This is a genomic window from Methanocorpusculum petauri (assembly GCF_026891975.1).
Classification (GTDB): Archaea; Halobacteriota; Methanomicrobia; order Methanomicrobiales; family Methanocorpusculaceae; genus Methanocorpusculum; species Methanocorpusculum petauri.
The window spans coordinates 1-56,181 of sequence record NZ_JAPTGB010000002.1; the positions used below are offsets into that span (position 1 = coordinate 1).

Annotated in this window: 60 protein-coding genes and 1 tRNA gene (1 of these 61 only partly in view); 40 read left to right on the forward strand and 21 right to left on the reverse strand. The window is 52.9% G+C overall.

Annotated elements, in window-relative coordinates:
• Positions 1-320: 320 nt before the first annotated feature.
• Positions 321-1,088, forward strand: a complete 768-nt coding sequence (locus tag O0S10_RS00725; RefSeq protein ID WP_268923969.1) for an A24 family peptidase C-terminal domain-containing protein — start codon at positions 321-323, stop codon at positions 1,086-1,088.
• Here O0S10_RS00725 and O0S10_RS00730 read toward each other — a convergent pair.
• Together O0S10_RS00730 and O0S10_RS00735 are read right to left on the reverse strand one after the other, a co-directional pair.
• Positions 1,081-1,965 carry a DUF1848 domain-containing protein gene (locus O0S10_RS00730; RefSeq protein ID WP_268923970.1) on the reverse strand — a complete coding sequence of 295 codons (885 nt, stop codon included), beginning with the start codon at positions 1,963-1,965 and terminating at the stop codon, positions 1,081-1,083. The two genes, O0S10_RS00725 and O0S10_RS00730, sit on opposite strands and share 8 nt — an antisense overlap.
• A 3-nt stretch (positions 1,966-1,968) precedes the next feature.
• Positions 1,969-2,571 (reverse strand): undecaprenyl diphosphate synthase family protein, encoded by a 603-nt coding sequence (locus O0S10_RS00735; RefSeq protein WP_268923971.1) that lies wholly within the window; start codon positions 2,569-2,571, stop codon positions 1,969-1,971.
• 104 nt (positions 2,572-2,675) lie between these two features.
• Between O0S10_RS00735 and O0S10_RS00740 the strand changes: the two genes are divergently transcribed.
• The 6 genes from O0S10_RS00740 to O0S10_RS00765 all read left to right on the forward strand — a co-directional run bounded on the left by O0S10_RS00740 (position 2,676) and on the right by O0S10_RS00765 (position 6,835).
• A complete protein-coding gene (locus tag O0S10_RS00740; RefSeq protein WP_268923972.1) occupies positions 2,676-2,993 on the forward strand; it encodes a DUF2551 domain-containing protein in 318 nt (105 codons plus the stop codon).
• A gap of 44 nt (positions 2,994-3,037) precedes the next feature.
• Positions 3,038-3,319, forward strand: a complete 282-nt coding sequence (locus tag O0S10_RS00745) for a hypothetical protein (RefSeq protein ID WP_268923973.1) — start codon at positions 3,038-3,040, stop codon at positions 3,317-3,319.
• On the forward strand, positions 3,309-3,722 hold the full coding sequence (locus O0S10_RS00750; RefSeq protein WP_268923974.1) for an archease: 414 nt from the start codon (positions 3,309-3,311) through the stop codon (positions 3,720-3,722). Before O0S10_RS00745 ends, O0S10_RS00750 begins: the two co-directional genes overlap by 11 nt.
• Positions 3,723-3,725: 3 nt before the next feature.
• Complete coding sequence (locus O0S10_RS00755; RefSeq protein WP_277612723.1) at positions 3,726-5,168, forward strand: RtcB family protein; 1,443 nt, start codon at positions 3,726-3,728, stop codon at positions 5,166-5,168.
• Positions 5,165-5,758 carry a hypothetical protein gene (locus O0S10_RS00760; RefSeq protein WP_268923975.1) on the forward strand — a complete coding sequence of 198 codons (594 nt, stop codon included), beginning with the start codon at positions 5,165-5,167 and terminating at the stop codon, positions 5,756-5,758. Before O0S10_RS00755 ends, O0S10_RS00760 begins: the two co-directional genes overlap by 4 nt.
• Positions 5,759-5,848: 90 nt before the next feature.
• A complete protein-coding gene (locus O0S10_RS00765; protein ID WP_268923976.1) occupies positions 5,849-6,835 on the forward strand; it encodes a biotin--[acetyl-CoA-carboxylase] ligase in 987 nt (328 codons plus the stop codon).
• On the opposite strand, the gene bioB is transcribed toward O0S10_RS00765, so the two are convergent.
• Positions 6,836-7,846, reverse strand: a complete 1,011-nt coding sequence (gene bioB / locus O0S10_RS00770) for a biotin synthase BioB (RefSeq protein ID WP_268923977.1) — start codon at positions 7,844-7,846, stop codon at positions 6,836-6,838.
• 52 nt (positions 7,847-7,898) lie between these two features.
• Here bioB and O0S10_RS00775 point away from each other — a divergent pair, with 52 nt between their 5' ends.
• From O0S10_RS00775 to O0S10_RS00820, 10 genes are all read left to right on the forward strand, one after another.
• Positions 7,899-8,429 (forward strand): biotin transporter BioY, encoded by a 531-nt coding sequence (locus O0S10_RS00775; protein WP_268923978.1) that lies wholly within the window; start codon positions 7,899-7,901, stop codon positions 8,427-8,429.
• Positions 8,426-9,025: an ABC transporter ATP-binding protein gene (locus tag O0S10_RS00780; protein WP_268923979.1), complete on the forward strand. Its 600-nt coding sequence runs from the start codon at positions 8,426-8,428 to the stop codon at positions 9,023-9,025. Before O0S10_RS00775 ends, O0S10_RS00780 begins: the two co-directional genes overlap by 4 nt.
• Positions 9,022-9,588, forward strand: coding sequence for an ATP-binding cassette domain-containing protein (locus O0S10_RS00785; RefSeq protein ID WP_268923980.1), 567 nt, complete (start codon positions 9,022-9,024; stop codon positions 9,586-9,588). Before O0S10_RS00780 ends, O0S10_RS00785 begins: the two co-directional genes overlap by 4 nt.
• A complete protein-coding gene (locus O0S10_RS00790; protein WP_268923981.1) occupies positions 9,581-10,225 on the forward strand; it encodes a hypothetical protein in 645 nt (214 codons plus the stop codon). The genes O0S10_RS00785 and O0S10_RS00790 overlap by 8 nt, the downstream gene beginning before the upstream one ends.
• Before the next feature lie 133 nt (positions 10,226-10,358).
• Positions 10,359-12,101: a pyruvate/oxaloacetate carboxyltransferase gene (locus O0S10_RS00795; protein ID WP_268923982.1), complete on the forward strand. Its 1,743-nt coding sequence runs from the start codon at positions 10,359-10,361 to the stop codon at positions 12,099-12,101.
• Positions 12,098-13,600 (forward strand): acetyl-CoA carboxylase biotin carboxylase subunit, encoded by a 1,503-nt coding sequence (locus O0S10_RS00800; protein ID WP_268923983.1) that lies wholly within the window; start codon positions 12,098-12,100, stop codon positions 13,598-13,600. Before O0S10_RS00795 ends, O0S10_RS00800 begins: the two co-directional genes overlap by 4 nt.
• A gap of 73 nt (positions 13,601-13,673) precedes the next feature.
• Positions 13,674-13,747, forward strand: a tRNA-Met gene (locus O0S10_RS00805).
• Positions 13,748-14,177: 430 nt separating this feature from the next.
• Positions 14,178-14,456 carry a type II toxin-antitoxin system mRNA interferase toxin, RelE/StbE family gene (locus O0S10_RS00810; RefSeq protein ID WP_268923984.1) on the forward strand — a complete coding sequence of 93 codons (279 nt, stop codon included), beginning with the start codon at positions 14,178-14,180 and terminating at the stop codon, positions 14,454-14,456.
• 774 nt (positions 14,457-15,230) lie between these two features.
• Complete coding sequence (locus O0S10_RS00815; RefSeq protein ID WP_268923985.1) at positions 15,231-16,322, forward strand: Fic family protein; 1,092 nt, start codon at positions 15,231-15,233, stop codon at positions 16,320-16,322.
• A gap of 13 nt (positions 16,323-16,335) precedes the next feature.
• Positions 16,336-16,500, forward strand: coding sequence for a hypothetical protein (locus O0S10_RS00820; RefSeq protein WP_268923986.1), 165 nt, complete (start codon positions 16,336-16,338; stop codon positions 16,498-16,500).
• A 333-nt stretch (positions 16,501-16,833) separates the two neighbouring features.
• Here the strand turns inward: O0S10_RS00820 and O0S10_RS00825 are convergent, their stop codons facing one another.
• Positions 16,834-17,178: a ribbon-helix-helix protein, CopG family gene (locus O0S10_RS00825; protein WP_268923987.1), complete on the reverse strand. Its 345-nt coding sequence runs from the start codon at positions 17,176-17,178 to the stop codon at positions 16,834-16,836.
• A gap of 86 nt (positions 17,179-17,264) precedes the next feature.
• Between O0S10_RS00825 and O0S10_RS00830 the strand changes: the two genes are divergently transcribed.
• The 6 genes from O0S10_RS00830 to O0S10_RS00855 all read left to right on the forward strand — a co-directional run bounded on the left by O0S10_RS00830 (position 17,265) and on the right by O0S10_RS00855 (position 23,257).
• The gene (locus O0S10_RS00830) at positions 17,265-18,191 is read left to right on the forward strand and encodes an FkbM family methyltransferase (RefSeq protein WP_268923988.1); all 927 of its coding nucleotides are present in this window, start codon (positions 17,265-17,267) and stop codon (positions 18,189-18,191) included.
• A gap of 121 nt (positions 18,192-18,312) precedes the next feature.
• Complete coding sequence (locus O0S10_RS00835; RefSeq protein ID WP_268923989.1) at positions 18,313-19,134, forward strand: EFR1 family ferrodoxin; 822 nt, start codon at positions 18,313-18,315, stop codon at positions 19,132-19,134.
• Positions 19,135-19,207: 73 nt separating this feature from the next.
• On the forward strand, positions 19,208-20,110 hold the full coding sequence (locus tag O0S10_RS00840; protein ID WP_268923990.1) for a protein translocase subunit SecF: 903 nt from the start codon (positions 19,208-19,210) through the stop codon (positions 20,108-20,110).
• Positions 20,107-21,573, forward strand: coding sequence for a preprotein translocase subunit SecD (locus O0S10_RS00845; protein WP_268923991.1), 1,467 nt, complete (start codon positions 20,107-20,109; stop codon positions 21,571-21,573). The genes O0S10_RS00840 and O0S10_RS00845 overlap by 4 nt, the downstream gene beginning before the upstream one ends.
• Positions 21,574-21,650: 77 nt before the next feature.
• A complete protein-coding gene (locus O0S10_RS00850; RefSeq protein ID WP_268923992.1) occupies positions 21,651-22,148 on the forward strand; it encodes a hypothetical protein in 498 nt (165 codons plus the stop codon).
• 26 nt (positions 22,149-22,174) lie between these two features.
• Complete coding sequence (locus tag O0S10_RS00855) at positions 22,175-23,257, forward strand: hypothetical protein (RefSeq protein WP_268923993.1); 1,083 nt, start codon at positions 22,175-22,177, stop codon at positions 23,255-23,257.
• 39 nt (positions 23,258-23,296) lie between these two features.
• Here O0S10_RS00855 and O0S10_RS00860 read toward each other — a convergent pair whose 3' ends face one another.
• From O0S10_RS00860 to fhcD, 4 genes are all read right to left on the reverse strand, one after another.
• Positions 23,297-23,857 carry a manganese efflux pump MntP gene (locus O0S10_RS00860; protein WP_268923994.1) on the reverse strand — a complete coding sequence of 187 codons (561 nt, stop codon included), beginning with the start codon at positions 23,855-23,857 and terminating at the stop codon, positions 23,297-23,299.
• A 7-nt stretch (positions 23,858-23,864) separates the two neighbouring features.
• On the reverse strand, positions 23,865-24,149 hold the full coding sequence (locus O0S10_RS00865; RefSeq protein WP_268923995.1) for a DUF1894 domain-containing protein: 285 nt from the start codon (positions 24,147-24,149) through the stop codon (positions 23,865-23,867).
• The gene (locus O0S10_RS00870) at positions 24,128-24,592 is read right to left on the reverse strand and encodes a DUF1890 family protein (protein ID WP_268923996.1); all 465 of its coding nucleotides are present in this window, start codon (positions 24,590-24,592) and stop codon (positions 24,128-24,130) included. The genes O0S10_RS00865 and O0S10_RS00870 overlap by 22 nt, the downstream gene beginning before the upstream one ends.
• Before the next feature lie 79 nt (positions 24,593-24,671).
• Complete coding sequence (gene fhcD / locus O0S10_RS00875; protein ID WP_268923997.1) at positions 24,672-25,556, reverse strand: formylmethanofuran--tetrahydromethanopterin N-formyltransferase; 885 nt, start codon at positions 25,554-25,556, stop codon at positions 24,672-24,674.
• Positions 25,557-25,676: 120 nt separating this feature from the next.
• Here fhcD and O0S10_RS00880 point away from each other — a divergent pair, with 120 nt between their 5' ends.
• The 3 genes from O0S10_RS00880 (at position 25,677) to O0S10_RS00890 (ending at position 28,145) form a co-directional block, all read left to right on the forward strand.
• A complete protein-coding gene (locus O0S10_RS00880) occupies positions 25,677-26,564 on the forward strand; it encodes a PEGA domain-containing protein (protein WP_268923998.1) in 888 nt (295 codons plus the stop codon).
• Positions 26,565-26,839: 275 nt separating this feature from the next.
• Positions 26,840-27,727 (forward strand): hypothetical protein, encoded by an 888-nt coding sequence (locus O0S10_RS00885; RefSeq protein WP_268923999.1) that lies wholly within the window; start codon positions 26,840-26,842, stop codon positions 27,725-27,727.
• Positions 27,693-28,145, forward strand: coding sequence for a type IV pilin N-terminal domain-containing protein (locus tag O0S10_RS00890; RefSeq protein WP_268924000.1), 453 nt, complete (start codon positions 27,693-27,695; stop codon positions 28,143-28,145). Before O0S10_RS00885 ends, O0S10_RS00890 begins: the two co-directional genes overlap by 35 nt.
• Here the strand turns inward: O0S10_RS00890 and O0S10_RS00895 are convergent.
• From O0S10_RS00895 to O0S10_RS00910, 4 genes are all read right to left on the reverse strand, one after another.
• Positions 28,142-28,870 (reverse strand): pentapeptide repeat-containing protein, encoded by a 729-nt coding sequence (locus tag O0S10_RS00895; RefSeq protein WP_268924001.1) that lies wholly within the window; start codon positions 28,868-28,870, stop codon positions 28,142-28,144. The genes O0S10_RS00890 and O0S10_RS00895 overlap by 4 nt on opposite strands.
• 70 nt (positions 28,871-28,940) lie before the next feature.
• Positions 28,941-30,107, reverse strand: coding sequence for an FAD-dependent oxidoreductase (locus O0S10_RS00900; protein WP_268924002.1), 1,167 nt, complete (start codon positions 30,105-30,107; stop codon positions 28,941-28,943).
• Positions 30,108-30,166: 59 nt separating this feature from the next.
• On the reverse strand, positions 30,167-31,198 hold the full coding sequence (locus tag O0S10_RS00905; RefSeq protein WP_268924004.1) for an AI-2E family transporter: 1,032 nt from the start codon (positions 31,196-31,198) through the stop codon (positions 30,167-30,169).
• Positions 31,199-31,278: 80 nt separating this feature from the next.
• Positions 31,279-31,779 (reverse strand): rubrerythrin family protein, encoded by a 501-nt coding sequence (locus O0S10_RS00910; RefSeq protein WP_268924005.1) that lies wholly within the window; start codon positions 31,777-31,779, stop codon positions 31,279-31,281.
• 144 nt (positions 31,780-31,923) lie between these two features.
• On the opposite strand from O0S10_RS00910, the gene O0S10_RS00915 reads away from it, so the two are divergent.
• From O0S10_RS00915 to O0S10_RS10495, 6 genes are all read left to right on the forward strand, one after another.
• On the forward strand, positions 31,924-32,616 hold the full coding sequence (locus tag O0S10_RS00915) for a JAB domain-containing protein (RefSeq protein ID WP_268924006.1): 693 nt from the start codon (positions 31,924-31,926) through the stop codon (positions 32,614-32,616).
• Positions 32,617-32,644: 28 nt separating this feature from the next.
• Complete coding sequence (locus O0S10_RS00920; RefSeq protein WP_268924007.1) at positions 32,645-33,655, forward strand: adenylosuccinate synthetase; 1,011 nt, start codon at positions 32,645-32,647, stop codon at positions 33,653-33,655.
• A 3-nt stretch (positions 33,656-33,658) separates the two neighbouring features.
• Positions 33,659-33,838, forward strand: coding sequence for a methytransferase partner Trm112 (locus tag O0S10_RS00925; protein ID WP_268924008.1), 180 nt, complete (start codon positions 33,659-33,661; stop codon positions 33,836-33,838).
• A gap of 11 nt (positions 33,839-33,849) precedes the next feature.
• Positions 33,850-34,404, forward strand: a complete 555-nt coding sequence (locus tag O0S10_RS00930; RefSeq protein ID WP_268924009.1) for a DUF7524 family protein — start codon at positions 33,850-33,852, stop codon at positions 34,402-34,404.
• Entirely contained in the window at positions 34,386-35,336 is a 951-nt protein-coding gene (gene cbiB, locus O0S10_RS00935; protein ID WP_268924010.1) for an adenosylcobinamide-phosphate synthase CbiB, read from the forward strand. Before O0S10_RS00930 ends, cbiB begins: the two co-directional genes overlap by 19 nt.
• A gap of 232 nt (positions 35,337-35,568) precedes the next feature.
• Positions 35,569-37,275 carry a cache domain-containing protein gene (locus O0S10_RS10495; RefSeq protein ID WP_268924011.1) on the forward strand — a complete coding sequence of 569 codons (1,707 nt, stop codon included), beginning with the start codon at positions 35,569-35,571 and terminating at the stop codon, positions 37,273-37,275.
• Positions 37,276-37,313: 38 nt separating this feature from the next.
• Here O0S10_RS10495 and O0S10_RS00945 read toward each other — a convergent pair whose 3' ends face one another.
• Positions 37,314-38,282 (reverse strand): biotin--[acetyl-CoA-carboxylase] ligase, encoded by a 969-nt coding sequence (locus O0S10_RS00945; protein WP_268924012.1) that lies wholly within the window; start codon positions 38,280-38,282, stop codon positions 37,314-37,316.
• Positions 38,283-38,294: 12 nt separating this feature from the next.
• Positions 38,295-39,053, reverse strand: a complete 759-nt coding sequence (locus tag O0S10_RS00950; protein WP_268924013.1) for a hypothetical protein — start codon at positions 39,051-39,053, stop codon at positions 38,295-38,297.
• 115 nt (positions 39,054-39,168) lie between these two features.
• Between O0S10_RS00950 and O0S10_RS00955 the strand changes: the two genes are divergently transcribed.
• The 5 genes from O0S10_RS00955 (at position 39,169) to O0S10_RS00975 (ending at position 43,435) form a co-directional block, all read left to right on the forward strand.
• The gene (locus O0S10_RS00955) at positions 39,169-40,059 is read left to right on the forward strand and encodes a thiamine pyrophosphate-dependent enzyme (RefSeq protein ID WP_268921986.1); all 891 of its coding nucleotides are present in this window, start codon (positions 39,169-39,171) and stop codon (positions 40,057-40,059) included.
• A complete protein-coding gene (locus tag O0S10_RS00960) occupies positions 40,056-41,186 on the forward strand; it encodes a transketolase C-terminal domain-containing protein (RefSeq protein ID WP_268924014.1) in 1,131 nt (376 codons plus the stop codon). Before O0S10_RS00955 ends, O0S10_RS00960 begins: the two co-directional genes overlap by 4 nt.
• The gene (locus O0S10_RS00965; protein WP_268924015.1) at positions 41,187-41,714 is read left to right on the forward strand and encodes a 2-oxoacid:acceptor oxidoreductase family protein; all 528 of its coding nucleotides are present in this window, start codon (positions 41,187-41,189) and stop codon (positions 41,712-41,714) included.
• Position 41,715: 1 nt separating this feature from the next.
• The gene (locus O0S10_RS00970) at positions 41,716-41,967 is read left to right on the forward strand and encodes a 4Fe-4S binding protein (RefSeq protein ID WP_425438299.1); all 252 of its coding nucleotides are present in this window, start codon (positions 41,716-41,718) and stop codon (positions 41,965-41,967) included.
• Between the two features lie 118 nt (positions 41,968-42,085).
• Positions 42,086-43,435 (forward strand): ATP-binding protein, encoded by a 1,350-nt coding sequence (locus O0S10_RS00975; RefSeq protein ID WP_268924016.1) that lies wholly within the window; start codon positions 42,086-42,088, stop codon positions 43,433-43,435.
• 151 nt (positions 43,436-43,586) lie between these two features.
• Here the strand turns inward: O0S10_RS00975 and O0S10_RS00980 are convergent, their stop codons facing one another.
• Positions 43,587-43,913 (reverse strand): hypothetical protein, encoded by a 327-nt coding sequence (locus O0S10_RS00980; RefSeq protein WP_268924017.1) that lies wholly within the window; start codon positions 43,911-43,913, stop codon positions 43,587-43,589.
• A gap of 141 nt (positions 43,914-44,054) precedes the next feature.
• Between O0S10_RS00980 and O0S10_RS00985 the strand changes: the two genes are divergently transcribed.
• Both O0S10_RS00985 and O0S10_RS00990 read left to right on the forward strand, forming a co-directional pair.
• Positions 44,055-45,554 (forward strand): glycosyltransferase family 39 protein, encoded by a 1,500-nt coding sequence (locus tag O0S10_RS00985; protein WP_268924018.1) that lies wholly within the window; start codon positions 44,055-44,057, stop codon positions 45,552-45,554.
• 29 nt (positions 45,555-45,583) lie between these two features.
• Positions 45,584-46,324, forward strand: a complete 741-nt coding sequence (locus O0S10_RS00990) for a glycosyltransferase (protein WP_268924019.1) — start codon at positions 45,584-45,586, stop codon at positions 46,322-46,324.
• A gap of 37 nt (positions 46,325-46,361) precedes the next feature.
• Here O0S10_RS00990 and O0S10_RS00995 read toward each other — a convergent pair whose 3' ends face one another.
• Positions 46,362-47,633 (reverse strand): ATP-binding protein, encoded by a 1,272-nt coding sequence (locus tag O0S10_RS00995; protein ID WP_268924020.1) that lies wholly within the window; start codon positions 47,631-47,633, stop codon positions 46,362-46,364.
• 239 nt (positions 47,634-47,872) lie between these two features.
• On the opposite strand from O0S10_RS00995, the gene aspS reads away from it, so the two are divergent.
• A complete protein-coding gene (gene aspS, locus O0S10_RS01000; protein ID WP_268924021.1) occupies positions 47,873-49,162 on the forward strand; it encodes an aspartate--tRNA(Asn) ligase in 1,290 nt (429 codons plus the stop codon).
• Between the two features lie 196 nt (positions 49,163-49,358).
• Here the strand turns inward: aspS and O0S10_RS01005 are convergent, their stop codons facing one another.
• The 5 genes from O0S10_RS01005 to O0S10_RS01025 all read right to left on the reverse strand — a co-directional run.
• A complete protein-coding gene (locus tag O0S10_RS01005; protein ID WP_268924022.1) occupies positions 49,359-52,793 on the reverse strand; it encodes a DNA polymerase II large subunit in 3,435 nt (1,144 codons plus the stop codon).
• Positions 52,793-53,275, reverse strand: a complete 483-nt coding sequence (locus O0S10_RS01010; protein WP_268924023.1) for a HEAT repeat domain-containing protein — start codon at positions 53,273-53,275, stop codon at positions 52,793-52,795. The genes O0S10_RS01005 and O0S10_RS01010 overlap by 1 nt, the downstream gene beginning before the upstream one ends.
• 4 nt (positions 53,276-53,279) lie before the next feature.
• Complete coding sequence (locus O0S10_RS01015) at positions 53,280-54,257, reverse strand: mechanosensitive ion channel family protein (protein ID WP_268924024.1); 978 nt, start codon at positions 54,255-54,257, stop codon at positions 53,280-53,282.
• A gap of 2 nt (positions 54,258-54,259) precedes the next feature.
• The gene (locus O0S10_RS01020) at positions 54,260-55,090 is read right to left on the reverse strand and encodes a DUF432 domain-containing protein (protein WP_268924025.1); all 831 of its coding nucleotides are present in this window, start codon (positions 55,088-55,090) and stop codon (positions 54,260-54,262) included.
• A gap of 98 nt (positions 55,091-55,188) precedes the next feature.
• Positions 55,189-56,181, reverse strand: partial view of an SPFH domain-containing protein gene (locus O0S10_RS01025; RefSeq protein WP_268924026.1) — the 3' portion only. The gene runs 66 nt beyond the window's last position; the window shows 993 of its 1,059 coding nt (coding positions 67-1,059); the start codon falls outside the window, past its right edge — the gene reads right to left on this strand; it ends in the stop codon at positions 55,189-55,191.

The window sequence follows — 56,181 nt, forward strand, 5'->3', positions numbered from 1 at the left end:
CTTCCAGAAAAAATACCTGCTAAATCAGTTTGTGGTATCACACAGATTCCAGTACACAGATTCTTTCCGTGTTGTTCCGTAAGCGAAGCGGTATTCCGTGTTTTTTCCGTGGAATTCCGCATATTCCGTGTTTTCCGTGGTTACTCCAAGCAAAACCACACACCAAAACCTCCCGAAAAACCACACCACACATGAATACCCAAAGCGAAACCCAAATACTTTTTCTCCAGATATTTTTGACCCCCGAACGCACAGATCGCTCACAAAAATACAACACCCGCTGCCAAAATTTCATCACCTTCTCCATCCTACCACATACCATGCATGATCTCCTGCCGCTTGCCGTCTCCGCAACCGCGGTTCTCATAACATTCCTCTACGCATCCTGGCAGGACCTCAGAACCCGCACCGTCCTAACCATCACCTGGTACCCCGCCGCAGCCATCGGCGGCATCGCAGTCCTCTACTTCTGGTACCGGCAGTTCCAGCAGCCGACCGCAATCACCATCAGCATCCTTGCAATCTCCCTAATCGTCTGCATCATGATGGGAGGATTCGCAAAAGCCGGAATGTTCGGCTGGGCGGACGCAAAAGCCATGATCCTTCTCGCCGCAACCGTCCCCGTCACCCCCTTCGCCGCATGGATATTCCCCTCACTCGCCCTCGCAACCCTCGTCAACGCCGGCATCATCGCCCTCATCGTCCCCGCCGCCCTCCTGACCCGAAACACCATCCGCAAAGAACAAGCACCCTTCTGGCTCAAATGCTCCGGCATGCCGGTTCCGGGAGAAACGCTCACCCGGCACTTCGGCTTCATCGCAGAAGAAATTACAGACGGCGACCCGATCACCCGAACCTTCCTACCCGCCGCAAGCTCCATTCGTGCACTAAAGAAAAACTCCGCCCTCTCAATCCGCAACCTCCGCGAATCCCCCGAAAAATTTACCAGAGAACTGGAACTCTACCAGCGTTGCGGCAGCATCTGGATCACCTACGGCGTCCCCTTCATGATCCCGATCACCCTCGGCTACATCCTCGCACTCCTCGGATTCAGCCTCCCGGATGCAGTCATATCCCTCCTCATATAAACAGCGTTGTCTGACCGCTCTCTCGGGAAAACACCGGCTCATTTTCCTTCGGCCAGCCGGCAATCAGCGGAGACGCAGGATCATGCGCCGCACCGGCCCGGCCGCCGCAGGCATAACAGTACCGGCAGCCGTTTTCACAGGTCCCGTACGCCCCCACATCAACACTCTCCGCACAACCGCAGGCCGCACGCTGGTACCGATCCCGCCGGACCGGAAGAGACCGTTCACAGAGACGCTCACACACCCCTTTATCCACGCACGACGCAGGACCAATCCCGAACCGGCGCAGATCGACCTCCTCCGCACAGGAAACAAGCGGCAGCCCGAACCGTCTCGCCGTCCGGGAAAAAATATCCGCAAGACGCTCCATCTCACCAGACGTACACAAACGAAACGGCGAAGTCCGGTACGCATCCACAAAACTGATCGTACACCGCCCAGTCGCCGCCGAAAATATATCACACAGACCTGCGAATGCATCCGCATGAAACTCCACCGGATATTGCTCCGTGATCAGAACAGGATCATAGCGCCACAACACACGATCCTTTCCCAGAACCTCCGACAACTCAAGAAACGTCTCGATACATCCGCACTTCTCCCGCCACGGCTCCACATCCGGACCGTACGGCGTCACAGTGTACTGAAAATAGTACGGAATACCGGACGCATCAATCGCAGAAAGCCTCTCCATCATCGGTTTCGCATTCTTTGTCCAGAACACAATCACATCCGCATCCTCACGCGCCAGAGAAACACGCGTAATCCTCTGCGAATACGGATTCCGGACATAACAGAACCCCTCCCTGACGCGGTTGCAGAACCACTCCGGAAAACAGGCCGGAATATCCGTACGCCGTGAAGCCGAAACAATCATCAGCTACGTCCCATAGCGGCGGACCCGCGACTGATAATCGCGGAGTGCCCGCAGCAGATCCAGCCGCCGGAACCGGCACCAGTTCACATCCGTAAAAAACAGCTCGGAATACACCGACTGCCAGATCAAAAAATCCGTCAGATGACTCCCCCCCGTCTTGATCACAAAATCAGGATTCACCTGATACAAAAGATGCGACTCGATCGTCTCCTCCGTAATCATCTCCGGATCAACACCCTCCCTCGCGATCGCAGCAATCGCCTCCGTAACCTCCTCGCGCCCGCTGCGCCCGAGCACAATCAGAATTTCCTGAGCCCCCGCACCAAACGTAACCTCACCCGACGGCATACTCAGACGCACCGAAGCCCTACCTGCAAGAGACCGAAAAGACGGCATCATTCCCTCAAGTGCTGACGGATCTCGTGATGCAATATGAACAATAATTCGTCTGATTGCGGAAAACTCCATACACCACCCCACAACCATCTCCACCCGCCCCGAATCCGCAAGAAGATCCGCTTCGCTTATCATGAAACAGAGCTCCTTCGGAAACAGACCCGCATCCAGTTTCCGCCGGACCAGATACTCATACAGCGGATAAAACATCTTTGTACACCTTTTGCATTTCAGAACATATGAATCCGCTCTTTTTCCGGATAATTTTCGGATTTAACGATACCTATTTATATATTCAAAATAAATTAAGAAATATGCTATCTCCTTCTGACCTGCGAAAAGAGATAGAGAACCGGCTTCGAAAGTATCTTGCCCGCGACAAATCAGGAATCCGCAAAGAGCTGCTCAGCCTGTTTGTCCGTGCAAAGTCACTGACGGTCGCGCAGATTCACGAGAAACTGGCGGAAAAATTCAGTGTCAGCTACCATTCGATCGCATCAATGGTCGGCACAATCGCCTCAAAACTCGGAATTCTCTCTACACGCCGCAGCCCCGACGGAACAATTGGGGTATACGAAGTCAAAGAACAGTATGTTGATGTAATTAAGCAGGCGATCGCGACAGCGGTCTAGCCTTCCCTTAACTTTTTTGCGGGGCAAGCCCCAATGAATAAGGAATGGATATGCAACAGGACGGTCCCCGTCCTCTCTCTCCCGTCACGGTCACTGACGACGTAATTGCCTACATGGACAAACGCGGCGGGGATTTCCGGATCAGCACCTCGTGCAGTGGTCCGGTTCTGATGCCGGTCAAAGTCAAACCGGCAAAACAAAGCGACATCCCCATCAAAGCAGGCAGCCATCTGATCTACGTCTCCCAGTATCAGCTTCCCTGGATTACCGAGATCAATATGCGGCTTGTTCCACGGATTCTGTACACCGAAAACGATGACCTTTGAGGAACTTGAACACACCGCCGACGTGCGGATGAAAATTATCGCACCAACACTCCCGGAACTGTATGCCGAAAGCGGATTTGCACTTGCAGAAACGTTGTACGGCGGGTATCAGCGGGAGCCGGCAACCGTATCCTTCCCCATCGAAGCCGGGGGAAAGGATGCCGAGGAAGGAATCGTAAATTTTCTCTCGGAACTGCTGTTCCTCACCGAAACAGAATATCTGGTTCCGGTCTCCTTCGATCTTGCCGCAGACGGCAACGCCGTCTGCGGAACCGTGTCAGGTGTTTTGTTCGACCGCACCAAACACGCAGGCGGCATCGGCGTGAAAGGCATCTCCTACTCAGGCATCTCTCTGACAAAAACTGCCGCAGGCTACGAACTCATCATCATCTTTGATATCTAAACCATGAACGATCAGATACAAAATATTTCAGATACCGAATGGGAAATCCCCAGAGGATTTGTCCCCGGCATGCGGGTTCCGGGAACATTTTTCCTCTCCCGCCGGCTTGCCGAAGGACTGGAAGAGGGAGCACTGACCCAGCTTGCAAACGTTGCAACACTGCCCGGCATTCTCCGCTGTTCACTTGGTATGCCTGACATTCACTGGGGCTACGGATTTCCCATCGGCGGAGTTGCCGCATTTGACGAGGACGAAGGAGTAATCTCTCCGGGTGGTGTCGGATTCGACATCAACTGCGGGGTCCGGATGATTACCACGCCGCTGACAACCGCAGACATTCCCGATATGAAAGGACTCATCGAGGAACTGTTTGCAACGGTTCCGACCGGAGTCGGCTCAAAAAGTCCGGTGCGGCTCAGCCAGAACGATCTGTCCAACATGCTGACGGACGGCGCGGCAAACGCGGTGGAAACGGGATACGGCATGGAAAGTGACGTGCGCCGGTGTGAAGAGAACGGCGCAATGCCCGGAGCGGAACTGGAGTTCGTCAGCAAAAAAGCCCGGGCACGTGGCATTCCCCAGTGCGGAACGCTCGGTTCCGGCAACCATTTCCTTGAGGTGCAGGCGATTGATGAGATCGCCGATCCGGAAACGGCAAAGATCTTTGGGGTTGCCGAAGGCCAGATCTGTGTGATGATCCACTGCGGATCGCGGGGTCTCGGTCATCAGGTCTGTACGGACCACCTGAAGGTACTGGAAGAGGCGGTAAAAAAATACAATATCGATCTGCCTGACCGGCAGCTCGCCTGCGCCCCGCTGCATGCACCGGAAGGCGAGGCATACTTCGGAGCAATGGCAGCCGCAGCAAACTATGCCTGGGCAAACCGGCAGATAATCACGCATCTGGTTCGCGAACTGTTTGTGAAAAGGTTCGGCATCGCCTATGAAGAGATGCCGCTGGTCTATGACGTGGCACACAATGTCGCAAAGTGGGAGGAACATGAGATCGCAGACGCGGCAGCGGGCCGCCGCCGCGTCTGCGTACACCGCAAAGGAGCGACCCGCGCCTTCGGCCCGGGGCGTTCCGAAATAGTACAGGAGTACCGGCACGCCGGACAGCCGGTGATCATTCCGGGCAGCATGGGAACCTCATCGTATCTCCTCGCAGGAACGACAACTGCAATGGAGCGGACGTTCGGCAGTACCTGTCACGGAGCAGGACGGGTGCAGAGCAGATCGGCGGCAAAGCGGAGCCTGACGGGAGCAGCTGTCGCTGAGGAGCTTGCAAAACGCGGCATTATTGTCCGCGCCCCCAATGCCGCAGCAATTGCAGAAGAAGCGCCCGACGTGTACAAACCCAGCAGTGAAGTGGTGCAGGTCGTGCATGACGCGGGCATTTCCCGCATTGTTGCACGGTTCCGGCCTCTCGGAGTGATCAAAGGATGACCGGAGCACACAATCATATCTCGGTATTCTGGGACAACAAGATGATGTTCCACCGTCTGGTTGAGGATGCATGCGGCTACTGCGAGGCGGTAACGCCCCTGATGCTTGCTGCGCCGTTTTACAAAGGCCGCTACACCGGAGTTATCATTCCGACCGGTTTTGGGAATCTCCAGTACTCAAAGCTGCTTCCGGCACTCCGTGCCGTCTCCGATCGCATTGAGGAGTATCTTGAGGATGGCGGCAGACTGTTTGTGTACGGGGCAGCCGATCCGGCAAAGACCGGCAACCCGTATGACTGGCTTCCGGTAAACGTTGAATATCACTTCGGGTTTGCCGAACACACACTAAAAATTGATCAGAGTTCTCCCTGGAAATCGCTCTTCGACGGATATGACACGGAAAAGTTCGCAACCGACGGCTGGTTTGTGAACTATCCGGGAAAACCAATCGCAGTTGCAGAAAACGGTTTTCCGGTGTTTGTTGAGTGTTCCGTCGGAAAAGGGACGCTTCTTCTGGCAAGCACGCATGAGTATCCGTCCGATACTTTTCTGAAACAGTTCGGTGCCGCTGATGCGGAGATCCGGTTCTGACTTTTTTCATTGAGCGAAATCTTCTTCATGATCTATGCCGAAGATTGAAGGTATAGATGTTCCGAACAAAAAAACCGGGACGGAGTGGTCATGACACAGACAATATTTGATGTTCTGCGAATCCTTGATGATGCAGGCATCGGCAAACCGGTGCCAGGGGAGGTTATCAGCGAACGCCTTGGGATTACCCGCACCGCCGTATGGAAATATGTGAACCTGCTCCGCGAGGTCGGATACTGCATTGACGCATCGCCGAAGACTGGGTACGCCCTCCAGAAACGGACCTGGCTTCTGCTCCCCTACGAAGTCAAGCGGTTCCTCAAGACGCAGATCATCGGCCAGGAAATGCACCATTTTGAGCAGGTTCCCTCAACAAACGCTCTCGCCCGCCAGATGCTGCACGAAGTCGGCGACGAAGTGCAGCCGGGAACAGTGCTGATAGCCGAACAGCAGACCGGCGGTATCGGCAGAATGAACCGCGTCTGGATGAGCCCCGAAGGCGGCATCTGGGCAACGATTGTAGTCATGCCAAAGCTCAACGTCGATCAGACGTTCAGCATCATGATGGCAGGATCCCTTGCCCTCGCCCGGGCAATCCGCCACGAATTCGGACTCTCCGCTCTGATCAAATGGCCGAACGATGTATTCATCGGCGACAAAAAAGTTGCGGGCATGACGATTGAACTTGCAGCGGATGAAGACATTCTCCGCTACTGTCTGATCGGTATCGGCATTGACGTGAACGTCTCGGTCGAACGGACAATGCCGAACATCTCAAAACTTGTCACCTCCATCTCCGACGAACTCGGTCACGAAGTGGAACGGGCGCAGTTCTTCGCCAAATTCCTCAAAGAGTTTGAACGCCGGTATCAGATGGTACTGATGGGTGAGACAGAACCCTTGTTCCGCGAATGGCGCAGTCTGTCCTACACACTCCACCGCCGCGTCCGTATCCGGACGATGAAAGAAAGCTTCGAAGGCGAGGCAATCGATATTGACGAGCACGGAGCACTGCTGGTGCACCGCGACGGCGGCGAGGTCGAACGCGTGATTGCGGGCGACTGCTTCATGCTCTAATCACATTTTTTCCATTTTGCCCAACCACTCCTCACCCGCACACATCCTCTTTTTCTCTGTGGCAAAACCGAGGTCACGGATCATCTCCTGATCATCCCTCAGCGAAACACCCGCAGTTGTCAGCATATCACCGGAGATTGCCGCATTTGCCCCGGACAAAAACAGCTCCCGTCCCCGGTCAGGCAGCCGCCCCCGTCCGCCCGCAAGCCGGACGGCCGCATACGGCAGAAGAAACCGGAAGAGAGCAACGATCCTTTTCACCTCGGAAAGGGAAAGAGGGCGGGCATGTTCCAGCGGTGTCCCGGGGATAGGAGTAAGGATGTTGATCGGAACCGAACGAATCCCAAGCGCCCGGAGTTCAAGCGCCAGATCGACGCGATCCTCAACGGTTTCGCCGATACCGAAGATGCCGCCGCTGCAAACCTCAAGCCCGGCACGCTGCGCCGCTTTGATCACCGCAATCTTATCATCGTAGGTGTGGGTCGTACAGATCTGCGGAAAATATCTGCGGGATGTTTCCAGATTCGCATGATACCGGACAACACCTGCATCTTTGAGACGTAAAAGCTGCTGCTCCGTCAGAAGGCCGTGGGAAGCGCATAACGAGATACCGCAGGTCTGGTGAAGCAGACGGTACTGTTTCAGCAGACCGGCGAGTTCCTCGCCGGTCAGCGTTCTCCCGGCGGTGACAATCCCGCAGCGGACTGCCCCGGCAGAATAATTTTCAGCGATCAGCGGGAGATGGCGGCTGATGTCCGCAACAGGAGAAGAAACAACTGCGGCAGAGTGACAGACCGACTGGGCACAGTAGATGCAGTCCTCAGTGCATCCGCCGGTTTTTCCATTGATGATGGTGCAGAGATCAAACAGGTCCCCGCAGAAATAGTTCCGTATCTCATCTGCCGCCGCAGCAAGTGCATTCGTATCCTCCTCTGCAAGAAGCAGTGCCTCGTCCCGCGTCAGCATTGCGCCTTTGAGGACGTTATCTTTGCATCTCGTAATCAGATCCATTTCCAACCGGCACCCTTATTGTTCACCATTTTAAAATAAATAGTTTACAATCATGTATGGGGATGAAAAACGGGCGCGACTACTCGCCGCATCAGCGATCTTTGTTGCCCTCATTGCAGTGGGCGGATGGATTTCCATTCCGGTTCTGATGATTCCGTTTACGATGCAGAATTTTTTCATGCTGCTTGCCGCCGCCGTAATGAAGCGGTATGCGGTGATTCCGGTCGGGCTGTATGTACTGCTGGGAACACTCGGACTGCCAATCTTCCACAACGGAACAGCAGGAATCGGCATTCTTCTCGGGCCGACGGGAGGGTTTCTGATCGGGTTTGTGGTAATGGCAGGCATTGCAGGACTGCTGTTCGAAAAACAATCCGTACAGTTTGACATCCTCGCGCTTGCAGTGTTCGGAATCGGAGCCTATGCCTTTGCAACAGGATGGTTCATCCTCTCAACCGGAGCAACACCCGCTGCCGCAGTTATCACCTGCGTTGTTCCGTTTGTGATAGGCGACGTCATCAAATCCGCGGTCATCGAAGCAATCGTTCTCCGGCTGCGCAGAAGCGGAACAGAACTCCTATGATATCCGTTACCGGTCTCAGATGCGGGATTCTGGATATTCCGCATCTCACCATACCGGAGGGAATCACGGCGGTGACCGGAGACAACGGAGCGGGAAAGAGTACCCTGCTTCGCGTTCTTGCAGGCATGAATCTGCCGGAATCCGGAACGATCACCATCGACGGTGCAACTCCCCGCGAGTGTGAAGTAGGCTGTGTCTCCGAGTTCCCCGACCGGCATCTGATCTTTCCGGTGGTGCATGATGAGATCGCATCGCCTCTGCGGTTCGCCTACCGGGGACCCGATGAGATCGATGCAGGTATCGCCGAAACTGCGGAGCAGTTCGGCATCACGCATCTGCTGGACCGGGAATGCCGGACATTGTCCGGCGGTGAAAAGATGCTCGTCGGAGTCGCAACAGCACTCGCAGCACACCCGGTGCTGCTCGTTCTGGATGAGCCGGACTCGCATCTTGATCCGCAGACCACAGGCGAACTGCTCCGAAAAATCCGGGACTCCGGCTGTCCGCATGTGGTGTGGAGCACGCACTCCCGCAGAATATGGGAACAGGCGGATCAGATACTTTCGCTTGCATGCGGGAAGGTGGAGCAGCCATGAACCTCGTCTTCGATACAGTCCGGTTCCGGCGGGATGCATTCACTCTCGCCGCTGATGCGGTGTTTTCCCGCGGAGTCCATCTCATCTCAGGGAGGATCGGTACCGGCAAGTCCACGCTCGCACTCGCCGCCGCGGGACTTTGTTCCCCGGACGCGGGGGAGCTTCGGTATGAGGAAGTCAAAGGAACACCGCTTCTTCTCATGCAGTTTCCTGAGTACCAGATAACCGGCACCACCGTGACCGGGGAGATCGCCTCCTGGAATGTCACCGGAAACGAAGAACCGTTTAGACTTCTGAACGTCACACCTTCCGATCGCGATCCTTTCACCTTATCCCGCGGAGAACTGCGGCGGCTGGAACTCGCCTGCATCCTCGCACGCGAAAGTGATCTCCTGATACTCGACGAACCATATGCCTCGCTGGACCGGTGCGCAAAGCCGGTTCTCACCAGACTTCTGGAACAGCGTTCCGGCATCACCCTCGTCTTCTCGCATGAAACCGGGTTCGTTCCGGCATCGACAGAACACTGGACAATCAAAAACGGGGAACTGCATCATGCGTGACGTACGCATCCGTCTTGCGGTCGTAATCCTTCTGTCCCTCGCCGCATTCACCGGAGGAACGGGCACGCTCCTTTCTGCGGCCTGCTGGATCCTTTTCTGTGCAAAGGAAACGTTTGTCCGCGTTTCGTGGAAACTTTTCGTTCCGGTGACTGTCCTTGCCGCAGGATTTCCGGGACTCATCCTCTCCCTCACCGGAGGTGAGGGAGGGATGTATGCCGCAAAGATTTTCGTCATTCTCGCGTTTGCATTCTGGTTTGGTGCCGTACAAAAACCCGGCGAGTTTCTTGACCTCGGTGTCTGGGCACTCGGCAGAAAAACCGGATTCGATCTCGGTCTTGCCGCAGAACTCTCCCTGCAGTTTCTCGCAGGCATCACCGATGACCTCACCCACATGAAACAGGCCCTGCGGATCAAAGGACAGAAACTCTCCGTCGCAACCCTGCCGCCGCTTGCAGCAGGACTGCTTCTCCTCTCACTTACCCGGGCAAACCATGTCGGCGCACATCTCGCACGCAGAGGATACCGCACCGGGGGAACCTATGTCCCGGCCTTCGCCCGATCCGGCACCGATCTTGTGATACTTTGCACCGCAGGGATTTGTGCTGCGGCCGGTTTCCTTGCGGCAATCCCCGCGTAGCACCATATGCTATAATACTTTTCTGGAACCGACAAAACCGGTCGGATCAATCAGGACTACTTTTTTATCTTTTCATTCCAAAACAGTATAGGTTTAGATAAGCTGCACTCATGATGCAGACCGGGAGACAACCATGACAAAGCTGAATATTACTGATACAACCCTTCGGGATGCACACCAGTCGCTTGCCGCAACACGGATGCGTACCGAAGATATGCTCGAACTCGCATCCGCGATGGAGAAGGCGGGCTTCTGGTCCGTTGAAGCATGGGGAGGAGCAACGTTTGACACCTGTATTCGGTATCTGAACGACGATCCATGGGAACGCCTGCGGGATCTCAAGACGATCTTTGTCAGGACACCGATCCAGATGCTGCTCCGCGGTCAGAACCTTGTCGGCTACAAACATTATCCGGATGATGTGGTTGACAAGTTCATCGGAGCCGCCGCCGCAAACGGGGTTGATGTCTTCCGTGTATTTGATGCGCTCAACGATATCCGCAATATGAAGCGCTCAATGACTGCCGTGCTGAATGAGGGGAAGCATCTGCAGGGGACGATCAGCTACACAACAAGCCCGGTCCACAGTACGGAAGGGTTTATCGCGATGGCCGAGGAGCTGTACAGCCTTGGCTGCAACTCGATCTGCATTAAGGATATGGCGGGTCTCATTATGCCCGAGGCTACCCGTGCCTTAATCACCGGCATTAAGAAGCGGATAGATATTCCGGTCTGTCTCCATACCCACTCAACCAGCGGCATTGCCCCGATGAGTTATCAGGCAGCAATTGAAGCGGGCGTTGACATTCTCGATACCGCCATGTCGCCGTTTGCCGGCGGCACCTCCCAGCCGGCAACGGAGAGCATTGTTGCATCTCTCGCCGGTACGAAACGCGATACGGGAATCAAACTGACCACGCTCCGCGACATCAAAAATGCCGCATCCACCGTCCGCTGCAAGTATGACTGTCTGATCGATCCGATCTCGGTCCGGATCGACAGTGACGTACTGATCTATCAGCTGCCGGGAGGTATGATCTCCAACCTCGTCTCCCAGCTGAAAGAGCAGGGCGCCCTTGATAAGATGGATGAGGTGCTCACGGAGATTCCGGTGGTCAGAAAGGATCTCGGCTACCCGCCGCTCGTGACGCCGACCTCACAGATCGTCGGAACCCAGGCGGTTCTCAATGTTCTGATGGGCGGTCGCTACAAGACGGTCACAAACGAAGTTCGTGATTATCTGAAAGGCATGTACGGCAAATCTCCCGCACCGCTGGATGAAGCACTGGTTGCCTCGATCATCGGTGACGAGGAGCGGATCACCTGTCGTCCGGCAGATACGCTCTCACCCATATACGACAAGATGAAAACCGATGCCGAGGGTCAGGATCTGATCAGGAAGGAGGAGGATGTCCTGACGTACATCCTCTACCCGGCAATTGCCCCGGCATTCCTGAAGGGTGAGAAGAAGGCAGAACCCCTGCCGGAAACTGTCCCCGCAGGAGCTGCGGCAGCAGCGCCGGTTGACATCGACATTCCCCGATCCATGGAGGTTGAGGTTGACGGCGAGGTGTTCATGGTCCGGATTCTTTCCGTTGAGGGAGAATCGGTTGCCGCAGGAAGCTCCGAACCCGGCAAGCGTCAGACACCGCACGGCGATGTGCCGGGCGGTGTGAAGAGCAGCATTCAGGGAATGGTGCTCGATATTAAGGTACAGATGGGTCAGAAGGTTGCCGCAGGCGACACCCTGCTGGTACTGGAAGCCATGAAGATGGAAAATCCGGTGGTCAGCCCGGTTGACGGAACGGTTACGGAGATCTTTGTGGAGAACGGTGCGGTTGTCCAGAGCGGCGACGTGCTTGTGGTGGTGAAATGAACAAAGACCGCTACTTCGACAAAGTTCTGGTCGCCAACCGCGGAGAGATCGCCATCCGTGTGATGCGGGCGTGCCGGGAGATGGGTATTGAAACCGTGGCGGTGTACTCGGAAGCGGACGCGGATGCCCTGCATGTGAAGTATGCGGATGAGGCGTTTTTAATCGGTGCGGCGCATCCGACGAAGAGTTACCTGAATATGGAGCGTATCCTGGAGGTCGCGGATATGGCGGGAGCGGATGCGATTCACCCGGGATACGGTTTCCTTGCCGAAAAAGCGGCATTTTCCGGCGCAGTAAAGAAGGCCGGGTTTACCTTTATCGGCCCGTCGGAAGAGACCATCGCGATGATGGGGTCGAAGATCGGCTCAAAACAGGCGATGTCGGATGCCGGAGTTCCGGTGCTGCCGTGGACGCGGAGTACGGAGCATGATGAGGCGAAGGCGTTTGCGGAGTCCATCGGATATCCGGTGATTGTGAAGGCGTCCGCCGGCGGCGGCGGTATCGGTATGACGATCGTCCGCAGTTCTGCGGAGATGGACGAGGCAATTGAGAAGTCGATGCGGACAGCGGCGTCCGCTTTCGGCGATCCGACGGTGTTCATTGAGAAGTATCTGGAGAATCCCCGCCACATTGAGGTGCAGGTGTTCGCGGACTCGCAGGGCGATGTGGTGCACATGTTTGAACGCGAGTGTTCGATTCAGCGCCGTCACCAGAAACTGATCGAGGAAGCGCCGTGTCCGATCATGACGCCGGAGCTTCGCGAACGGATGACCCAGTCGGCAATCACGGTTGCGAAAACCTGTAACTATGAGAATGCCGGAACGGTAGAGTTCCTCTATGATAACGGGAACTACTACTTCATGGAGATGAACACCCGTCTGCAGGTGGAGCATACGGTGACGGAACTCATCACCGGTATGGACATGGTGCGGATGCAGATCAAGGTGGCGGCAGGCGAGCCTCTGCCGTATGCGCAGGATCAGATTATCTGCCGCGGTCATGCAATCGAGTGCCGGGTAAATGCGGAGGATCCGATGAACAACTTTGCGGCCGATGCGGGGAAGATTACCCGGTACCGGTCGCCGGGAGGTCCCGGTATCCGTATCGACAGCTGTATTCACGTCGGCTACGCGATTCCACCGTTGTATGATTCGATGATCGCAAAGCTCTGCGCCCGTGCGATGACCCGTGAGGAGACGATTGCCCGGATGCGTCGTGCGCTGATGGAGTATGTTATCCTCGGCGTGAAGACGACACTGCCGCTGCATTATGCGATTATGAACAACCCGGAGTATATTGCAGGAAATACGCACACGCATTTCCTTGAGGAGCCGGCGGTCAAGAAACACCTGCCGCGGTACATGCGGGAGAGCGAGACACGGATGCACCAGCTTGCGGATTCCCTGGGGAAGGGCAAGGAGAAGACGATTGCAGTAACGGCCGCGGTGAATGCATATATGGCGGCAGCGGCTGCAAAGCAGACGAAAGGGAAACAGTAATGTTTCCTCCCTTTTCCGGGATGAAATCAGTAACGTATATATTTTGATACATCCTTCTTATAATGCACTTCTTGCTGCGGTGGCCTAGCTGGTTAGGGCGCCAGACTCATAATCTGGAAGTCGGGGGTTCGGATCCCTCTCGCAGCACTTTTTCTAATCTTCTGGATTATCGTTTGTTGCGCATTTTTCCTTTGCGCATGTTTTTTTCTCCGGTCCGGACACCGTGTCCCGTTTGTCTTTGGGCGGTATGCCCTAGTAATACCGGGTTCCGGGACCGGAACGGTGTTGAAAAGTGGTTAACAGGCACTTACACACCGCGCGGCTCTTGGTTTATCACCTCTCGGGACGATGTGATACACGGTGCCTATGAACCAATCGTCAGACAATTGTGCTGATGTGATCCCAGAACCCGATCATAGGCGCGGCAGGGGTTTGGAGAAGAGGAACCCCGTAAGGCAGCAGCAGCGAAGACGATCAAGAGCCGGAGCCACCGGAAGAGAACCCGGCAGGCACACCTCTAACTTTATTGGTGGCGTAATGAGAATAAGAGACCGAGGTCGATATGGTACAATATATAATGAGCAAGAAAGTATCAGCATATCTTGAGAAATGTAACTACATTAATAAGGATATTGCGCTGAAACTCAGAAAATGCCTCGAAGATTACTTGTTTCAGAGTGTCAACACCTGCAATAAGCACGAGCTGAAAGGAAACTGTGAAGGTTTTTGGCGTCTGCACGTTCCACATGATCATGTTGTGATATACGTAATCGAAGGAACGAAACCGACCAGATACGCACATATTGTAAAAATAATGACAGAAAAAGAATATCATAATTGGATAAAGGCTTGTTAAAGCCCTATCCTTTTTTCAAATTCAGAACGAGATACAGTCGGTTCTTGTTGTAACTGTTCCAACTCACTCCGAATAGCGCATTTTCTCACCGGCTTGAGTTCTCTCTGGATCGTTTTTGAGATTGCCTCGCGACCAACGCGGCGGGACATTATTTCATTATATACTGCATCCGATACCTCAATGGTCTGCATACTCATATCTATGTCCTTCTGATAAGATAGATTTTCCGTTACTTCCAAAATCCCGACCTACAAACCACCTTACCCCCACTGCAAAACAGCCTTAAACACAAAATATACGGGTCAAAAAATGGGATTGGTGATGCAGGTTGCATAAATTCCGCACATATAGCATCGAGCCGGGCTTTAATCTGCTCCGGGTCTTTCATCCGTTCGGATATGGGAAGATATGCCCCCCAAAACGGAAGGGTCTCAGGCTAAAGATCAATCGCTTTTACACCGATATTCTCATACACGTTCTGTCCCATTCCTTCAGGTTTTCTACCTTGCGTTTATTCCACCGCAGCAGGTAGTAATGGCGAAGAATAACTGCACATCGATGTTCATCATACCGGGAGGGACTCTGTGGAGAGAGTACATGCACATCTGTATATGCCGTGAACACATCAAACATATCGTGTCGAAATTTTCCCATTTCTTCGACAGGTTCATGCAGATATGTATACGCCGTGAACACATCAAACATCTCGTGTCGAAATTTTCCCATTTCTTCGACAGATAGATATGGGTAGCAGACAAACTACTCTCAGAAACTATGGCACATACGGATCCAAATATCCCCTACAATACCATGCCGCACCTGCCCCCGAAGGCAGATATTGAGACTGTCCGGATATGGAGAGCCTGTGCCGAGGCAAAAACATCGCTCGCCCGGATGCGGGAAGCAGGCAAACTCATCCCAAATCAGGGAATTCTCATCAGTTCCATCCCGCTGCTGGAGGCAACCGCGAGTTCCCGGATTGAGAATATCTTCACCACCAGCAATGCCCTCTACACGGCCCTCTCGGTTCCGGAGGAGAGGATCGATCCGGCAACAAAGGAGGTTCTCCGGTATCGGGAGGCTCTCTCCGTCGGAGTCGGCGAGTTAAAGTCCGGGAGAAAACCCGGAGAGATTCTGCTTACCCGTATCTGTTCTGTTCTTTTGGATCAGGAGACGGATCGCCGGAGTCCAAACGCAGGGACCTACATCAAAGGCCCGGAGGGTTGCGTGTATACGCCGCCGGATGATCCGATTGTTGTGGAGAATCTGATACACCAGCTGGAAGACTACATAAACGGCGGCAGAGAACCCGATCCACTGATCCGTCTGGCGCTGATTCATTATCAGTTTGAAGCAATACATCCGTTTGGTGATGCGAACGGGAGAACCGGCAGAATCCTGAATATTCTTTATCTGATTGATCAGGATCTTCTTGATATTCCGATACTTTATCTCAGCCGCTACATCATCCAGCATAAATCCGAGTACTACTCGCGTCTCCGGAGAGTTACCGAGAATGAGGAGTGGGAGGAGTGGATTGTTTTCATGCTGAATGCGGTCCGGGAAACCGCGGACTGGACGTATGACCGGATTCAGGCGATTAAATCTCTTCTGGATGAAACGATTGCGGCATGTAAAGAAAAGCTGCCGAAGATATATTCCTATGACTTAGTCGAAGAGATATTTCTCCAGCCGTACTGCAAGCCTGCCTATCTGGTTGATGCCGGCATCGGAAACCGGCAGACGGCGATGAAGTATCTGAAGGCTCTGGAGGATATCGGGATTCTTGCGTCGGTGCGGATCGGAAAAGAGCGGATTTATGTGAACACCAGACTGTTTGAGCTGCTGAAGTTCCGGGAAGAATAGATCTCCGATCCGAGTGTTTAATGCAGGCCACCCGGATGCGGTGAATCTTGCGTCTTCGATTTCGCCGGTGTCGTTTAATGTGGGGATCGGGATGGGGGCACTGCTGGGGAGTGTGGTGGTGAATGCGGTTCTGCTGACGCGGGGAAACTGTGGTACGACGGGTGTTTGTTACCGATAGGGAGGTAACAAAAATATCCCAAAATATTTCCTGAAAAGAGATTTGAAGACTGATTCAAGGATTTTTGAAAATCTGTTACCTCTGTTACCGCAAAATGAGTACTGTGGTAAGAGTTTCTTTCAGATACAGGAGCACAATGGCAAAACACCGGTAACAAAAAAATGAAATCCATGTAAACCGAGCTAAATAAGAATTAAGTCGCGAAAGTGAGTCCATTTTGTTACCGACCCCATCGGTAACACGACCGCCCCTCCGGATTTTTTTCTCTTACTACTATTACTACTCTGTACTGTACTAATAAGTACAGTACAGGAAGAAGAGAAGGAGGAAGATCTATTTTTTGGCGAGCATGGCAAGCAGGGTGTCAATAGTGTTCTGCTGTTTGCCGAGAAGTTCCTGCAGCTGATCCTTTTCTTTGCGGAAGTCCTGTATGACTTTGTCGATCTCTCCGCGAAGTTCGGTGGTGTTGGTCTCAATGGTGTCGAGGCGGCTGAGTATCTGGTGGTCGGTGGTGATGTTTCCTTCGATTTCCGTCCAGTACCGCACGGCTTTGTTGATGATGGCCGAGCGGTCGACTCCTTCTTTTTCTTTGAGGACATCAACTTTGGCGACCAGATCTTTGGGCATTCGCATGCTGATCTGTTCGGGTTTTTCTCCTGACCGAAGGGAACGGGTCATATACGTATTACAGGTCGGAGGAAATTATTAAGTGTGGCAACGCTAAATGATTCAATGTAATTCATTGAAATACTAATTGAGAATAATTGTCTTTTGAAAAGGTGAGATATTTGAACCATAATATGATGGCTATCGGACGGAAAATAGTTCCACTAAGATTTTACCCAACAATACGGAGAATATTACATAAGAAGGAGCTCCACCTCCTAAGATCAAGCTACTCCCATAGTAATGATCCAGAAATTTCTGAAATCATGCTATACTTAGACAAACATGGATTTGTAAGTCCTCCTTATGTATGGGCAGATATGACAAATTCAGAGGTAAGGGAGAAATTTTCAAAAGTAGATGTATATAATGACGCAGATTTAAATTTACATTATACACTTCTTGAGGGAAAACGCATATATTTTCCCCGTAATTGGGGCGTTAATTATATTAGGCAATACTATTTTGGTCTTCAAGAAATTGAACAACATCCCCAGTCCCCTCATCGCTACCTCACCGATGAATTCTCTGTTGATGAAAACAGCATTGTTGTAGACTGCGGTGTTGCCGAAGGAAACTTTGGTCTCAGCATCGTAGAAAAATGCAAAAAACTCTATCTATTCGAACCAGAAGAAAGATGGATGGAACCACTCAAAGCAACATTTGCTCCGTGGAAAGACAAGGTAGTCATCGTCCAGAAATATCTCTCCGACACGACAGACGAAATAAACACCACATTGGATGATTACTTCTCAGACAAAGAATATCCAAACTTCCTCAAACTTGATGTGGAAGGATACGAAGAGCGTTTACTTCTCGGTACGAAAAAAATTCTCTCATCAAACGATCTCAAAAAAGTTGTAGCGTGCATCTATCATAAAGCAGAAGATGAGGAAATAGTTGGTGCATTATTGAGAGAACATGGATTCACAACAATACCCTCTCTGAGATATATGATAGTATTCTTCGAAGGCCGACCACCATATCTCCGCAGGGGCGTTCTGAGAGCAACAAAAATCCAATAACTCCTTTTTCGATAAATGAAATTTTTCCCCCATCACAATCTATAACCCCCCATCCGACAAATATATACACAGGAGAAACGCCGGACTCTATACAATACCAAAAGACCGGCAGATCACCACCATGAAAACAATACTCTACTACTTCACCGGAACAGGCAACAGCCTCGCCGTCGCCCGCGCCATAGCCGAACGGCTGCCGGACACCGAACTCATCCCCATCCCCATGCTCCTCCTCAAAGGAGACAAAATCCGTGCCCCCGAAGACGCCAACATCGGTATCGTCTATCCGCTCTACGCCATGGGCCTGCCGAACATCGTCGTCCGGTTCTTTGACATCCTCGACCTCACCAGTGCCGGCTACGTATTCTCCGTCGTCACCGAAGGAGGAACCTACGGCTCCCCCACCAAACAGATCGCAGCCCTCACACAACAGAGCGGACACGACCTCAATGCCGCATGGTGGATCCAGATGCCGAACAACTACATCCCCCTGTCCGCCCCGCCCGCAAAACCCGAGCAGAAAACCATCCGCGAAGACGCACTCAGAAAAGTGGCCGTCCTTGTTGAATCAGTAAGCAGACGCTCACCCCGGCACATCGACCTCACCATAACCGGAAAACTCCTCAGACTGATAATGTACAAAGGCTTCAGCAAATGGGGACGCCCCAATTTCAGCAAAAAATTCGTCGTCGGCGCAAACTGCAACGGCTGCATGCTCTGTGTCGATGTCTGTCCCGTCAACAACATCCGGGAACTCCCCAAAGGAAAAAAGGAATGGCTCAACCACTGCGAAGGCTGCCTTGCCTGCCTGCAGTTCTGCCCGGTTGAAGCCATCTCCTGCGGCGGCAAAACCGACGAGCGGCCCAGATACCACCACCCCAACGTAACCGCCGCCGACATGAAAGCCCAGAAAGGCGCAGGCGAAGACCTGCACAACGAATAAACCCTTTTTTCCGGCCCGGCCCTCCGGACAGGCATGGCTTATTATATCCTTTGAAAATCAATATAAATAAACCATGGAACTTCCCCGGTATGATATCAACAAATACGATCCGAAACGGATGATGCTCATCCCGTTCCTGATCTTCCTTGTTGCCGCGGCCATCGTAGGATTCACCTTCGTGAACACCGGCATGCCCGTCACCCCCGGCATTGACTTCGCCGGAGGGACCGCGGTCACAATCCACACCACCGATACCAAAGAACAAATTCAGGCATTCTACACAGGATACCCCCTGACCTCCATCGACGAAGGAGTCGGCAGCGCCGGATACTACATCAAATTCGGCCCGATGTCCAACGAAGAGATGATGAAATTCAACGAAGAGACCATCGCCAAATACCCAGACGCAAGCATCGACCAGATCGGCGCGAGCTTTGGCGCAACGCTCCAGTCCCAGGCACTGATAGCCCTCCTCTTCGCATTCATCGGCATGGCAGTCGTCGTCTTTATCGCATTCCGTAAACTCGTACCGGCAGCCACCGTCGTCTTCGCAGGAATCGCCGACATCACCATCACCGCAGGAGTCATGAATGTCCTGGGCATCGAACTCTCGCTCGCAACAACCGCAGCACTCCTCATGCTCATCGGATACTCGGTCGACAGCAACATTCTCCTGACCAGCAAAGTGCTCAAACGTCAGGGAAAACTTACCGACAAAATGGCCGGCGCATTCCACACCGGATTCATCATGACCACAACCACGCTCGCCGCAATCGTTGCCATGCTGGTAGTTGCCCTCATCGGCCAGGTCCCGACCCTCTACAACATCGCCGCCGTGCTCGTCATCGGCCTCATCTGTGATATGATCTTCACCTGGGCATTCAACGCAGGCGTGCTCCGCCTCTACATGGAAAAAGAGGAAGGAAAGAAACAGCCCGCAAACAATAAACCAAAGATTAAGGGGACAAAATCATGAGCGAAAAGAAAACATCCGGATGGCTTGCCACCATCAAAGACCTCCGTGTCCTGCTGGTCATCGTTCTCGTAATCATCGCACTTGCCGCAATCTTTGTACCGATGGGTGACCGCGGAGACTCCATGACCAACCTCCAGTTCGGCCTTGACCTCGACGGAGGCTCCTGGATTCAGCTTGAGTTCCAGGCAGAAGTTGTTACCATCGGCGCCGGTGCAGATGTAAACGATGTTGCGGCCAAAATGGGAGAAGCCCTTGACTGCACCGTTGTTCCCATCGATCAGTATCATCTGGAAGTCCAGACGAAAGCAACCGAAGAAGAACTCCGTGCCGCAGTCACCGCAGCCGGTGCAACCTTCATCAGCTATGAAAACGGTGTGGGCACGACCACTGCCGAGACCGTCAAACGGATTCTGGAATCCAAAGTCAACAGCCTGGGAACAAACGACGTCAAAGTCAACACCTTAACCAACCCCAACGGCGTCGCACAGTACGTCCGTGTCGAGATGGCCGGCGTTGACATGCAGACCGCTCAGGAAATCGTCGGAAAGCAGGGTCTTTTTGAGATCCGGATTGTCACGACCGGCAACGAAACAGCCCACGTGCTCTACGGCGACTCGGTTGCATCCGTCCAGAACCCGACGCAGAATCCGGCGGGCTCCAATAACTGGGGTGTCGGATTCAATCTGAACAATGACGGCGCAAAAGCCTTACAGCAGGCATGTATTCAGTACGGTGCAACCACAAACCCGCAGGCACACAACCTGAACATGTATCTGGACGGCGTTGAGGTGTACAGTGCCCCGCTTTCCAATGATCTCGCGATTCAGATTGCAACGCACACCGTCAACAGTCTGTATGCCGGAACCGGTTCAGGCGAAGAAGGACACCAGCAGGCTCAGGAGCTTGAAATCCACCTGCGCGCCGGTGCACTGCCGGTACAGGTGGAAATTGCCGGATCCGGTTCAACTTCCGCAGCCCTTGGCGAGTACTTCAAGATCGTCTGTCTGATCGCAGGTATTGCAGCACTTGCCGCGGTCGCCGTCATGGTCTATCTCCGGTACCGGGTTGCCGAAATTGTGCTGCCGATGATTGCAACCAACATGGCCGAGATCATCATCCTGCTTGGAATTGCGGTCTTCATCCAGCAGCTCGACATTGCAGCAATTGCGGCATTGATAGCGGTGCTTGGAACCGGTATCGATCAGCTGGTGATCATCACCGACGAGGTGGTGCATGAAGGAAAGGTGCCCTCACCGACGCTGTATCTCAAGCGTCTCACGCGGGCGCTTGCCATCATCATGACCTCGGCGGCAACCGTGATCATCGCCATGTTCCCGCTGATCGTCATGGACCTTTCCACCCTCAAGGGTTTTGCCATCATCAGCATCCTGGGTATCCTGATTGGTGTCCTCATCACAAGACCGGCCTACGGTAAGATTGTGATGGACATCATGGCCAAATAAAAAATATTTTTTTTTGAAATTTTTTTCGGCGTCCGTCCGCCAAATCTTTATTCCCTCCCACGGCGAAGATCATCTGCATGAAAATTCCGGTTGCCGCAGGTGTTCTTGCAATTCTCATCCTCACGATACTTTCCGCAGGATGTATCGGGGATCAGACCACCGACATTATGCTCGGCAACCAGAGCATCGGCAAAATCACCATAACACCGGTGTACGAAAATATGTTTTCCAACAGTTCACTGGAGGAAAAATTCAACGTGAAGCTGGAGCTCTTCGGCATGGTCTTTTCCAAGGACGGCATCACCCGTGCTGAAGCTGATACCATCAGTGCCGGGATTCTGGATACAAACGGCGGGCTGAATATGTCCTTCATCAACAGTTCCGGCCTCATAACTCCGGATGCCAACGATGCGGGATCGAATCTCACCTCCTTCATGGATGAGGTCTTCAACATGCCCCTGACCAACCGGGACAAAAACACCACCATCAGCGACATTGACTGGGACGGGGCATTCACCCGCATGCAGGAGTCGCTCGACCGGCTGGGCGGATTATTGAACCTATCAGGAACTTAATATAATTCCATCGCACATGGACTACTATGCATCACCGATACCTTCTCCTCATGCTGGCAGTCCTGCTGCTCGCAGTACCGGCAGCGGCTGTCCCGTATGATGACACACTGACCGTCTCCTTTGACGGATATGCCGATTCATCCCCCGCAGAAAGCTACGCGAACGGATCGACCGTCGTCATCCCGTACGGCAGTACCGTCTGGATAGGGGCAACCCAGTACCCGGGCGGCACCTGGGAGATCACCGTTCCAAACCTCTATCCGATGAAACCCTCATGGAAAGAGATCATCCAGCTGAACTTCGGCAATGTACAGGGACTGTACTCCGTCACCTATAACGTACCAGCAGTCTATTACATCAACGGCGCACCGAAAACCATCACCCTGAACCTCAACGTCGGTGACGTGGGCGGAGACTCATACACTGACTCCGTCTACGCAAAATATCCGAACCGGTATACGCTGATCTTCTCTGATACGTACCCCGTTCTGCAGGAAGGAAAGACCAAAGGACTCTTCAGTTTCGGAAATCCCTATGATGCCCCCTACATCCGGGTGATCTCGGTAACAACGGACGGCACGGAGATTCCGCAGAACGCAAGAATTGTACTCGTACCGCAGCGCTCCGCAAACCCGGTTCCAACTCCGTCCCAGCCGTACACCGCACTCTACGACATGAAGGTCGAAAACATTCCGGTTAACGCAATCGAGCAGGTTGACTTCCTCTTCGGCGTGCCGGTCGGCGTGGTGACTGATGCGGGATTTGATCCGCGCTACGATATTGAACTTCTCCGCTATACTGATGCATGGGAAAAACTGGAAACCTCGTACGTCTGGGAAGGAACCGGCCAGCAGGCGGGTATGGACTGGTATGCCGCAAAGTCGCCGGGATTCTCCTATTATGCGGTAGGGTTTGCCGAAAACGTGACAAAGCTTCCGGCGGAGGTCTTTCCCCCGACCCCCACCGCAACGGTTGAAATTGTGACACCGCCGCCTACAGAGGCGACGGCATCTCCGACCGTACCAACCGCTCCGCAGCAGTCACCACTCATACCGTTTGCGGGAGTAATTGCTCTGGCGGGTGCCGCACTGCTGCACCTGCGGCGGTGACCATTCCTTTCTTTTTCCGGGCCGTTTCTTCGTGCCCGCTCACAAAATATTTTCCAGCAGAAACCTGCAACCGATCAGAACAAGAATGACTCCGCCGAGGATCTCCATTTTATTGCCGAGCACGCAGCCGAGTTTACTGCCGGCAAAAACCCCCGCTGCAGAAAAGGCAAACGCCACCACACCGATAATGACGGCGGAAAGAAAAATCTCCTCACCCAGCAGGGCATAACTCACGCCGACCGCCAGTGCATCGATGCTTGTAGCTATCGCGAGGAGCAGGAGAACCTTCCAGCCGGTCAGATCGATCCCGCACTCGTCACTCCCGAAGACTGCATCATAGATCATCTTCCCGCCGACAAACAGGAACAGGAAAAAGACGATCCAGTACCCGTACGGCGTGATGAGATCGGTGATCGGCACCCCGATCACGTAGCCGATCAGCGGCATTGCAAACTGGAAAAATCCGAACAGAAGACCTGCAATAAGCGCTGTCCGGAGAATATTGTTCTTCAGCACCGCACCGCCCGCAAGCGAAACGGAAAACGCATCCATTGCAAGACCGACCGCAATAAAAAAAGCGGGAATCAGAGACGCCACCATGAAAAAACTACCAGACCGGCTTGCCGTTCTTCCTCACATGATCCACGCCTTCCGGATCCTCAACCACCACCACAAACGTTCCGTGGCAGGGCTTCGTGTACCCGTACACCAGTTTCTCATCTTTCACGCCGACAAGAATCGGCGGGACACCAAGCAGAGGTTTTTCCAGCAGTTTGAATCCCGGCGGCACCTCATACTTTTCCGCACTATTCTCCCGGATGATCTCTCTCGCCTCTTTGAAACTACAGTTCTTGGCGAGAATTTCGTAGTTCATATTTTCAAGACAGCCCATTCCATCACCTCATCGATCTTCGCAAGCAGCGGCCGGGTGTTGTGTGTAACCGGCGCCACAATTTTTTCTGCCGGAAACGCAATCTCTCCGGCAATATCATATGCATGTTCCCCGAAAAGAATGGTAACCAGAAGCGATTCCGGGGCAAGGGCCGCAGCCGTTGCAGTATAGGTCAGTCCCGCATCATTGTGAATGAAGGAGATAATCAGGGGATACGTCACTTTGCCGTCGGCAAGATCGGCAATCGTCCGATCCACGTCCCGGTACTCTGCTACGTAATGCTTCTTGGGATCACTTGCCGCAATCAGCTGTTTGGCCGAGGGGTTTGCCGCGACCACCGGAATTTTCCCGAGATCCTTCAGAAAATCAGCCACGTAAAGAACAAGAGGAGACTGGACCGGTATTTGCGGGCATCCCAGCAGGAGGAGCACTTCATCGGTCATACGTGATGTACACGTCAGTGCTGAAAAGGGATAAACATTGGTTTTGTGGATAACACACGCGAAAAAAAGGGAAAAAAAGTTAGATGCAGTCCTTGAGGTGGAACTTGAACGGGCCGAGGTTGCCGCCGTAGTTTCCTGCGGTGATCTTGACGACACCCGGAACTCTGCATGCTGCCTGAACGCCTGCCTTCATGGCTGCCTTCACGCTTGCCTCATCGACACCGTCGATAACGATCTCGTAGACTGCCTTGACATTCTCCGGAATTTCGGTGTCTTCGACCTTCTCGCGGATGGTCGGGCAGAACTTCTCGTTGGTGGATGCACCCATGAACTTGTACTTCTTGGAACCGACCTTGGAACCGGACGAAACAACGCCTCCGGGGAACGGAGTGATTGTACCCGGGACGCCCTTGATTGCATCGACTGCGGCTTCTGCTGCAATGAGTGCGGACATCTGGGAGTCGCCCATGATCAGGAAGTTGCCGCCTGCAACACCTTTGACTGCACCGATCTCCTCCTCAACAATGAAGTCGCCGCCCATAATCGGGATAGACCAGCACTGAATGCCGCCGACCTCGACCTTGGACTCATAGCCGTCGCCGAAGAAGTGGAGCTTGATGGGGATGATCTCTTCAGAACCTGCCTTTCCATTGAAGACTGCAGTGGTCGGAGCAGTAAGAACACACTCGGATACACGCTCAAGAACCTGTTCCTTGAGTGCTTTCTTGCCGCAGCAGATCAGAATGGAGAATCCGGGGCGGTTGTCAGGGGTCTCTGCCGGCGGCAGGAACTTCTCAATACCTGCTTCACACGGGCATCCGATGGTGGAGGTTGCAAATCCGGTTGCTTCGGTTGCTGCCTTGTAGGCCCATTCCTTCGTTACTGCAGTAATTACGACACGGGCAACCCACACCGGGAAGCCTTCTGCATATGTGTCTTCGAGAATAACACCGTTGAATTCCATATGTTCACCAGTTTTTAGTGATAGTATACAATTGGGACATCAAAGATAAAGAGCATTTTCTTTCCGCACGATGTTGCCGTCAGCAGAAAATATATGCGCATATACGCAGTATAGTCTGCTATGAGATTATCATTGACTGCAGGTGTGTGTCTGCTGCTGATCCTGTTGTTCTGCCTGCCGGTATCGGCGGCAGCAGGACAGACAGGTGCAGTTTCCGTCATATCTTCGCCGCAGCCTGCTGATGTGTATGTAAGCAACACCTACGTCGGCCAGACGAACAATGCGTTTGTGAACATTCCTGAGGGGTACCATACGGTTCGTGTGGTGAAGGCGGGCTACCATGAGTATGTGGCGGAAAACGTGTATGTTCCGGGAGGCCCGAGTGCGAATACAGTTCCGATGTCCGCGAATCTGCAAAAATCAGAAACACGTGCCGGTCTCGTGGTGGACAGTACTCCCGGGGATGCAGCGGTGTATGTGGATGATGTCTATTCCGGGACGACCCATTACGGAGGACTCCAGATTGTAGACCTTTCCCCCGGTCTGCATACGATACGGCTGGAGAAGGACGGTTACAAACCCTACACGGTAACGGACTACAACACTCCGGCGGGCTATGCAACATATCTGACCAATGTCCGGCTGATTCCGATTGCAACCGCAACACCCACACCGACTGCAACAGGATCGACAACGACCGCATCGGTTACGCTTGATTCAACACCGTCCGGGGCGTCAGTTTCGCTGAACAATGAGTTCCGCGGCTACACGCCGCTGACGATCTCAGGACTGGCTCCGGGAAGTTACAGTGTGCTCGTAAGCCGTGACGGCTATATGACATGGCAGACAACACTCACGGTCGCCGCGGGAGATGGTGTCACCCAGACAGCAGTACTGAATCCTGCGCCGGCAGCCCCGGCCGCACCGACAAAAGCTGCGGCAGGTATTGTTCCGATCTTTGCCGGAGTGCTGGTTGCAGCAGGCTGTCTGATCTCTTTCAGACACTGAACTACTTTTTTTCAAGACTGAAATCCTCTTCCAGAAGGATTCAACATCCCACGAATCATCAGTACGAAAAAAGAACAATGATTTTGGGAATATTTTTGGGATCGAAATCAGAATGGCATTAAATTTTCATGACGGAAATATTCTGGAAGTTCCCACACGGCATCTGCTCATTGAAGTTATTTGCGAGGAAAACCTAATTTTGGATTAATAGATTGAAATAATGTCAGAGAAGATACTATCACGTTGGCACAATGAGACTATCCTTCTGGAAAAGGATGCAGGAACCGGATACTGCATCCTCAATTGTGATAGGGTTTGTACTGCTGCTGGTACTTGCCGCTGCAGTTCTCGGTATCTGGACAGTGGTTGGACTTCCTGCACAGATGAAAGAGCAGGATGAACAAACGTTCCGGGAACTGCAGAGATCGTTTCTCCAGTACAAACTTGCAGCCGACACACTCAGAATCCAGGGCAACTATGATGCAGCTGTCGGGATCATTTTGCCACAGACGCAGGGCCTCACCTTCCGCGTCGTCCCCGACACCGGAGGGAAACTCAGTATCGTCACCGATGATGACCTCGGCAACAGCACAACCGTTCGGATCGGAAGAGTTTCCGCAGAAGCCGCCGGTTTTTCCGGAGAGCGATCGGTGGTGACGTATGAATCCGGAGGGATTCACATCAGAACCGGAGACGGAAATCCTGCATGGACAACTCCCGCACTGCTGCAGATATCGCCGGGTGAACCAGCCGCGGCACGAATTGAGATCGGCATCATTTCATTTACAGAGAATGCGGAGATCAGCGGCAACGGCCATCTGCCGGTAACGATGATGCTTCAGGAGTCCGCCGCAAGAACGCTGTACTGGAAGGACAATGCAACAATACAGTTCCAGAGTCCTGACGCGGAACAACGAAAACTGTGGGAGGCCGTGTTCTTTGAAACAAAGGAACGGATTGTGATAGGACCTGACGTCAGAATGCGTCGTCCTGATTCATCCACCATCGTGGTTCAAACAAAAAATGAAATCCCTCTTCTCACCATCAGACAAACCGATCCTCTTACCCTCCGGCTTGAAACGAAAACGAACACAACACTCTCCGAGGTAATCCTCCGCGAGGCAGTCTATGTTACAGGACCGGCAGAAATTATTCACGCATAACGATGCACTCACTCCCGTGGTGGCTTCGGTTCTCCTGCTTCTCATGGTTGCCGGATGCTGTACGGCAATAGGAATCATCGTGTTTCAGCAGATGGATGCAGAAGAATCAAACGCGCCCGATGCCCGGATTCAGACATCAGCGGAAAGCAAACACTTTCTCTATCATGCAGGAGGCGACACTCTGTACCGCAATACCATCACCGTCTATAATCTGGATAATGATATAACCCGCCGGACACTGGTAAACGGGAAAAAGGACTGGACGGTATGGAGGAGCGGAGAGTATCTCCAAAGCGAACAGACACTCTCAGACGTTTATCTTGTCTGGCATGGTCAGGGAAAAGATGTCATTCTCTACCACTACGGGATAAACAAAAAGACCGGAGTAACTCCGATCACAGATGCGGTCCCCGATTAAAACAGTGCCTTTTCCTTTTTCGCACCCGCAAGATTCGCACCGCCAAGCTCTGCGTGCCGGAGGTCTGCACCCGTAAGATCCGCCTGCCAGAGATCCGCACCTTCCAGATGCACATGCGAAAGATTCGCCCCGGAAAGATTCACATGCCGGAGATCCGCACCTTCCAGATGCGCATAGCAGAGTACTGCGCCCGACAGATCCAGATTACGCAATGACGCCTCCTCAAGGTATGCCCCGTACAGCCGTACATCACCGTCCGCTTTGGAAAGCTCCGTCTTATACCACTCATTCCATGCCCCGATATTTCCTGACTCCGCCGCTTCCCGAAGCCGGGATGCGTGATCTGGATCAAACTTGATCCGGTCTGCCGGATCGTACACTGCCGCATCCGGATTTGCACCGGAAAGTTCTGCACCTGCAAGAAACGCCCGCCAGAGATTGGTTCCGGCAAGATTTGCATTCGCCAGATTCGCATGCTTCAGATACGAGTAGGAGAGATCCGCACCCTGCAGCTGGGCAAACCGGAGATCCGCACCCTCCAGATACCAGTAGGCGAGATCCGCACCCGCAAGATGTGCGCCATATATGTCCGTACTGCGGAGAAAGAGATTGTCCGCGAGATACTCCGCATACCAGCTGTTCCACTCCGTAAAGTCCATCAACTCAGAACCGCGGCGAAGCCGCGCATACTGATCCTGATTAAACCGGATGCGATGTGGGGGCATAACTTGGACAAACCTCGTTTTGTATTGTTATGTGCGTACGGTATAAGAACATGTCCCCGGGTAACGGGATCTATTTTCTCAGGTACGCATACGCGGCAAGCGAGGCTTTGATCCCGTCTCCCGCTGCGATACCGATCTGTTTGCTCTCAACAGAGGTTGCATCGCCTGCAGCAAACAGTCCCGGAACATCAGTTCTGCAGTTTTCGTCAACAAGAATCTCGCCAAAGGCATTCATACCGACAATGCCCGTAAACACCGCAGTGTTCGGTGTAAGGCCGAGTCCGAGAAACAGCCCGTCAATCTCAAGACGGTTCGTGTTAGCCGGGTCCGGGCGCGGCGCGATATCGATGGCAGCAAGCGCTCCGTCGCCGTGAAGACCGGTAATCACAACCCCGGTCTCGATGACCACGTTCTTCTTCTCTTTAAGGCGGTCAATGGTGATCGCATCCGCTTTCAGGGGGCTGCGGGAGATCAGATACACAACCGATGCAATGCTGCTCATCTCAAGCGCCATATCTGCGGCAGTATTGCCGCCTCCGTACACCGCAACCCGCTTTCCTTTGAAAAGCGGACCATCACAGGTTGTACAGACAGAGACCCCTTTTCCGAACAACTCCGCCTCGCCCGGAACTCCGCTGAGTTTCGGAGTTCTGCCGGACGCAGCTATCACAGCCTTTGCAGTGAACTCACGACCGGAAAGCGTCTTAACGAAGAACGTCCCGTTTCGCACAGAAAAATCCGTTACCACATCATCAAAGATAACAGCACCTGCCACTTCGGCCTGATCCGCAAACAGGCGCATCAGGGACTCACCCGATATCCGGTAAAAACCCGGATAGTTTTCAATCTCAGAACTTCGTGTGATCATGCCGCCGCGGGCACCACCGATAACCAGTGTCTCAAGACCTTTGCGGCCTGCATACATTGCAGCCGCAAGTCCCGCGGCACCCGAGCCAATAATGATCAGCTCGTGATCCGCGGAGATCTCTTTGCCTTTGTCGATGCTGAGCCGTGCCTCGATCCGCGGACGATCGAATCCCACGATCACTTCGCCGTCGATAATGATCACCGGCACGCCCCGCTGGCCGGTAAGATCGATCATCTCGCGGGCGGCATCTGCATCCTCCCCCACATCGATCGCGTGATAGGGAATATTATTCTGCGCAAGCCATGCCTTCAGATTATTACAGTGCGGGCACTGTTTGGTGGAGTACACGGTAATATCAGGAACAGTCATACTCCAACTTTTGGTGCGGGAAAATTAAAAAGGTGGGATAGAGGCACCGCCCGTTCCGGTTATGATGCATCGGCGGGTTTGGAAGTTTTCATCCGCCGCATCTCTTTGAAAAAGATTTCATAGCCGGTAATTCCCAGAACCAGCAGAACCGGACCAAGAACAAAACCGAGCAGCCCCATAGTCATCGCACCGCCGAAAAATCCGACGAACATCAGCATCGGACGAATCTGTACCCGTTTCCCGGTGAGTTTCGGTCGGAGAATAATATCCGTCACCACGCAGATGAGGAAGTAGCCTACCGTGCAGATCAGAACAACGCCACGCCAGTCACCGATACACAGGGCATACAATCCCACGAAGATCAAAATCAGAATCGGGCCGAGGAACGGAATCAGGGCAAACACCGCACACAGCATCGCATAAAACATCTCGTGACCGTAGCCGAGCATGAGGAAAAAGCCGTAGGCCAGAAAGAAGGTAAGAATCGAGATGAACACATGCACAATATAGAGGGAATAGAGAATGTCCTTGGTTTTGGACGCCATCAAAGCGACATTCTCCCGGGAACTCTCCGGAAGAACAGACCAGATGTCTCCCCAGATACGGTCACCGAGAACAATGAAGCTGTAGAGGAGAGCATAGAACAGGATGATGTCGATGATGAGCGCCGGGACGAGTTCGGCAAGGGTGATGACAAGTTTGGGAAATGCGGCGGTGATCATCGATCCAAGAGAAGATACAAGATCTCCGGCAGCGGCATCGCCGCCCGAACTTCCGAGGATCCGAAAGCCGGTATCTGCCATTACACGAAGGATGGAAAGCAGATACTCAATATCGGAAAGCAGAACAACCACAACTGCAATGCCGATACCGACCACTGCACCGGTAATTATGGTGGTAATCGTACCGGCAGAAATCCATGCAGGCATTTTTTGAATCAGTCTGCGATGCAGCGGCATGCAGACGACTGCAATGGACAGGGCGAAAACGGCGATGAACAGATAGTCGCGTGCGAGAAAAAGCGTCAGCAGAGCAACGGCAGCAATAATGATCAGGCTGAGATTGTCCCGTGCAAAGGCACTGAAATTCATTGAGTAGTAATCAGCCCTGGAGAGTGATAAAGACCGTGTGGATTGATACAAAAAAGTTGGAAATGGGGGTTGATAAAAATTTACTCAACGATCTTGAAGGATGCGCCGGGAATACCGCAGATCGGGCAGCGGTCGGAGGTCTTGTTGATCTCAATGTTGCCGCAGACCGGGCAGAGGTAGACGGTTTTGACTTCGAAGTCGCGGCCTGCCTTGACTGCTTCAAGTGCCTGCTTGTAAAGGTCGGCGTGAACTGCTTCCGCTTTCATTGCGTGTTCGAAGGTGATGAGTGCATCCTGACGGCCCTCTGCCTCGGCAACTTTGATGAAGGAGGGGTACATCTCATTGGTCTCGTGCAGTTCGCCTGCCATGCCGGCTTCAAGGTTTGCAACGGTCGTTCCGATGTAGCCGCCGACACGGAGAAGACGGCGTGCGTGAATCTCCTCAGCTGCGGAGGTTGCACGGAACAGCTTTGCAACGTGGTCGTATCCCTCGTCTGCTGCTGCTTCGGAGAAGGATTTGTACTTACGGTTTGCCTGTGACTCACCGGCAAAAGCATCTGCAATGCATGTCTTAGTGTCCATGTACTATTATTTGCAAAAGTTGAGGAATAAAGGTTTGGGATGGGTACCAGCTCTGGTAAAAATCCTCAAACATTTTGAAAAAAATTCCGTGAATCCCTGCGACACATTAATATAATTTCTTTTCCGATAACTCATCAGAGCGGCATGAGTCTGAAAAACACAGCTGAGATCGATCGACCGCGGGAGAAACTGATCGCAAACGGGCCCCAGAGCCTGACACTCGCAGAGCTCATCGCGGCGATCATCGGCCGCGGGACGGCAAAAAATGATGCCCTCAAGATTGGCAGAACCATTGCGGATATTCTGATGAAGCACACATATGCAACGTCCATACAGGACGTTGCCGCGGTTGACGGCATGGGACCGGCAAAGGCCTGCCAGATTCTCGCAGCACTTGAACTCGCCCGGCGGTTTCCTCCGCCGGACAGAAAAAATGCAAAGATTCGATGTGCCGAGGACATTCTGCCGTTCGTCAGCCAGTACCGCTACGATCAGCAGGAGAACGTGATAGCGGCAACCCTGTCCGGAGCACATGAGATTCTCAATATCCGGGTAGTGACACGGGGTCTCGTCAACCAGAGTCAGATTCATCCCCGCGAAGTGTTTGCGGATGCGGTAACCGACCGGGCAGCAGCAGTAATCCTCGTCCACAACCATCCGTCGGGAAATCTCACGCCGAGTGCCAGAGACATTCTCATGACCAGAGCGATTCAGGAATCAGGGAATATTCTTGGGATCAAACTGCTGGATCATCTGATTATCGGGCCGTGCGACGGGTTCCTGAGTGTCCTCGGATCGTTCGGGGATGACACCCATGCAAACCAAGACCTTATGTGATTGAGCCGCCCATAGATATTGATACAGTATGCCAAGCACGATCATTGTCGGCGGTTTTTTTGGTGACGAGGGAAAAGGAAAGATCGTCGCCCACATTGCCCAGCAGGATAAAGCAACAATTATTGCACGCGGTGGTGTCGGGCCGAACGCCGGCCACACCGTAGAGGTGGGAGACAAAAAATATGGCGTGCGGATGGTGCCGTCAGGTTTTATCTATCCCCATGCAAAACTCATGATCGGCAGCGGCGTTCTGGTTGACCCGCGGGTCTTTGCCCATGAGCTGGAAGTGCTTGGATGCAGAGACCGCACCTTCGTTGACAGCCGCTGCGGAATCATCGAAGAGGAGCACATCTACAAGGACAAGCACGACGACCACCTTTCCAAGACGGTCGGTTCTACCGGTTCCGGCTGTGGTCCGGCAAACTCCGATCGTGTAATGCGGACGGCACGCCTCGCAAAGGATGTTCCGGAACTTGCCCCCTATATTACTGATGTTGCCCAGAATGTGAACGATGCAATCGATGCAGGCGAGTCCGTGGTCATTGAAGGAACACAGGGATTCGGCATCTCCCTCTACTACGGAAACTATCCGTTTGTGACCAGCAAGGATACGTCCGCCTCACAGATGGCAGCAGACGTCGGTGTCGGCCCGACCAAGATCGATGATGTGGTCGTGGTCTTCAAGGCATTCCCGACCAGAGTCGGCGAAGGACCGTTCCCGACCGAGCTGACCCACGACCAGTCCATTGCGATGGGCATTCAGGAGTTCGGCACCGTCACACACCGCGAGCGGAGAATCGGTACCTGGGACGGAAAGATGGCACGCTACTCGGCAATGATCAACGGCTGCACGGCAATCGCCATCACCGGTGTTGACCACATCGACAAGGATGTCTTCGGCATTAAGGAGTACAGCAAACTCACACCGAAGGTCAGGGAGTTCCTCGAACAGATCGAATCCGACACCGGATGTCCGGTCGGCATTATCTCGACCGGTCCGGAACAGTCGCAGATCATCGATATCAGATCCGAGCTGTAAACTATGAAACGCTGGGTCCTCGACATTATCTGCTGCCCTGTCTGCAAGGGAAACTTTATGCTTACAGAGATGGAGGGTAATGATACAGATATTGTCGAAGGACTCCTGACCTGCACATCCTGCAAACGGGTGTATCCGATCTCCTCCGGCATTGCAAACCTTCTTCCGAATCAGGAGGACTGAGGTACTCTACCATGGCCATTGTTGAAATTCAGCTGAACCGTCTGGGAATAAATTCCCTTGAACTATCCACCGACGCCGTGGATGTGAGCGCGGGAACCGCGCTGCACATCCGGTTTGTGAACCACGGGTCCCCGACACACGCAACGCTGCGTTGTGAGGCGTCTGCCTACACGGATTTTACGTACGAAAATATCTATGTGGAAGGCGAATCGGAACTTGAGATCAAGATGAAGGAGGATGCGGGAACAGGGAGTTTTGACATGCAGGTCATTACCGGTTACGGCATGCGCCGTGAGGCGTTTACAATCAATGTACTGAAGTCCTGCCCGGTTCCGGCACCAGAACCGATCATCTTCCCGGAAGAGCCGATCGTCGAACCAAAGAGAGCATCCGTTGGTGCGGGTGCCGGAAAAGCGGTGATGATTCTCATTATGCCGATCATCGCTGCGATCATCATTGCACTGTGGCAGTTCGGTTACCTCAATATTGACGGACATGCCATGACGATTATTGTGTACCTTGTTATGCTCGCCGGAGTCATCATCGCATGGCGTTCGGTGCAGTAATACTTTTTTTTGCAGTTATTCTCGATCGGCTGATCGGCGATCCCCGTTCCCGCTGGCACCCGGTGGTACTTCTTGGAACAGTGATCGGGTGGTGGGGAAAAACCGGTTATTACCCAAAACAACTGGAACGCTTCACCGGGATTGCCGGATGGCTGCTGACCGTTGTGATCTTCACCCTGCCGTTCCTTCTGATATGCCTGATCCCAAACCAGTACTGGTTCATTCAGATTCCGCTTGCAGTGGTGCTGCTGTCGTTCTGCTTTGCATCGCGATCCCTGGAAGAACATGTGACAGCTGTCGAGACGGCACTTGCCCGGGGAGAAGCCGAAGGGAGAACAGCAGTCCAGATGCTGGTCAGTCGTGATGCAGAAAAATTATCCTTCGAACAGGTGCGGTCCGCAGCATACGAATCGGCATCGGAAAATCTGGTGGACAGTATCGTTGCACCCCTCTTCTGGTTTGCTGTCTTTGAACTGTTGTTCGGAATGGGAATTGTCGGAGCGGCACTGTTCCGGGCGGCGAATACGATGGATGCGATGCTCGGCTACAAAGATGATCGTATCCGTATCGGCTGGTTTGCTGCACGGATGGACGACGTTCTTGCCTGGATTCCCGCACGGATCACCGGCGGCCTGCTGCTCATCCTGTTTGCCTGCCGCGGAAGAGCAGGGAAAGCTTTTGCCGCTTTCCGGGCGGACGGGAAAAAACGTCCGGGGTTCAACGGCGGTATCCCCATGAGCCTGATTGCCGGAGGATGCGGCGTGATGTTTGACAAACCGGGCGTGTACACGATCGGCTCGCCCGAACAAACACTGGAGAAAGGCGGACGCTGCATTATCAGAACACTCAGAGAGACAACGATTCTTTTTTCGGCACTGCTGCTTCTCCTCCTGCTGATCATTCAGGGAGATCTCTTCTCGCTCCTTCCCTGAGAATTCTCCGGGAGAGAGTGTATATTCTGCGGGACTGACTCTGAAGACAGCGCCGTATCGTGAGGTGCAACGCACTACATTTAGAATTTTTTAAATACTACGATTGGGGTGCGAGGTAGTTTGATAATACCTCAATGAGTATACAATATAATATCTGAATTGAAATATTTTTGCGAAGAACAGACAACTTCGAATGAAATAAAATTATTTCTGAAAACAAGGGATGGAACAAGTGTCAAAAATTGATGCGATGAACATCGGAAGGAAGTGTGGGATTGTACTGCTTCTTGCGGCACTGCTGATCCTCACAGTATCCTCGGCGGGATGCATCAGCCAGCCAGTGCAGGAACCCTCACTGGAAGAAAAATATGCAGACCAGCTTGCCGCAGCAAAAAATCTGACGACCATTGTCGAAACGTACGTCGTGAACGGGAGTCAGGCCCTCCGGGAAGCAGCAGGCATTATCGCAGAAGATCCGACCAATGAAACTCTGGTGGATCAGACGTTTGCCGACATCTACACCGCCCATACTTCAGTAAAATACTTCCTCGTCGTAAACCCCGAAAAACAGATCATCGATGCATGTCCCGCGGAAAACCCGATCATCACTCCGTACATCAGTGTCATGGTTAAGAATCCGGAGACCACCTACTCCGCAGACTCTCCGGCCATAACCATGAAAACCGTAGGAATTGGCACGGGTGACGAAATCCTGGTTTCCATCCTCCCGCTGATTACCAAAGACGGAACATACACGGGATATCTCATCGTCGTATTCGACCCGGCCATAATCTATGAAAAACTCGTAAAGAGTTTTGAAGAGACCACCGGATACTCCGCATGGATCATCGAACAGAACGGAAATATTCTCTACACCCCGGAAAGATCACAGAGGGAAGATAGTATCCTGCTGATGACAGCGCCGAACCAGACGGAACTGAATATACTGACGCAGGCAATTCTCAATACAAAATCCGGCGTGAAAACCTACTCCACCTACAGCTACGGAAAACTCAAAATCGTCAACCGGGTTGCCGCATGGGACTCTGCCCGTGTCCCGGCAGACGTAAGTATCTCCAGCCCGATCGTCGTCGTAACCTCCGACATCGACAGCACCATACAGGTGGACACCCCCACCAGAACCACCAACCTCAGACTGGAAGAGTTTGCCCTCAGCGCCTACCTCTCTATTCAAAAAACCGGAGCAAAAGCAGCCCTCGCAGAGTTCAACAAACCGGACGGAAACTTCACGACGCAGGAGTACTACGTCGCCGCATTTGACATAAACAACACCCAGCTCGCAAATCCCTACCGGCCGGGACTTCTCGGTGCAGACCGGACGGAGTATGTGGACATCAACGGAGTATCCACCGTCAAAATGTTTACCGGCCGGGCAAAACAGGGAGGCGGTTACGTCACCATGGTCTATGAAAATCCGGCTGACAATATGGAATCGCAACTAAAAGTCAGCTACGTCCTCCCGATCAACGAGACCTGGTATATTACGACCGGTGAGTACTATCCGGAGATCCGTGCTATCATATCCCCGGATACCCGGATGGAAATGATACAGTATGGCCGGGAGATAATAGTATTCATTCAGAAAGAAGGACGGGAAGCAGCCCTCGCCTCCCTCAATAACGGATCCCACTACCGCAGCGACATTGAGCTCAGCATCTATGACTCCGCAGGAAACTCCCTTGTTCACGACCCGAATCCCTGGTCAACCGAAAATCTGCTGGGAATCACCGACATCTACGGAGCATCCATAGGACGCGACGTACTCACAATAGCACACGAAGGCGGAGGATTCAACTACATCAACCTCCCGTCGAAGAGCGATGCCACAACCCAGCTGTCGTTGGGATATGTACATCCAATCGATGATGAATGGTTCATCCTGCTCACCGTACCAATGAAGATAATAGAAACGGTTTGAGAGTTCCGAAAAAGACCGGAGCCGCGTGATACAAAAAATTAGTCACGGGGCCGGACGCTGACCTCTCCGGAGGAGAGCGTCCGGCGTCCGGCTGCGGTTTCTATCACAAGGCCGCCGGAGTTGTCCACATCAACCGCAACGGCATCGCACCAGACATTGTTTTCCAGAAACCGGATTGGTTTTCCCAGAAGCATGGATCGTTTCCGGTATTCATCAAGAAAGGATCGATCGGGCAGTGCTGCGGAAAGTTCAAGCAGATGATTTGCCACGAGTGCGGCAAGACGGTTACGGGAAAAGTCAGGCCGCTGTCCGAAGAGCGAACCTGCAACCTGTTTGATCTCATCGGGGAATCCCGGATCAACCACATTGATGCCAATACCTACGACCACACACTCAACCACGCCGGACTCAAAGCCGCTGACCGCCTCGGTAAGAATACCGCAGATCTTTTTTTTCTGCACAAACACATCGTTGACCCATTTGATCTCGGGCGTCTGATCCGACACCTCTTCGACAGCCCGCGCAACCGCGACGGAGGCCGCGGTGGTGATCAGCACTGCATCCGTTATTGCAAGATTCGGCCGGAGCACGACACTCATATAGACACCGGAACTTTTCGGCGAGTAAAAGGATCGGCCAAGGCGTCCGCGGCCCTGTGTCTGTTCCTCAGCAAGAACCATTGTCCCGTGTACCGCGCCCGCAACCGCAAGAGCCTTTGCATCCTCATTCGTGGAGCCGGTGACTTTGTGAATCGTGATGGGAATGTCGCAATATTCCGGAGACAGATACAGCCGGATTCCTTCCGGCGACAGGATATCCGTGTCGGCGGCAAGGCAGTACCCTTTATTGGTCACCGCGGACACCGCGTAACCTTCCGCCTCAAGTGACTTCACTGCCTTCCACACTGCAGACCGGGAAACACCGAGCATTGATGCGATCTCCTCACCGGAAAAAAACCTGCCGCGGTTTTCCTCCAGGATACGGAGCACGGACGCTTTGGTTGTCATAAAAAAAGAGGGTTATGCCGGCTGGGCAATAACGTTCTTCGGCAGCATGAAGTTGACGACAAACTCCGGAATGGATCTGTCGCTCAGAATAAGCATCTTGAAGTAGGCCTGGTTTTCTGCGGTCCTGCCCTGATACTCAAGAGAGACTTTGTAGTTGATCGTCATGATTGGAACTTTACCGAACAGGGTGGTCAGTGTTGCGGCCTGTTCACCGATCACAATCGGTTCACCGCGGATCAGCTTGGTGGGTGTACCTTTATCAATGGAGAACATCATTTCGTCCCCGGTGCCAAGAGCGATCAGTTTGTGACCGCTGATGTCAACCTCTTCTCCAATCGGGAACCAGACGCTGTACGTGGTGATGTAGGGATAGTTCGTTGTGGTACCGGGCTGGACTGAGACTCCCGCTGAGGCGACCAGAACGATCAGCACCAGAACGATCAGAAGAATGATGCCGCCGATCACTTTCCGTCTGCGACTCTTGCTCCTGGCCTGTTTTTCCTGTCTCTTGCGCTCCGCTTCCTCTGCTGCGAGCCGCTGGGATTCAAGTTCCGCCTGCATCTTTGCATCGGCAGCTGCTTTCTGGGACTCCAGCTCCAGCTTCATCTTTGACTCGGCGGCAGCTTTCTCCTCAGCAGCAGCGGCGGCAGCATGGGCTTCCGCTGCTGCCTGTGCTTCCGCCTCTGCCTTTTCGCGGTTGAGGCGCTCCACCTCCTTTTGCAGCTCCTCGATCTTTTTCGGGTCTGCACCCGTACTCGGGTCTTCACTCATAATAACAGTTAATTGGCGGACAGAGATAAAATAATTTTGCCGGTTGAAAATCCGTCGGTTAACCGTACTCAAGAAAAAGCCTCATTATTAATCATGACAAATAAGTACCCATTTCATGACGGAAATTCCAAAAGAGGAAATGCTGTTAAAATGTCCGTCCACCTGTGCCGGGTGCGGATCTTTACTGGCACTCCGATATATTCTGAAAGCGGCGGGAAAGGATACGGTTCTCGTGATCCCGGCCTGCTGTAACAGTGTAATTCAGGGCGTGTACCCGTACATGCTGCATACCGTGCCGGTGTACAACATTGCGTTTGCAGCAGCAGCCGCGTGCGCTTCGGGAATGAGTGAGGCCTTCCGAGCTGTCGGGAAGAAGACGAATGTCATCGTCTATGCAGGCGACGGCGGAACCGCCGATATCGGTATTCAGGCACTGTCCGGGGCTCTGGAGCGGGGAGAGGATTTCCTTTACATCTGCTACGACAACGAGGCATACGGGAACACCGGTATGCAGCGGTCGGGGGCCACACCGCTTGGTGCAATTACGACAACGACGCCGAACGGAAAGACCGTCAACAAAAAAGATCTCGACAGAATCATCGAGGCACACAATCTGCCGTATCAGGCAACCGCATGTGCATCGTACCCTGCTGACATCTACAATAAAGTGAAGAAGGCACTTTCAATTCCCGGACCGAAGTTCATGCACATCCTGGCACCCTGCCCGCCGGGCTGGAGAACGCCGTCGGAGAAGACGGTGGAGATAGGCAAGATGGCAGTGAAGTCAGGTATCTGGGTGCTCTGGGAGAAGGAGTATGACAAATTCACCATAAGTGCCCCGTCGCGGGCGGCGATGAAAAAGCCCGCACCGGTTATCGATTACCTGAAAGCCCAGGGAAGATTCCGCAAAGTGGATGAGGCAACCGCTGCACGGATTCAGGCACAGGTTGATAAGAACCTGAAGAAGGTTGCAGCGGAAGCTGCATACTCGGAGGAGAACGCATGAGCGAAAAACTGGTGATGTCAACCGGCAACAAGGCCGTGGCAGCAGCCGTCAAGATGGCAAAGCCGACGGTGGTCGCGGCATATCCGATCACCCCGCAGACCGAGATCATTGAGTCGATTGCAGATTATGTGGAGAGCGGTGCAATGGATGCCCGCTACATTCCGGTCGAGTCGGAGCATTCGGCGATGACCGCCTGTATCGGTGCATCGATTACAGGTGTCCGTGTGTTTACGGCAACGAGTTCACACGGACTGTTGTACATGCACGAGATGCTGCACTGGGCGGCAGGTGCCCGTCTGCCGATTGTGATGGGGCAGGTAAACCGGACGCTTGCACCCGGATGGAACATCTGGGCAGAGCACTCGGATTCGCTGTCGCAGCGCGATACGGGATGGCTGCAGGTGTATGTGTCAACCGTGCAGGAGGCGTACGATGCGACGCTGATGGCGTTCAGAATTGCTGAGGACAACCGTGTGCTTCTGCCGGTGATGATCAATATGGACGGGTTCCTGCTGTCCCACATTATGCAGCCGTTTGAAATGACGGAGCCGGGAGATTTCATTCCGCCGATCCATCTGCCGCACAAGATCGATGTGGAAAATCCGATGGGATACGGCGCGATGTCGCCCTCTGATATTCACTTCACGTTCCGGTATGATATGGAGAAGGCGATGAAGAGCGCCCGTACGGTGATTGCCGAGACTGAGGCTGAGTTTGCGAAGCGGTTCGGCAGAAGCTATGCACCGGTTGAGGAGTATCTCTGTGATGATGCGGATGTGGTGATCGTTGCGATGGGAACTCTCGGTAAAGAGGCTGAGGTTGCCGCAGACCTGCTCCGCAAGGAAGGTGTCAAGGCAGGCGTGATGCGTATCCGCTGGCTGCGGCCGTTCCCGCTCGATATGAAGATTGAGGGTAAGGAACTGGTTGTGATTGACCGTGATTATTCGTTCGGATTCGGCGGTGTTGTTGCCGGAGAGATTCAGGCGAGATATCCCGGGGCAAAGATTGCGAGAGTTATCGCCGGTCTCGGCGGCCAGGAAGTGACGTATGAGGATATGGCGGAACTCGTCCGCACGCGGAAGATCGGTACGGAGTTCTGGTTCGGTATTCCTGAGGAGGAGCAGTAAATGTACGAGATTCGGATTCATTCACGCGGTGGTCAGGGCGGGGTAACCGCGGCCCGTATGATGGCGTCTGCGGCAGTGAAGGACGGAAAGTTTGCGACAGCATGTCCGTTCTACGGTGCGGAGCGCCGCGGCGCACCGATCGTTTCGTTCGTGCGGATTGATGATCACCCTGTGCGGATTTATTCGCAGATCAAAAAGCCGGACATGATCATCGTGCTTGACCCGACCGTGATGGACACGGTAAATGTACTGGACGGTCTGAAGGAGGGGGGTGCGATCTTCATTAACACGCATGAGGATGTGCAGTTCCCCGATCAGTTCACGGTGCACAAGGCGGATCTGACGGGCATTGCTCTGTCGGAGAATCTGGTTGTTGCGGGAAGTCCGATTCTGAATACGCCGGTGATTGGGGCGCTTGCAAAGCTGGGTCTCTTTACGCCGGAGTCGGGCACGAAGGCAATCACGGAGACGTTTACAGATGCCCGGAATGTGACGGTTGCAAAGAAGGCATACAACGAGGTGATCTGAAATGACAATGCCGAAGATGACGATCAGTGTCCCAAAAGAAGGGGCAATGGGGCAGACGGGTTCCTGGCGGACGTTTCGTCCGGTGGTGAACCGCGAGATCTGTAACCACTGCGGTATCTGTGCGATGTACTGTCCTGATGCGGTGATCGATCCCGACAACGAGGAGATCGATCTGGTGTACTGTAAGGGCTGCGGGATTTGTGCCAACGAGTGCCCGAAGAAGTGTATTGAGATGGTGAGAGAGGAGCATTAAGGCATCTCTCCGGTTTTCTTTTTTTTAGGATAATATTATTATCGTGCAAAACCCATTCTGTGTAAAAGTGTGATCACACGCCATTTATTTCATGGAAAAATGTGATCAGGATCACGAAATGGAACGCACCGCAATTCATGAGCTGGAAAAATGGAGGGCATCCCGGTACCGGAAACCGTTAATCGTGAACGGAATCAGGCAGGTAGGTAAAACCTGGCTGCTGAAGGAGTTCGGGAGACGTCACTATACCAATACGGCGTACTTCAACTTTGAGGAGCAGCCGGAGTTCCGGGAGTTTTTTGCAACAACAAAAGATCCGTCCCGCATTTTGCAGAATCTGATGATGGCAAGCGGCCAGACGATTACGCCGGAAACAACACTGATTATTTTTGATGAGATTCAAGAGGCACCGGATGCGCTGACCGCACTGAAGTACTTCGCGGAACATGCGCCGGAGTATCACATCGCCTGTGCCGGTTCGCTTCTGGGTGTTGCTCTGGCAAAACCGTCTTCCTTTCCGGTAGGGAAAGTGGATTTTCTGGAGATGTATCCGATGAGTTTTTCAGAGTTTCTTCTTGCCTGCGGGGATGAGAATCTTACCACCTATCTGGAGAGTCTGGATGCTGTGGAACCGTTGCCGGATGCATTTTTCAATCCGCTGTATGAGAAGCTGAAGATGTATTTCATCTGCGGCGGCCTGCCGGAGGTCGTGCTGGCATGGGCGGAGGATCAGAATGTGGATGAGGTGCAGAAGCGGCTTGCCAATATCATCACGGCATATGAACGGGACTTTGCAAAACATATGAGTCCGAAGGATTACCCGAAGGCAACGCTTATCTGGAACTCGGTTCCGTCCCAGCTCGCAAAGGAGAATAAAAAATTCATCTACCGCGTGGTAAAGGAGGGAGCACGGGCGCGGGAGTATGAGGATGCGTTACAGTGGCTGTGCGATGCGAAGCTTCTCGTGAAGGTGTACCGTAACAGTACGCCGAGACTGCCGATGGCAGCCTATGATGATATTTCCGCTTTCAAACTCTACCTCGCGGATGTGGGACTGCTGCGAAGGCTGGCACAGCTGGACCCTTCCGTATTCCGTGAGAGGAACAGACTTTTTGCGGAGTTCAAGGGATCGCTCAGTGAAAATTATGTTCTTCAAGCCCTGACCCCGCAGTTTGACGCAGACCTGCGGTACTGGGCAATGGATCATCCAGACTATGAGGTTGATTTTCTGCTTCAGCGGAAAAATGATGTTATTCCGGTTGAGGTGAAGTCGGAGGGAAACGTTGAGGGACGCAGCCTGAAAAAATTTAAAGAAAAATACGGGGATGAGGTAAAGATACGGGTCAGGTTCTCTTTGGCGAATTTGAAGCTGGACGGGGATGTGCTGAACATCCCGCTGTTTCTCGCGGATTCTACGGATAAGCTGATCGGGATTGCATTGCGGGAACTGTACGGAGAGGAATACTGAGGTTTGAAGTACGGGTGTGCCCGGCGGATTTTTTTTCGTTTCCGGTGGAGACGGGGAAATGTTCCCGGAAGAGATAACAACAAAAAAGAAGTGGTGATGGATCGTTTCTACCGGATGAAGAAAAAAAATCTTCCGCAGGTCCTGAAAAAAATTATTTTTTCTCGGAATATTTTTCCTCTGCCATATCGTTCTGCGGCAGAGTTGCAAGCAGGCGCTTGATGGTGTGTTCGTTGCCTTCGATGATTTTGAGGAGGAGCGTTCGCTCCTGCTCCATCTGCTGCATCATGGCGGCGACCTGATCTTTGAGATTCGTTATCTCCTCGGACAGTTCGGCTATGACTTTCTGCGTCGAAACATCTGTTCCGGCAACACCGCCTATCTCCACCCAGTGGCGGCATGCCCCGTTGATCTCCGCGGTTCTGTCATGCGTGTTCTGTTCAGCAAGCCGATCAATTTCTTTGAGGATGGGATTTGGCATGCGGAATGTGACAGAGGAAGAAGGATTGAGTTTGGATCGCGCCATTGGTAGTTATTCTATTTTTCAGAAGAGGTGTATTACAGTAATCAAGCTAACAAAAGCATTAATGTAAGTTAATAGCTTACAATAATGTAAGTTAACATGAGACGCAATAGACAAAATAAGGCAGAGCCCAACACTGAGAAGTACCGGATAGATTCACTAACCGATATAACATGGAGCAATCTGAAAAACGTGATCCGGTACAATCACTATGCCCAGATGTTGCTCATTCTACTGATCATGGGAGGAATCCTCCGGTTTTACAACTTGGGATATAATTCCCTATGGCTTGACGAAGCATGCACCTACGACTTTGCCAAACTATCACTCGGCGGGATACTGGAACTAACAACAAAAACCGGAGATGTCAATCCACCTCTATTCTACGCAATAGAACACTTCATGCTCGTACTTGGAAACAGTGAAGTAATTCTCCGGTTCATACCTGCACTGCTCGGTGTGTTTTCCATTCCTGTGATGTATTTTCTTGGGAGAGAAATCTGCGGACGACTTGCCGGTATAATCGCGGCGGCACTTCTGACCTTTTCCACATTTCATGTATATTATTCTCAGGATGCAAGAGCTTACACTACAGTTCTGTTCTTCTTTTCCTTGGCAGTTCTTTTCTACCTTCTTGCACTGAAACGAAACTCAATACCGTACTGGTGTCTCTTCGGCATATTCTGTGCTCTGGCATTCTGGTCTCATTTTTACGTATTCATAGGAATTGGAATTATTTTCCTTCATGCCTTCATCATAAAAAGAAACGAGATTTTCAAAAACATTGCATCAATAAAACCAATCATAATCGGACTTCTCTCATTTGTTCTCCTCACCTCCCCTCTCCTGTATGGGACGATACAACTCTACTTCATGCGAACCGCATCAGCCCCCACATGGGGAATCTCCGGATTTGATGTGCTCACCCAAACAATCGTACTGTTCTCTGGAAGTCAACCGTACCTGACCGTACTCTTCCTGATCGCGGCATCAATCGGGATAGGATATCTCATGTTCGGCAAGGACAAAAGAAGTTTTGCACTGCTACTTGCTATGTTGATCATTCTGCCGTTTATTGCCAGTGTGTTCTTCTCATCAATCATGCCAATGAGTCCACGCTACCTCATCTTCGTCCTGCCGTTTTACTTCACTGCAATCGGTGCTGCATTTAATTTTCTGCCAAAAGACATTGATGCCAAAAAAATTGCTGTAATTGCAATTATTCTGATAGGTTTGGTAAGCATCCCTTACTTCACCTCGTACTATACCACTTATTCCAAAAATGACTGGAGGGGATTTTCCGAATATCTCACTGCCGAAACACAGGATGGCGATTATGTAGTAGTAATGCCCGGATACATGACACTGCCACTCAATTACTATTATGACAGTACAACAGATGCCACCCGCGAAGTACAGGCGAGCTCTGCGAAAGAACTGAGAGAGATAGAACAAAAACGAGAGAACACAACTGCGTACTACGTAGTCACCGCAGATATTTATGCCGCAAACCCGGAGGGTGATGCCCTCAACTGGCTGAATGCCAACACCAAATATATGGGAAGAAATATGGGAATCAATCTGTTCATCTCGCAATAACCCGGTACAAACAGAACGGATATTTCAACATGGAAAAACTCAGCATAATCATCCCAGTCTATAATGATCACACCGCACTTGCCAAGGCACTACCGGCATCAATTATGGTACTGGATACGTTACATCATCCATTTGAGATCATTATTGCCGAAGATGCAAGTTGTGATGGGAATTATGAAATCTCCAAAAAATTTGCAGAAACTGACAAACGTATCATACTAAATTACAGCGAGACACGCAGAGGAAAAGGCGGAGCGATCAGCGATGCCGCAAAGCTCGCTTCAGGAGACATCATCTGTTTCTACGATGTTGATCTTTCCACTGAGTTGTCCGTACTACGACCCCTAATCAATACCATATATCTTGGAAATGATATTGCAATCGGGTCGCGGCATCTCCCGCAAAGTAGTATCACGAGAACCCGCAATCGAAAATATGCGGGAAAATTATTTGTTCATCTCGCCCGTGTACTTCTTGGAAGAGGGGTTACGGATTATCAATGCGGATGCAAAGCATTCACACGTGAATCTCTGAATACTCTCATGCCATATGCCCACACACGCGGATGGACGTGGGACACAGAAATTCTTGCGCTTGCACAGAGGGGCGGGTACAAAATTGCAGAGGTCCCCGTCATATGGAAAGAAAATGATCGGACTACTCTAAAATGGATAGACACGTTCAGAATGGGATGGGAAGTACTTACGTTCGCATGGAGGATTCGAATTTGTGGGCGCCACCCCCAAAAGAACACTCATCCCAAAAAATAGAGGAAACCACATCTGACCGTCACTTCTTTTCCCCCCATTAATCCTTCAGACATCCCAGCGGCACAACGAATACACCGTCATCCCGGCGATACGCAATCTCTGTGCCGGTCAGAATCATCAGAAAAGACGGTTCACGCATTTTATCAGCATCAACCTTCTCTTTCAGCATCAGCAGATGTTTTGCCGCCTCCTCTATCTCCTTTGCACCGAGTTTCACCTCAATTGCAGCCCATCTGCCATCATTCAGGCACACAACCGCATCAGATTCGAGACCTGCAGCATCGCGGTAATGGAACACCTGCCCGTCAATCGCCTCCGCATATACACGAAGATCGCGATCGCACAATGACTCAAAGAGGAAACCAAAATAACGAAAATCATCCAGCAGACGCTCTGGTGTAAGACGCAGAACCGCCCCGGCGATGGATGGATCAATAAACTGACGTTTCGGAGATGTACGAACCGCAGTTTTGGAACGCAATGCAGGATTCCATGCAGGAAGATCCTCGGTTACAAAGATGCGGCTCAATGCATTCAGGTACTGGCTGATGGTTTTCTCAGATACACTTTCGTCCCCGCTCCCCATCGCAATATCATCGTGAATGGTCTTTATGGTCGCCAGTGTGGAAATATTTCGGGAAAGAGAACGCAGCAGTGCACGAACTCGCACAGGATTTCGTTCAATACCATCCACACGGGAAACATCAGTATTGATGATTGCCTCAACATAATCTATAGCATGGCGCATGGCATTCTTTTCCGTATCACCGATAGAAGCAGGCCAGCCACCGCGAACAATGGCAAAAGCGATCCGTTCAATAGTCAGCTGGGAAAAACTGTCAATCTCTGTCGTACCGTCGAAAAGATCTTTCAGTGACACACTGCCATTGGACTCCTGTGACTCAAACAAACTCATCGGGCGCATCATCAACCGGGAAATTCTCCCGGTACCGGTGTGTTGTACAACATCATCCTTCGGAACAGCAGAACCGGTCAGAATAAACTGTCCTGCTTCACCCCTCTGATCTACAGCAAATCGTACCGCATCCCACAGGACAGGAGCGGTCTGCCACTCGTCCAGCAGACGGGGAGTGGCGCCTTTCAAAAGCAGAGACGGTTTGGTATCCGCCGCTCTCAGGTACGATGCCTGCATGTCAGGATCCTGCAGATATAACTGACTTTGTGAGACCTGGGTTGCCGTCCAGGTTTTCCCACACCATTTTGGTCCCTCAACCAGTACAGCACCGCTGGAATCCAGTCGCTCCCGAAGGAGTTTATCCGCAATACGCGGCAAGTATTTCCGTTTCATGTTTCCGAAATCCGCTCTACAGTTTCATCCCTGCCGTAGGTATTACACTATTGACTTCCGAAAATATCAACATTTCACTTCCGATATTGTGAACATTTTACTTCCGGAAATGTTGAGGATCCACTTCCGAAAATAGTATCCGTCCGGCCCCGTGACCACAGAGGCACGGGGATACAAACCTCCCGTCCGCCCCGCGGCAAACACTAATCTATCCAGACCGCAAATAATACAGAGATTTTATGCGCATCCCAATAAAAGACGTCACCCCCGACTGTGAGCGTGCGGAGATTGCCGGATGGGTTCACGAAGAACGTGACCTCGGCGGTCTTACGTTCCTCCTGATCCGCGACAGAACAGGAATCCTGCAGGTAACCATCCCCAAGAAAAAAGTCAGCCCCGAAGTACTCGCCGCAGTCAAGGAAGCAAGCCGCGAGTCCGTCATCTCCTGCGAAGGAGTTGTCAAGGCAACCGAAAAAGCTCCCGGAGGACGCGAGCTTGTTCCGGATACCCTGAAAGTCATCTCCCGCGCCGCAACCCCGCTGCCGCTGGATGTCTCCGAAAAAGTACCGGCAGACCTTGACACCCGTCTGGACAACCGCTACCTTGACCTGCGCAAGCCCCGCGTCAACGCAATTTTCCTGATCCGTAACGCAGCCCTTCGCGCAGTCAGCGAATATCTCTGGGATCACCACTTCACCCAGGTCCAGACCCCGAAGATCGTCGCAGCCGCAACCGAAGGAGGAACCGAACTCTTCCCCCTCGCGTACTTCGACAAGGAAGCATTCCTCAACCAGAGTCCGCAGCTTTACAAACAGATGCTCATGAGCGCAGGATTCGACCGTGTCTTTGAGATCGGCCCGATTTTCCGTGCCGAAGAACACAACACCGTCCGCCACTTAAACGAAGCAACCTCGATTGATATCGAGATGTCCTTCGCCGATGAACAGGACGCCATGAAAGTGCTCGAAGAGACAGTCTCCTATGCCTACGGAAAAGTCGCCGACACCTGCAGCAACGAACTTGCCGTCCTTGGTCTCAACGACTTCGAAGTTCCGAAGACCCCCTTCCCCAAGATCACCTATCAGGAAGCAATCGACATCGCAACCGCCAAGGGCGAGACACTCGTCTTCGGCGATGACCTCTCCACCGCCGCGGAAAAGATCGTCGGCGACGAGATGGGCACCATGTACTTCATCACCGAGTGGCCGTCATCAACCAGACCATTCTACACCATGCCGTTCGAGGACAGACCCGAAGTCTGCAAAGCATTCGACATGATGCACCCGAGAATGGAGCTCTCCTCCGGTGCCCAGCGCTGCCACATCTATGAACTGCTGGTCAGCCAGATCAAGGCAAAAGGCCTCAATCCCGATGCATTCGAGTTCTATCTCAACCCGTTCCGCTACGGCATGCCGCCGCATGCAGGATGGGGACTGGGTGCAGAGCGGCTCGTCATGACCATGCTCGATCTCCAGAACATCCGCGAAGGCGTACTCTTCCCCCGCGACCGGCACAGAGTCAGCCCGTAAAAAAATCAACCCCCAACTATTTTTTTTCTCAGCATCTTTTTCAAAAATAATTTCGCAAAAATAGTTTCAAAAAATGAGTGCCCGCCAACCAGGCTTTCCGCAGCCGCGAAGCGGCAAGTGCATCGGAATTTTTCGTTTCTGTCAGGGGGACGGAGCAAAGCTCCGTCCCCCTGACATTAGAAACGGGAAATTCCGATTAAAAGAAATCCGAAAGATCCATCTGCTGCTTCTCTTCCTGTCCGAACGTTGACCAGATGTTCATCTCCGTCACCGCAATACGCTGGTTCGTGTACTCCGACAGCTGATAATGCTCGGCCATATACTTCGCAATCTCCAGATACTTCGTCACATTCCCCTTGTGCATCGTCGCCTTCAGAACCGCACCGCACTTCGTACACTTCCCTGAGATCGGAATCCTGCGGAAACTCGTCTTGCACCGCGGACAGCGGAACGACTGCTTCGAAAACGAACGAAGATTGCCGATCATATCCGGCATTAAGTGACTGTTAATAATCCTTTCCGCAAGATCATCCGTTTCCACCGCACGAATCCGATCCGCAAGTGCCAGCTCCGCCTTGATCTTATCCGTCGTACCTTTCAGAATCGGATTCGTGTACATCGTATCCAGTGGCCCTTCCGAGATATCGCGGGTATCATGCGTGAAGGAAAAACCCTCGAACTGTCCCGGCTTCCCGACCCGGCTCTCCACATGATCCACCACCTTTTCCAGATTTTTCGGCGGTGTGTAGGTAAGGCACGCCTCATACACCGCAAGCGGATAGTGATCCATTACATCCACGTTCAGCGTCTCCTTATCCACCTCCTTCGGGTTCAGCGTCGTCGTCAGAACAAGCGGCGCATCCATCGTACCACCGCGGGTACTCGGCAGGAAAGAACGCGAAAAGTTCACCAGACCATCCATCAACAGCATCACGCAGTCCTCATCCCCGTCACAGTTCCGCCGCTTTGCCGCATGATAGAACGGGTGGGCGTACCCCGCCTTCGCCTTCGTAAACCCGATCAGCCGGGCGAGAACGCCCGCACTCGTATGCGGGGCGAGACCAAGAATCAGCTGGCCCACCAGATCCTCAGGTACCTCCGCATGATAAAACGCCGGAAGACCGTACAGCTTCTCAAGAAGCTGATCCATGTACTTCGCCACCCGCACCAGATACTCGCCGCAGTCCTCAGACACCAGAATATCCTGCGGGTTCAGCTCCACCACCTGATCCGAAGAGACCAGCTCCTCGCCGTGCATATCCTTCGTGTATCCAATCTCGCGAAGTTTTTCGACGGAAACCGCAATCTCCGCAGGCCGGAAATGGGTGAGCGGCAGATCGATCATATCATAGCGTACCGTACCGTCACGGAACACATACACCTCGTTTGCCGCACGGAGAATTCCCTTCTCCAGCGGCTCAACCACACGTTCCCTGGAGATAAGACCGCGGACACCTTTCAGTTCGGGAATATCGTTCGCCGAAATACCGGTAACCGCAAGCGCCGCATTGTACTCCTGCCGGAGACTCAGCACACTGTCCTTCTGGCAGACAACCGGAGCGCCGCACCGCGGACACAGCTCCTCACCCGGCTGGGCAAGAGTGTTACATCGCGGACAGCGGTACACCGCCTCGGTGTGTGCGCCGCAGTCCGGACACCTGCTCTTGTAAGTCACCGCACCACAGGACGGACACTTCCTCTCACCGGTCTCCACATGAATCATGCCCTCAACCTGACCGGTTGTCACCGAGGTTCCCGAAAACACATCTCCCGACAGATTCGCATTGCAGACCTTCGCTGCGTTGTCAATCGACCGTTTCATACCGCCGGACTCGCCGATGGGGAAGAGAACATGCACCGGCGGCTTCATTTTGCGGGGAGCGGACTTGCCGGGCCGCCCCATTCTTCCGCCGATGCGGGTTCCCGCCTTTGACCGCATCTTAATGCCCGAAAGATGTTCGGCCATCACAAGGCCGTTCGTAAACGGCGGCAGCGTATTCCAGTTCGCATTCTTCTGAAGATCGTAGGAAAGTCCGAGTCCCGCAATCAGCACCAGGGGTGTTTTGATCACATAGTTTCCGTCCGCAACCGTGTGCGGGACAAGCAGCTCTTCAAGAACGGCCTTCACCTCAGGATCAGCGGGAATATACAAAACGCCGTCACGGACGGACCCGGTCTCCGCGACTTTGTCGGAAAGAAGACGAATCTGATCCTCCGTGCAGTCATCCCAGAACCATGTGTAGTCGGGATGCAGATACGCACCTTCCGCAACAAATGAAACGGCTTCGGCTTCACTCCCCGGATGACGGAGGCCGCCTTCCAGCCTCCACCACTCCTCGCAGTAGCTCGGCGGGGCAAGCACATGATTATTTTCAAGGAACTCGCCGTACGAGATCAGAATCTCGCCGACATCAAGGATGTACTCGATCTCCTTTGCATCAACATACCTGTTCGCTTCCGCAAGCGTATCGATACGCAGTACCTCTCCCGAGGTCAGGCGGACCGTCGGGCCTTCGATCGTATCGCAGGGCACAACACCACACGCCTTACCGGGACGCTCCACCTTCATCTGCGTACCGACCGCCAGATAATCATCCAGCACGTGAAGTGTTGCCGGATTAAATCCGCAGGTTGCAAGACCGGTATTCCGCCCGCGGCCCAGCCGCAGGCGGAAACCCCCTTTTCGCATCGGGTAGGAAAACGGCGGGCGGCCTGCAAGCATATCCCGCATGTACTTATCTTTTGGATGAATACCCGGCTCTTCCTCCTCCGACGATGTAGATGCCGCTCCTGATATCAGTGTCTCCAGCCATTCCCAGCCGTCGAGATGCATCTTCGCCACGTTCTTCTGAATTTTTGGTGCTTTGAGACCGATACCTTCCGCAATCACGAGGCACATGCCGCCCCGGACAACATTCGTCTCCACCCGCTCAAGATTCCGGTATCCGGAGATCTCCTCCTTCTCCGTCGGTTCGCCGTCGATGCAGACCGGGCAGTTGCGGATAATGAGACGGATGTCATCATCTTTGGGGAGATACTGCATACTCTGAATACCATTGTACTGCTTTAACTCCTCCACATACCGCTCGATCTCCTCATCACGGGGTTTGTAGCGATCAAGATTCAGGAGGCGGCGAACGTAGTCCCCGACCAGCACCGACAGTGCCTGAGCAGTTCCGCCCGCGGAACGGATCGGCCCTGCATAATAGATAACCAGATACTCAGAACCGTCATCATTTTTCTTGATGCCGACTTTACCAATACCCTCCGTCGGTGCAGCGACGACACCTTCGGTCAGAAGAGCCATCGACGCACGAATCGCGTGATCCAGAATCTCCTCGCGGGTCGTCTCCCCGAACTCCCGGGACACAAACGCATCACCGATTTTAAGCGATGCCTCCTCACGACTCATCCGTTCCTCAAGCTCACGGATGCGGTCGGCAACACCCTTGTAATTCAGCAGCGCCTCAACTCTTCCTGCAAGATCGCTTGCAATCGGAATCTCCACCTCCGCACGTGGATCAAACCCCTTCGCCTTTGCAGCCTGCGCAATCTCCATCGCCCGATCGAGTTCACTGATCAGATGATCCAGATACGCACGATACCGGGGAGACGTTGCAAGTTCAGCCATTATTGGTAATCAAAGATATTGAGCTTCGTCAGCGTCAGTTCAGCACAGAGCTTCACCTGCGGATCATCGCCAAGAGCCGCCTCGATCAGCGCCGGAACCGCCCGGGCCTCCAGCCGTTCCAGAGCGGCTGATGCCATCCCGCGGGCACACGGATTATCGGAGGAGAAGAGAGAGATAAGCGGAGGTACCGATGTATCTCCAAAGGAGGCAAGAACCGCACCGAAGTACTTCTGCACATCCATATTCTTTTCCATCTCCGCATACTCAAGGAGAAGCGGCGTGATCTCCGGTCCCATCTTCACCAGTGATCTTCCAAGGTACCAGCGGGTATCAAGGGTTCCGGACCGGAGTTCGGATATCACAACCGGTACAATCTGCCCGGGATTTGTTCGTCCTGCTGCAGCAATTTTTTCAACTGCGGCGTGACGAACATCAAGATCTGCATCTGAAAGAGCAGTCAGCGCATCAGTAATATCTGTCATTTTCTTATCCTCTGTCCACCTGTTTTGCGGCATCATCACGGTTCATCTTCGGCGGGGTTGCGGTTTCGGGGTAGGCAAACTCATCCTCGGGCCCCTGATCTGCTGCATTGATCGTATCCTTTCCTTCCCAGATAACCAGCTGTTCAAACGGAATATCAATATCCGCCGCACGAAGAGCTTTGAAAATCTTCCAGAGAAGATCTTTTCTGGCATCCCACCAGTACCCGGACGGCGACCAGATGCGGACGACCAGATTCACCCCGTGTGCACCAAGCTCGTCCACATACACATCCGGGGACGGTGACTTCAGTGCATACGGATGCTTATCAATAACTCCCCTGATGACCTCAATGGCTTTTGCTGCATCATCCGAGTACCGGATGGATACCAGATACTGGAACCGCCGGGCAACATGGGCAACATAGTTGGTGATGTCAGAGGTGAACATGGTTTCGTTCGGGACACGGACGTAGATTCCCTCGTAGGTCCGAAGAGTAGTGGACATCAGACCGATATCCTCCACATATCCCTGGGTCCCGTTGATCTTGATGTTGTCGCTGATGCTCACCGGCCGCTCAAACATAATGAGAAGACCTGCCACAAAGTTTGAGAGCGTGTTCTGACTCGCAAAACCAACGGCAACCGCGACAATTCCTCCCGCAACCATGAGACCGCTGAAGTCGATGTGCAGCAGAGGACTCATTACCAAAAAGCCGATGAAGTAAATCACCCAGCGAACAAGTTTCTGCACGAAGATGATGTTGTTCTTCTCGATTTTGCCGGTAAACATCCGGTTCACGATCCCGCTGAAGACTTTTGCAACAATCAGCGTACCGATCAGAATGATACCCGCACCAACAATGTCCCCATACGTGATGCCGTTAATGAGAATGGTATCAAAAAATCCGGTACCACCGTCATCAGAGCCGCTCAGACCGCCGAAGATGCTGTCATAGATCACAGAAAGGTTCAGATCCGCCATGTTCAGGTCAACCCCGCGTCCATAATAAAGGTACTGTCAATAAGTGAACCGGCGGCGTTGGAGAAGGATGCAGAACGCCGGGGTTCGTACATCCGCAGGGATCGGGTCATACCTTCATGAAGAGGGCGGGCAACACCGGTAACCGCAGCAGTACCTCCGGGGGTGATCACCATCTCAGCCGCCATGGAAACAAAATGCTCGTCAAAGTACACCTGCATTCCTTTTTCGTGAATAACCGCACGCGATACGTTTATCCAGTCATCGGTGGTGTTTTCGATCTGCAGACGGAGCACACCTTCCAGATAGTTTCTGACACGCGGAGGATAGGAGAAGACACCGGATTTGTGCCACCGGGTAATAACCCCGCGGTTTGCATTGCCATACAATGAGTACTTCGGGGTTTTGAACGAGACAACGTCGAGAATACTGGTGACCCCGGAGGCCTGAATAAAGACCCCTATTTCAATCGGGAAAGTCAGGAAGAGGATGCTCGTGCCACGCGGCTCGATCATGACCTCGTCGAACCGGATCTCAAGATAATCGGTAACAGCTTCGGGAAGGTACAGGGGTTCGACGGGATGAAGGAGCATACGCCCTTCCTTGACACTGACATTGGTATCCCGTTTCCATTTGCCGAGTTCCCGGTGATAGTGGTACATGTCCAGTTTCTGTTCAATGGAGATGCTAAGGCGGGAAAAGTTGATCGCATAATCAAAGGAAAACGCTCCGTAGTTGAAAAACGGCATGTCCTCCGCGGGTTCACCGGCGTTCTCGGGAACGGGTACGGAAACAGGAATTTTGTCCCGGGCAGTACGGGAACGGGTTATTCGCATGCGTGCTATGATTTGCCCTCCGGTTATTGGTGATCAGGTAGGCGGGAAGACTATAATGCAGTTTCGTATTGGACAGGAAAGAAAAAAAGTGAGGAATGTCAGGTTGAACCGGCAAGCGGAACATCATCGGCCGCAGCCGGATCGGCTCCGGGACTCTCCGGAGGTTTGACGGACTCAACCGCTTTTGTGATCTCTGTGGGGTCGGGAAGATCGCCCAGAATGCTTTCATCGAGATCGATCTGCGGCGTGTCGTCGGTGTCAACGAGATCCTCGGCACCGAGGAACTTTGCACCCTGCTTGATGAGGCTTGAGACCTCGAACGGGAAGATGATTTTGGTTGCCTGACCGTCGGCCATTTTTTCCAGAGCGTTCAGGGAAAGAACGGTGATTGCACGCTTGTCCAGAGGGCGGGACCCGAGTGCCACAATCCGCAGACCCTGTGCTTCTCCCTGGGCCTGCAAAATTTTGCTCTGACGCTCACCTTCGGCACGGAGAATCTTACTCTGCCGTTCACCTTCGGATTCAAGGATCATACTCTGACGGAGACCTTCGGCTTTGAGAATGGCCGCACGCTTCTCTCCGTCCGCACGAAGAATTGCCGCACGCCGTTCACGTTCGGCTGCGGTCTGTTCAGTCATGGCCTGTTTGACGGCACCGATCGGATTGACCTCCTTGATCTCGACACGCTCAATCTTGACGCCCCACTGATCGGTTTCTTTGTCCAGAATGTCACGCAGACGGCGGTTGATCATGTCGCGGTTGTAGAGAACTTCATCAAGTTCCATATCACCGATGATACCACGAAGACTGGTCTGCGCAAGGGCGACGGTTGCCTGACGGTAGTTGGAAACTTCGAAGTATGCGCGTTCAGGATCCATGACGCGGACGTAGATGATGGCGTCCACATCGGTCGGCGAGTTGTCTTTGGTGATGACCTCCTGAGACGGAACGTCAATAACCTGGGTCCGGAGATCAAGTTTGATCACGGCCGTGATGAATGGTACGACCCATTTGAAGCCTGGGTTCATCTGACCGACATAGGTTCCGAGACGAATAGCGAGACCTTTCTGGTACGGCTGGATGATCACCAC

Excerpts from the sequence above, each read along its gene's own strand:
- O0S10_RS00725 (WP_268923969.1), top strand. The coding sequence starts at position 321 with ATGCATGATCTCCTGCCGCTTGCCGTCTCCGCAACCGCGGTTCTCATA.
- O0S10_RS01020 (WP_268924025.1), bottom strand. The coding sequence starts at position 55,090 with ATGCGAATAACCCGTTCCCGTACTGCCCGGGACAAAATTCCTGTTTCC.
- O0S10_RS00795 (WP_268923982.1), top strand. The coding sequence starts at position 10,359 with ATGACAAAGCTGAATATTACTGATACAACCCTTCGGGATGCACACCAG.
- O0S10_RS00990 (WP_268924019.1), top strand. The coding sequence starts at position 45,584 with ATGGAAAAACTCAGCATAATCATCCCAGTCTATAATGATCACACCGCA.
- O0S10_RS01010 (WP_268924023.1), bottom strand. The coding sequence starts at position 53,275 with ATGACAGATATTACTGATGCGCTGACTGCTCTTTCAGATGCAGATCTT.
- O0S10_RS00780 (WP_268923979.1), top strand. The coding sequence starts at position 8,426 with ATGATATCCGTTACCGGTCTCAGATGCGGGATTCTGGATATTCCGCAT.
- O0S10_RS00970 (WP_425438299.1), top strand. The coding sequence starts at position 41,716 with ATGACAATGCCGAAGATGACGATCAGTGTCCCAAAAGAAGGGGCAATG.
- O0S10_RS00865 (WP_268923995.1), bottom strand. The coding sequence starts at position 24,149 with ATGGGCTGTCTTGAAAATATGAACTACGAAATTCTCGCCAAGAACTGT.
- O0S10_RS00890 (WP_268924000.1), top strand. The coding sequence starts at position 27,693 with ATGTTACAGGACCGGCAGAAATTATTCACGCATAACGATGCACTCACT.
- O0S10_RS00755 (WP_277612723.1), top strand. The coding sequence starts at position 3,726 with ATGAACGATCAGATACAAAATATTTCAGATACCGAATGGGAAATCCCC.
- O0S10_RS00975 (WP_268924016.1), top strand. The coding sequence starts at position 42,086 with ATGGAACGCACCGCAATTCATGAGCTGGAAAAATGGAGGGCATCCCGG.
- O0S10_RS00900 (WP_268924002.1), bottom strand. The coding sequence starts at position 30,107 with ATGACTGTTCCTGATATTACCGTGTACTCCACCAAACAGTGCCCGCAC.
- O0S10_RS00810 (WP_268923984.1), top strand. The coding sequence starts at position 14,178 with ATGAGCAAGAAAGTATCAGCATATCTTGAGAAATGTAACTACATTAAT.
- O0S10_RS00920 (WP_268924007.1), top strand. The coding sequence starts at position 32,645 with ATGCCAAGCACGATCATTGTCGGCGGTTTTTTTGGTGACGAGGGAAAA.
- O0S10_RS00760 (WP_268923975.1), top strand. The coding sequence starts at position 5,165 with ATGACCGGAGCACACAATCATATCTCGGTATTCTGGGACAACAAGATG.
- O0S10_RS00815 (WP_268923985.1), top strand. The coding sequence starts at position 15,231 with ATGGCACATACGGATCCAAATATCCCCTACAATACCATGCCGCACCTG.
- O0S10_RS00835 (WP_268923989.1), top strand. The coding sequence starts at position 18,313 with ATGAAAACAATACTCTACTACTTCACCGGAACAGGCAACAGCCTCGCC.
- O0S10_RS00995 (WP_268924020.1), bottom strand. The coding sequence starts at position 47,633 with ATGAAACGGAAATACTTGCCGCGTATTGCGGATAAACTCCTTCGGGAG.
- bioB (WP_268923977.1), bottom strand. The coding sequence starts at position 7,846 with ATGGATCTGATTACGAGATGCAAAGATAACGTCCTCAAAGGCGCAATG.
- O0S10_RS00885 (WP_268923999.1), top strand. The coding sequence starts at position 26,840 with ATGCAGGAACCGGATACTGCATCCTCAATTGTGATAGGGTTTGTACTG.
- O0S10_RS00895 (WP_268924001.1), bottom strand. The coding sequence starts at position 28,870 with ATGCCCCCACATCGCATCCGGTTTAATCAGGATCAGTATGCGCGGCTT.
- O0S10_RS00965 (WP_268924015.1), top strand. The coding sequence starts at position 41,187 with ATGTACGAGATTCGGATTCATTCACGCGGTGGTCAGGGCGGGGTAACC.
- O0S10_RS00745 (WP_268923973.1), top strand. The coding sequence starts at position 3,038 with ATGGATATGCAACAGGACGGTCCCCGTCCTCTCTCTCCCGTCACGGTC.
- O0S10_RS00740 (WP_268923972.1), top strand. The coding sequence starts at position 2,676 with ATGCTATCTCCTTCTGACCTGCGAAAAGAGATAGAGAACCGGCTTCGA.
- O0S10_RS00910 (WP_268924005.1), bottom strand. The coding sequence starts at position 31,779 with ATGGACACTAAGACATGCATTGCAGATGCTTTTGCCGGTGAGTCACAG.
- O0S10_RS00950 (WP_268924013.1), bottom strand. The coding sequence starts at position 39,053 with ATGAGTGAAGACCCGAGTACGGGTGCAGACCCGAAAAAGATCGAGGAG.
- O0S10_RS00800 (WP_268923983.1), top strand. The coding sequence starts at position 12,098 with ATGAACAAAGACCGCTACTTCGACAAAGTTCTGGTCGCCAACCGCGGA.
- O0S10_RS00860 (WP_268923994.1), bottom strand. The coding sequence starts at position 23,857 with ATGGTGGCGTCTCTGATTCCCGCTTTTTTTATTGCGGTCGGTCTTGCA.
- O0S10_RS01005 (WP_268924022.1), bottom strand. The coding sequence starts at position 52,793 with ATGGCTGAACTTGCAACGTCTCCCCGGTATCGTGCGTATCTGGATCAT.
- O0S10_RS00785 (WP_268923980.1), top strand. The coding sequence starts at position 9,022 with ATGAACCTCGTCTTCGATACAGTCCGGTTCCGGCGGGATGCATTCACT.
- O0S10_RS00765 (WP_268923976.1), top strand. The coding sequence starts at position 5,849 with ATGACACAGACAATATTTGATGTTCTGCGAATCCTTGATGATGCAGGC.
- aspS (WP_268924021.1), top strand. The coding sequence starts at position 47,873 with ATGCGCATCCCAATAAAAGACGTCACCCCCGACTGTGAGCGTGCGGAG.
- O0S10_RS00930 (WP_268924009.1), top strand. The coding sequence starts at position 33,850 with ATGGCCATTGTTGAAATTCAGCTGAACCGTCTGGGAATAAATTCCCTT.
- O0S10_RS00825 (WP_268923987.1), bottom strand. The coding sequence starts at position 17,178 with ATGACCCGTTCCCTTCGGTCAGGAGAAAAACCCGAACAGATCAGCATG.
- O0S10_RS00915 (WP_268924006.1), top strand. The coding sequence starts at position 31,924 with ATGAGTCTGAAAAACACAGCTGAGATCGATCGACCGCGGGAGAAACTG.
- cbiB (WP_268924010.1), top strand. The coding sequence starts at position 34,386 with ATGGCGTTCGGTGCAGTAATACTTTTTTTTGCAGTTATTCTCGATCGG.
- O0S10_RS00980 (WP_268924017.1), bottom strand. The coding sequence starts at position 43,913 with ATGCCAAATCCCATCCTCAAAGAAATTGATCGGCTTGCTGAACAGAAC.
- O0S10_RS00850 (WP_268923992.1), top strand. The coding sequence starts at position 21,651 with ATGAAAATTCCGGTTGCCGCAGGTGTTCTTGCAATTCTCATCCTCACG.
- O0S10_RS01015 (WP_268924024.1), bottom strand. The coding sequence starts at position 54,257 with ATGGCGGATCTGAACCTTTCTGTGATCTATGACAGCATCTTCGGCGGT.
- O0S10_RS00730 (WP_268923970.1), bottom strand. The coding sequence starts at position 1,965 with ATGATTGTTTCGGCTTCACGGCGTACGGATATTCCGGCCTGTTTTCCG.
- O0S10_RS00775 (WP_268923978.1), top strand. The coding sequence starts at position 7,899 with ATGTATGGGGATGAAAAACGGGCGCGACTACTCGCCGCATCAGCGATC.
- O0S10_RS00880 (WP_268923998.1), top strand. The coding sequence starts at position 25,677 with ATGAGATTATCATTGACTGCAGGTGTGTGTCTGCTGCTGATCCTGTTG.
- O0S10_RS00855 (WP_268923993.1), top strand. The coding sequence starts at position 22,175 with ATGCATCACCGATACCTTCTCCTCATGCTGGCAGTCCTGCTGCTCGCA.
- O0S10_RS00845 (WP_268923991.1), top strand. The coding sequence starts at position 20,107 with ATGAGCGAAAAGAAAACATCCGGATGGCTTGCCACCATCAAAGACCTC.
- O0S10_RS00870 (WP_268923996.1), bottom strand. The coding sequence starts at position 24,592 with ATGACCGATGAAGTGCTCCTCCTGCTGGGATGCCCGCAAATACCGGTC.
- fhcD (WP_268923997.1), bottom strand. The coding sequence starts at position 25,556 with ATGGAATTCAACGGTGTTATTCTCGAAGACACATATGCAGAAGGCTTC.
- O0S10_RS00945 (WP_268924012.1), bottom strand. The coding sequence starts at position 38,282 with ATGACAACCAAAGCGTCCGTGCTCCGTATCCTGGAGGAAAACCGCGGC.
- O0S10_RS00735 (WP_268923971.1), bottom strand. The coding sequence starts at position 2,571 with ATGTTTTATCCGCTGTATGAGTATCTGGTCCGGCGGAAACTGGATGCG.
- O0S10_RS00790 (WP_268923981.1), top strand. The coding sequence starts at position 9,581 with ATGCGTGACGTACGCATCCGTCTTGCGGTCGTAATCCTTCTGTCCCTC.
- O0S10_RS00905 (WP_268924004.1), bottom strand. The coding sequence starts at position 31,198 with ATGAATTTCAGTGCCTTTGCACGGGACAATCTCAGCCTGATCATTATT.
- O0S10_RS00985 (WP_268924018.1), top strand. The coding sequence starts at position 44,055 with ATGAGACGCAATAGACAAAATAAGGCAGAGCCCAACACTGAGAAGTAC.
- O0S10_RS00840 (WP_268923990.1), top strand. The coding sequence starts at position 19,208 with ATGGAACTTCCCCGGTATGATATCAACAAATACGATCCGAAACGGATG.
- O0S10_RS00925 (WP_268924008.1), top strand. The coding sequence starts at position 33,659 with ATGAAACGCTGGGTCCTCGACATTATCTGCTGCCCTGTCTGCAAGGGA.
- O0S10_RS00750 (WP_268923974.1), top strand. The coding sequence starts at position 3,309 with ATGACCTTTGAGGAACTTGAACACACCGCCGACGTGCGGATGAAAATT.
- O0S10_RS00955 (WP_268921986.1), top strand. The coding sequence starts at position 39,169 with ATGACGGAAATTCCAAAAGAGGAAATGCTGTTAAAATGTCCGTCCACC.
- O0S10_RS00960 (WP_268924014.1), top strand. The coding sequence starts at position 40,056 with ATGAGCGAAAAACTGGTGATGTCAACCGGCAACAAGGCCGTGGCAGCA.